This is a genomic window from Gordonia sp. NPDC062954 (genome assembly GCF_044543825.1).
Classification (GTDB): domain Bacteria; phylum Actinomycetota; class Actinomycetes; order Mycobacteriales; family Mycobacteriaceae; genus Gordonia; species Gordonia tangerina.
Map to the genome: position 1 here is coordinate 1 of NZ_JBITWL010000006.1, position 56765 is coordinate 56765.

49 protein-coding genes and 3 pseudogenes (1 of these 52 running past the window's edge) are annotated in these 56765 nt (G+C 66.2%); 22 read left to right on the forward strand and 30 right to left on the reverse strand.

Going from position 1 to position 56765, the window contains the following annotated elements; translation table 11 throughout:
* Nucleotides 1-92: 92 nt before the first annotated feature.
* The 6 genes and pseudogenes from ACIGKQ_RS08095 to ACIGKQ_RS08120 form a co-directional block, all read right to left on the reverse strand.
* Complete coding sequence (locus ACIGKQ_RS08095) at nt 93-293, reverse strand: hypothetical protein (protein WP_287014663.1); 201 nt, start codon at nt 291-293, stop codon at nt 93-95.
* A 446-nt stretch (nt 294-739) separates the two neighbouring features.
* Nucleotides 740-1792 (reverse strand): hypothetical protein, encoded by a 1053-nt coding sequence (locus tag ACIGKQ_RS08100; RefSeq protein WP_246221959.1) that lies wholly within the window; start codon nt 1790-1792, stop codon nt 740-742.
* Nucleotides 1793-1951: 159 nt separating this feature from the next.
* Nucleotides 1952-2434, reverse strand: a pseudogene (locus tag ACIGKQ_RS08105) (TniQ family protein); the annotation flags it as partial.
* A complete protein-coding gene (locus tag ACIGKQ_RS08110) occupies nt 2400-3473 on the reverse strand; it encodes an ATP-binding protein (RefSeq protein ID WP_006369929.1) in 1074 nt (357 codons plus the stop codon). The gene ACIGKQ_RS08110 and the pseudogene ACIGKQ_RS08105, both read right to left, overlap by 35 nt.
* Nucleotides 3470-5479, reverse strand: a complete 2010-nt coding sequence (locus ACIGKQ_RS08115; RefSeq protein WP_079931101.1) for a helix-turn-helix domain-containing protein — start codon at nt 5477-5479, stop codon at nt 3470-3472. The genes ACIGKQ_RS08110 and ACIGKQ_RS08115 overlap by 4 nt, the downstream gene beginning before the upstream one ends.
* Complete coding sequence (locus ACIGKQ_RS08120; RefSeq protein ID WP_006369927.1) at nt 5476-6201, reverse strand: TnsA-like heteromeric transposase endonuclease subunit; 726 nt, start codon at nt 6199-6201, stop codon at nt 5476-5478. Before ACIGKQ_RS08120 ends, ACIGKQ_RS08115 begins: the two co-directional genes overlap by 4 nt.
* A gap of 176 nt (nt 6202-6377) precedes the next feature.
* On the opposite strand from ACIGKQ_RS08120, the gene lon reads away from it, so the two are divergent.
* Complete coding sequence (gene lon / locus ACIGKQ_RS08125) at nt 6378-8735, forward strand: endopeptidase La (protein WP_396573105.1); 2358 nt, start codon at nt 6378-6380, stop codon at nt 8733-8735.
* Nucleotides 8736-8854: 119 nt separating this feature from the next.
* The gene (locus tag ACIGKQ_RS08130) at nt 8855-9211 is read left to right on the forward strand and encodes a hypothetical protein (protein ID WP_235721947.1); all 357 of its coding nucleotides are present in this window, start codon (nt 8855-8857) and stop codon (nt 9209-9211) included.
* 64 nt (nt 9212-9275) lie between these two features.
* Here the strand turns inward: ACIGKQ_RS08130 and ACIGKQ_RS08135 are convergent, their stop codons facing one another.
* On the reverse strand, nt 9276-9899 hold the full coding sequence (locus ACIGKQ_RS08135) for a TetR/AcrR family transcriptional regulator (RefSeq protein WP_266063050.1): 624 nt from the start codon (nt 9897-9899) through the stop codon (nt 9276-9278).
* Nucleotides 9900-10336: 437 nt separating this feature from the next.
* Between ACIGKQ_RS08135 and dnaK the strand changes: the two genes are divergently transcribed.
* The 5 genes from dnaK (at nt 10337) to ACIGKQ_RS08160 (ending at nt 15703) form a co-directional block, all read left to right on the forward strand.
* Complete coding sequence (gene dnaK / locus ACIGKQ_RS08140; protein ID WP_396573108.1) at nt 10337-12190, forward strand: molecular chaperone DnaK; 1854 nt, start codon at nt 10337-10339, stop codon at nt 12188-12190.
* Entirely contained in the window at nt 12187-12819 is a 633-nt protein-coding gene (gene grpE, locus ACIGKQ_RS08145; RefSeq protein ID WP_235721950.1) for a nucleotide exchange factor GrpE, read from the forward strand. Before dnaK ends, grpE begins: the two co-directional genes overlap by 4 nt.
* 104 nt (nt 12820-12923) lie before the next feature.
* Nucleotides 12924-14126: a molecular chaperone DnaJ gene (gene dnaJ / locus ACIGKQ_RS08150; RefSeq protein ID WP_235721951.1), complete on the forward strand. Its 1203-nt coding sequence runs from the start codon at nt 12924-12926 to the stop codon at nt 14124-14126.
* Entirely contained in the window at nt 14123-14539 is a 417-nt protein-coding gene (locus ACIGKQ_RS08155; RefSeq protein ID WP_272492735.1) for a heat shock protein transcriptional repressor HspR, read from the forward strand. The genes dnaJ and ACIGKQ_RS08155 overlap by 4 nt, the downstream gene beginning before the upstream one ends.
* 66 nt (nt 14540-14605) lie before the next feature.
* Nucleotides 14606-15703, forward strand: coding sequence for a hypothetical protein (locus ACIGKQ_RS08160; RefSeq protein WP_396573112.1), 1098 nt, complete (start codon nt 14606-14608; stop codon nt 15701-15703).
* A 14-nt stretch (nt 15704-15717) separates the two neighbouring features.
* Here ACIGKQ_RS08160 and ACIGKQ_RS08165 read toward each other — a convergent pair whose 3' ends face one another.
* Complete coding sequence (locus ACIGKQ_RS08165; protein WP_235721953.1) at nt 15718-16869, reverse strand: FAD-binding oxidoreductase; 1152 nt, start codon at nt 16867-16869, stop codon at nt 15718-15720.
* Between the two features lie 139 nt (nt 16870-17008).
* Between ACIGKQ_RS08165 and ACIGKQ_RS08170 the strand changes: the two genes are divergently transcribed.
* Nucleotides 17009-18145, forward strand: coding sequence for an amidohydrolase (locus ACIGKQ_RS08170; RefSeq protein ID WP_235721954.1), 1137 nt, complete (start codon nt 17009-17011; stop codon nt 18143-18145).
* A 203-nt stretch (nt 18146-18348) separates the two neighbouring features.
* Here ACIGKQ_RS08170 and ACIGKQ_RS08175 read toward each other — a convergent pair whose 3' ends face one another.
* The 4 genes from ACIGKQ_RS08175 to ACIGKQ_RS08190 form a co-directional block, all read right to left on the reverse strand.
* Nucleotides 18349-19596 carry a DUF222 domain-containing protein gene (locus ACIGKQ_RS08175; protein ID WP_396573114.1) on the reverse strand — a complete coding sequence of 416 codons (1248 nt, stop codon included), beginning with the start codon at nt 19594-19596 and terminating at the stop codon, nt 18349-18351.
* A gap of 229 nt (nt 19597-19825) precedes the next feature.
* On the reverse strand, nt 19826-20758 hold the full coding sequence (locus ACIGKQ_RS08180; RefSeq protein WP_328715180.1) for a serine/threonine-protein kinase: 933 nt from the start codon (nt 20756-20758) through the stop codon (nt 19826-19828).
* A 97-nt stretch (nt 20759-20855) separates the two neighbouring features.
* Nucleotides 20856-23003: a DUF2339 domain-containing protein gene (locus tag ACIGKQ_RS08185; protein ID WP_396573116.1), complete on the reverse strand. Its 2148-nt coding sequence runs from the start codon at nt 23001-23003 to the stop codon at nt 20856-20858.
* A gap of 143 nt (nt 23004-23146) precedes the next feature.
* On the reverse strand, nt 23147-24106 hold the full coding sequence (locus ACIGKQ_RS08190) for an intradiol ring-cleavage dioxygenase (RefSeq protein WP_328715091.1): 960 nt from the start codon (nt 24104-24106) through the stop codon (nt 23147-23149).
* Between the two features lie 116 nt (nt 24107-24222).
* Here ACIGKQ_RS08190 and ACIGKQ_RS08195 point away from each other — a divergent pair, with 116 nt between their 5' ends.
* The gene (locus ACIGKQ_RS08195) at nt 24223-25593 is read left to right on the forward strand and encodes an FAD-linked oxidase C-terminal domain-containing protein (RefSeq protein ID WP_328715089.1); all 1371 of its coding nucleotides are present in this window, start codon (nt 24223-24225) and stop codon (nt 25591-25593) included.
* A 401-nt stretch (nt 25594-25994) separates the two neighbouring features.
* Here ACIGKQ_RS08195 and ACIGKQ_RS08200 read toward each other — a convergent pair whose 3' ends face one another.
* A complete protein-coding gene (locus ACIGKQ_RS08200) occupies nt 25995-26936 on the reverse strand; it encodes a GlxA family transcriptional regulator (protein ID WP_003941078.1) in 942 nt (313 codons plus the stop codon).
* 108 nt (nt 26937-27044) lie between these two features.
* On the opposite strand from ACIGKQ_RS08200, the gene ACIGKQ_RS08205 reads away from it, so the two are divergent.
* Both ACIGKQ_RS08205 and ACIGKQ_RS08210 read left to right on the forward strand, forming a co-directional pair.
* Complete coding sequence (locus tag ACIGKQ_RS08205; protein ID WP_003941073.1) at nt 27045-27356, forward strand: putative quinol monooxygenase; 312 nt, start codon at nt 27045-27047, stop codon at nt 27354-27356.
* A gap of 476 nt (nt 27357-27832) precedes the next feature.
* Nucleotides 27833-29162, forward strand: a pseudogene (locus tag ACIGKQ_RS08210) (ISL3-like element ISPfr2 family transposase).
* 68 nt (nt 29163-29230) lie between these two features.
* Here the strand turns inward: ACIGKQ_RS08210 and ACIGKQ_RS08215 are convergent.
* The 4 genes from ACIGKQ_RS08215 to ACIGKQ_RS08230 form a co-directional block, all read right to left on the reverse strand.
* Nucleotides 29231-29599: a GGDEF domain-containing protein gene (locus ACIGKQ_RS08215; RefSeq protein ID WP_396573327.1), complete on the reverse strand. Its 369-nt coding sequence runs from the start codon at nt 29597-29599 to the stop codon at nt 29231-29233.
* Nucleotides 29600-29602: 3 nt separating this feature from the next.
* Nucleotides 29603-30298, reverse strand: coding sequence for a hypothetical protein (locus ACIGKQ_RS08220; RefSeq protein WP_396573119.1), 696 nt, complete (start codon nt 30296-30298; stop codon nt 29603-29605).
* A 268-nt stretch (nt 30299-30566) separates the two neighbouring features.
* On the reverse strand, nt 30567-32252 hold the full coding sequence (locus ACIGKQ_RS08225; protein WP_396573121.1) for an acyl-CoA dehydrogenase family protein: 1686 nt from the start codon (nt 32250-32252) through the stop codon (nt 30567-30569).
* Nucleotides 32253-32400: 148 nt separating this feature from the next.
* On the reverse strand, nt 32401-33021 hold the full coding sequence (locus tag ACIGKQ_RS08230; protein WP_235721963.1) for a TetR/AcrR family transcriptional regulator C-terminal domain-containing protein: 621 nt from the start codon (nt 33019-33021) through the stop codon (nt 32401-32403).
* A gap of 106 nt (nt 33022-33127) precedes the next feature.
* On the opposite strand from ACIGKQ_RS08230, the gene ACIGKQ_RS08235 reads away from it, so the two are divergent.
* Together ACIGKQ_RS08235 and ACIGKQ_RS08240 are read left to right on the forward strand one after the other, a co-directional pair.
* Nucleotides 33128-33355: a FitA-like ribbon-helix-helix domain-containing protein gene (locus tag ACIGKQ_RS08235; protein ID WP_235721964.1), complete on the forward strand. Its 228-nt coding sequence runs from the start codon at nt 33128-33130 to the stop codon at nt 33353-33355.
* Nucleotides 33352-33771, forward strand: coding sequence for a type II toxin-antitoxin system VapC family toxin (locus tag ACIGKQ_RS08240; RefSeq protein WP_396573124.1), 420 nt, complete (start codon nt 33352-33354; stop codon nt 33769-33771). The genes ACIGKQ_RS08235 and ACIGKQ_RS08240 overlap by 4 nt, the downstream gene beginning before the upstream one ends.
* Before the next feature lie 75 nt (nt 33772-33846).
* Here ACIGKQ_RS08240 and ACIGKQ_RS08245 read toward each other — a convergent pair whose 3' ends face one another.
* Nucleotides 33847-34470: a TetR-like C-terminal domain-containing protein gene (locus tag ACIGKQ_RS08245; protein WP_287015776.1), complete on the reverse strand. Its 624-nt coding sequence runs from the start codon at nt 34468-34470 to the stop codon at nt 33847-33849.
* Nucleotides 34471-34521: 51 nt separating this feature from the next.
* On the opposite strand from ACIGKQ_RS08245, the gene ACIGKQ_RS08250 reads away from it, so the two are divergent.
* Genes ACIGKQ_RS08250 through ACIGKQ_RS08265 form a run of 4 tightly spaced genes read left to right on the forward strand, consistent with a single transcriptional unit; the run spans nt 34522 to nt 40461 of the window.
* Entirely contained in the window at nt 34522-35637 is a 1116-nt protein-coding gene (locus tag ACIGKQ_RS08250) for a hypothetical protein (RefSeq protein ID WP_396573126.1), read from the forward strand.
* A gap of 7 nt (nt 35638-35644) precedes the next feature.
* The gene (locus tag ACIGKQ_RS08255; protein WP_235721968.1) at nt 35645-36622 is read left to right on the forward strand and encodes a TIGR03617 family F420-dependent LLM class oxidoreductase; all 978 of its coding nucleotides are present in this window, start codon (nt 35645-35647) and stop codon (nt 36620-36622) included.
* 2 nt (nt 36623-36624) lie between these two features.
* Nucleotides 36625-39006, forward strand: coding sequence for a PEP/pyruvate-binding domain-containing protein (locus ACIGKQ_RS08260; RefSeq protein ID WP_287015773.1), 2382 nt, complete (start codon nt 36625-36627; stop codon nt 39004-39006).
* Between the two features lie 60 nt (nt 39007-39066).
* The gene (locus ACIGKQ_RS08265) at nt 39067-40461 is read left to right on the forward strand and encodes an MFS transporter (protein WP_396573129.1); all 1395 of its coding nucleotides are present in this window, start codon (nt 39067-39069) and stop codon (nt 40459-40461) included.
* Between the two features lie 85 nt (nt 40462-40546).
* Here ACIGKQ_RS08265 and ACIGKQ_RS08270 read toward each other — a convergent pair whose 3' ends face one another.
* The 3 genes from ACIGKQ_RS08270 to ACIGKQ_RS08280 all read right to left on the reverse strand — a co-directional run bounded on the left by ACIGKQ_RS08270 (nt 40547) and on the right by ACIGKQ_RS08280 (nt 43600).
* Nucleotides 40547-41404, reverse strand: coding sequence for an LLM class F420-dependent oxidoreductase (locus ACIGKQ_RS08270; protein WP_266063069.1), 858 nt, complete (start codon nt 41402-41404; stop codon nt 40547-40549).
* A 21-nt stretch (nt 41405-41425) separates the two neighbouring features.
* A complete protein-coding gene (locus ACIGKQ_RS08275; protein WP_396573131.1) occupies nt 41426-42445 on the reverse strand; it encodes an aldo/keto reductase in 1020 nt (339 codons plus the stop codon).
* 105 nt (nt 42446-42550) lie between these two features.
* The gene (locus ACIGKQ_RS08280; protein WP_396573133.1) at nt 42551-43600 is read right to left on the reverse strand and encodes an alcohol dehydrogenase catalytic domain-containing protein; all 1050 of its coding nucleotides are present in this window, start codon (nt 43598-43600) and stop codon (nt 42551-42553) included.
* Nucleotides 43601-43702: 102 nt separating this feature from the next.
* On the opposite strand from ACIGKQ_RS08280, the gene ACIGKQ_RS08285 reads away from it, so the two are divergent.
* Complete coding sequence (locus ACIGKQ_RS08285) at nt 43703-44596, forward strand: helix-turn-helix domain-containing protein (protein WP_396573135.1); 894 nt, start codon at nt 43703-43705, stop codon at nt 44594-44596.
* A 2-nt stretch (nt 44597-44598) separates the two neighbouring features.
* On the opposite strand, the pseudogene ACIGKQ_RS08290 reads toward ACIGKQ_RS08285, so the two are convergent.
* The 6 genes and pseudogenes from ACIGKQ_RS08290 to ACIGKQ_RS08315 all read right to left on the reverse strand — a co-directional run bounded on the left by ACIGKQ_RS08290 (nt 44599) and on the right by ACIGKQ_RS08315 (nt 50888).
* A pseudogene (locus tag ACIGKQ_RS08290) lies at nt 44599-45140 on the reverse strand (ester cyclase).
* Nucleotides 45076-45852 carry a maleylpyruvate isomerase family mycothiol-dependent enzyme gene (locus tag ACIGKQ_RS08295; RefSeq protein ID WP_396573137.1) on the reverse strand — a complete coding sequence of 259 codons (777 nt, stop codon included), beginning with the start codon at nt 45850-45852 and terminating at the stop codon, nt 45076-45078. The pseudogene ACIGKQ_RS08290 and the gene ACIGKQ_RS08295 overlap by 65 nt, the downstream one beginning before the upstream one ends.
* Nucleotides 45849-46433 carry a TetR/AcrR family transcriptional regulator gene (locus tag ACIGKQ_RS08300; protein WP_328716061.1) on the reverse strand — a complete coding sequence of 195 codons (585 nt, stop codon included), beginning with the start codon at nt 46431-46433 and terminating at the stop codon, nt 45849-45851. The genes ACIGKQ_RS08295 and ACIGKQ_RS08300 overlap by 4 nt, the downstream gene beginning before the upstream one ends.
* Before the next feature lie 168 nt (nt 46434-46601).
* Nucleotides 46602-48083 carry a phospholipase D-like domain-containing protein gene (locus ACIGKQ_RS08305; RefSeq protein WP_396573140.1) on the reverse strand — a complete coding sequence of 494 codons (1482 nt, stop codon included), beginning with the start codon at nt 48081-48083 and terminating at the stop codon, nt 46602-46604.
* Between the two features lie 200 nt (nt 48084-48283).
* A complete protein-coding gene (locus ACIGKQ_RS08310; RefSeq protein WP_396573142.1) occupies nt 48284-49672 on the reverse strand; it encodes an amidohydrolase family protein in 1389 nt (462 codons plus the stop codon).
* Nucleotides 49665-50888, reverse strand: coding sequence for a CoA transferase (locus ACIGKQ_RS08315; RefSeq protein ID WP_396573144.1), 1224 nt, complete (start codon nt 50886-50888; stop codon nt 49665-49667). The genes ACIGKQ_RS08310 and ACIGKQ_RS08315 overlap by 8 nt, the downstream gene beginning before the upstream one ends.
* Before the next feature lie 58 nt (nt 50889-50946).
* On the opposite strand from ACIGKQ_RS08315, the gene ACIGKQ_RS08320 reads away from it, so the two are divergent.
* The gene (locus ACIGKQ_RS08320) at nt 50947-51999 is read left to right on the forward strand and encodes an enoyl-CoA hydratase/isomerase family protein (RefSeq protein WP_396573146.1); all 1053 of its coding nucleotides are present in this window, start codon (nt 50947-50949) and stop codon (nt 51997-51999) included.
* 23 nt (nt 52000-52022) lie between these two features.
* Here ACIGKQ_RS08320 and ACIGKQ_RS08325 read toward each other — a convergent pair whose 3' ends face one another.
* A complete protein-coding gene (locus ACIGKQ_RS08325; protein WP_235724351.1) occupies nt 52023-52253 on the reverse strand; it encodes a hypothetical protein in 231 nt (76 codons plus the stop codon).
* Between the two features lie 291 nt (nt 52254-52544).
* On the opposite strand from ACIGKQ_RS08325, the gene msrB reads away from it, so the two are divergent.
* From msrB to ACIGKQ_RS08340, 3 genes are all read left to right on the forward strand, one after another.
* Nucleotides 52545-53036, forward strand: a complete 492-nt coding sequence (msrB, locus tag ACIGKQ_RS08330) for a peptide-methionine (R)-S-oxide reductase MsrB (RefSeq protein ID WP_396573148.1) — start codon at nt 52545-52547, stop codon at nt 53034-53036.
* Nucleotides 53033-53581 (forward strand): peptide-methionine (S)-S-oxide reductase MsrA, encoded by a 549-nt coding sequence (msrA, locus tag ACIGKQ_RS08335; protein WP_287015761.1) that lies wholly within the window; start codon nt 53033-53035, stop codon nt 53579-53581. Before msrB ends, msrA begins: the two co-directional genes overlap by 4 nt.
* Nucleotides 53582-53678: 97 nt before the next feature.
* Nucleotides 53679-54635, forward strand: coding sequence for a Gfo/Idh/MocA family protein (locus ACIGKQ_RS08340; RefSeq protein ID WP_396573150.1), 957 nt, complete (start codon nt 53679-53681; stop codon nt 54633-54635).
* A 148-nt stretch (nt 54636-54783) separates the two neighbouring features.
* On the opposite strand, the gene ACIGKQ_RS08345 is transcribed toward ACIGKQ_RS08340, so the two are convergent.
* Nucleotides 54784-55812, reverse strand: coding sequence for a ferritin-like domain-containing protein (locus ACIGKQ_RS08345; protein ID WP_328716052.1), 1029 nt, complete (start codon nt 55810-55812; stop codon nt 54784-54786).
* A 368-nt stretch (nt 55813-56180) separates the two neighbouring features.
* Nucleotides 56181-56765, reverse strand: the final stretch of a protein-coding gene (locus ACIGKQ_RS08350; protein ID WP_235724346.1) for an MFS transporter. 753 nt of this gene lie beyond the right edge of the window; the window shows 585 of its 1338 coding nt (coding positions 754-1338); the start codon falls outside the window, past its right edge; it ends in the stop codon at nt 56181-56183.

Here is a 56765-nt window from a genome sequence, read left to right on the forward strand (position 1 = left end):
CCCCCCACACTCTGACTGCGACCACCGACAAGCGTGAGACGTCAACGATGTCCCGACGACACGACGTCAAGCATGTCCCGAGCCCTTACACGTCACACGTCGGCAACCCACCGGTGGCGGGTGGAGCCGTCGTGCTGGTACTCCGTCTCCAACTCTTGAAAGAACTCAGTGATGTACATGCTGGAGCGATACGGGAAGTACCGAACTTCGTCGACGTTCTGGGCATCGTCGCGTCCGAGGTTGCCCACGACGAGGTTTCCAAGAGCTTCGAGGTTGCGGCGACGGAACTTCACATGGGCATTGTTGCAAGCGACGCCGACGAATGCCCACACCTCGCGCGACCCTGCGGGCGATGCCCGATCAAGACCGAGGCGTTCGACTACCAGTTCGTCGGACCATCCGGGTAGCGTGTCGCAAGGGTCGGTTCCGAACTCGGCGGCCATGCCGTCGGCGGCAGGGAGATTGCACGCCCTGGTGGTTCTCGATCAATTTCCCACGGTGTATAGCGTGGACTTGCGGCGTTGAAGGTGTGCTGCAGGAGGATTTCCATCAGTGAGTTGAGTTGCCCGACTCCTTTGAGCCCGTGGCGTCGGTATGACTCATTCGCCTCGTAGACATCTGCGCGGCACATGTGCTGATCCGCCTCAAGCGTTCCGCGGTAGAGTGAGGGCATTCTCGAAGCCACTGACGAGCGCGAGTCAGATCTGTTGCCGGAGTGTCCTGTCTGCACGTAGCTCCTTCAAGGTGGGCGCCATTCAAGTGGCTCCTCGCCGAATCCCAGGTCAGGCAACAGGCTGTTTGATCGGATTGTGGACCACTGCTCGCGTACCAGGTTGCGCGCCGAGCTGAGATCGCCGTCGTTGGAATCCTCAGAGTAGAGCGATTCTGTCGCGAACTCGGCGGCCCCGCCGGTGTAGACCTCCCAAATCGCGACGGCTAGCGCGTGTGGAGTCACTGCTCTGAACGTGCGGCTCGTGCTAAGAATTCTCGCAATGGAGATCGTGAGATCTGGATTGGCAAGTTGAAGCCGCCGGCGGTGGTAATCGATAGGAGGCGGGCCGGTGAGCAGTTCCCGGGTCTGGTTCTCGATCTGATCCAGGGTGTCGGTCCAATCGCCGCTGCGCTTGATCCGGCGGATGAGTAGTGGTGGGTAGCGCGAGAATTCGTGAGGCAGTCCTAGCGCGAAAGCGATATGGCCCCAAGGTCTCGCGGTCCCAGACCGTGCAAGGAGCATGGAAAGGACGGCGCGATCCTTCGCAGTCGTGTAGTCGCGGAATCCCGTCCAGTGAACTTGAGGTATCGACGAGAGAGGAATGTGGTTGCCCGGGATCTCGTGGGCCGTCGGATAACGGGCACACCCACTAGCAACTCGAAACGTCAGTTGTGCCGTCGGCGATAGCTTTTCGGCGAGCGGGGTGATGGCGAGGTGGCCGATAACCGCATTCGTCCGACTACGGGGCAAATCTCGGCCGTCCCTGAGAAGCCAGGTTCCTGGAGTAAGGACGCTCTGCTCTACGGCGAGCGAATGAGCCGCATGAACGTCCTCCTCGCAGAGGATGGACTTTACCTTGAGGAGTTGCTCGAGGCACGCGGCGTCAGGGTCGCTTGCTGCTTGACAGCTCATAATGGGCTTGCCCAGCGTCAGAGCCGCGTCGAAGTATTCGCGTGTACTGAACCGCTGACCGCCAAAGCTGTTCGTCGAAGGCTCTGATGCACCGCGTGCGAGTTCGAGAATCCAAACCTGAGCTTCAACGATCTCGGGGGCAACCCTACGGAACTCGACGTCGCGCAAGTCGTGGCCGCAGTATGCGTGTCGAGTTCTTGGTGTTCGGGGGCGATTGTCGCGCTGCGGACAGGCCCAGTTGGGGTCGGTGCTATTGGGCCAACTCGTGCCCGCCCACGGCGTCTCGGCGCACCGAGGGCAGTTGGTAGGCATCAAGATCGCATGTTCGACACAGACGCGGTGTAGCGGCAGTGACCATGTCGAGTTCCAGTATCCTTGCTGAGCAAGGCATTCGGGACAGTAGGAAGGGTCGAGGGGCATCGATTCCGAAGACTTACCGTACCGTTCCCAGTGCGTGCGAAATGCGGAAACAGCCTCGGATATGAGTCCTGCCCGGAGGTATCGGGCTCGTTCGTCCGGTAGCCCCACCGTATCCACAATCAAATCACTGTGCTCAGCGATATGCGCAGAGACTCGTGTGGGGGACCAGGCACTCGTTGGAATCCCGAGTTCTCGGAGTAGCGCGCGTGCGGTGAGTCCGTAGCGGTGGCCGAAACGGCGCAGCCAACTCGGTGCGGTCTCATCGTCCCTGGGGGCGACGAGTATGGGAAGCCGCCGCGGGTTGTACCCGTCTGGTATCGCAATTGCGGAGGGTAGTTGCTCCGCGTCGGTTCTCTCACCTCTTGGGAGTGGTGAGCCGCTGAGCGGCATTGTCAACGACGACCTCCTCCAGGATGCTCGCAGTAATTTGCTCGGTGCCCGTCTTAATAGCCAGATAGGCGGCCCGATCGAGCAGGTTCGTCAGTGAACCGATGTGCCCTTGCGTTCGGCGGAAGAGTTCCTTGCCGAAATCGGATAGTGTCCCAGGCGTTTGCGCGGCGAGCATTAGGTGCAATTCGAGGGCGTTGAGAAGCGAGATCCAGGCGACGTTGCTGGCATCGGAGTCGGTGTTGAACGGCGCGACGCGTGCACGTGTGGCACGGCGGGCAGTCTGTGCGTACACGGCACCGTCATCGCCTCCCAGGCCCTCGTCGAAGAACTTCTTCTCTGTGAGGCGTACACCGACGTAAATGAACGTGACCGCCATTTCGTTGGCCAAGCCCTTCAGATGATTGCTTACTTCGCGACCGTGACGGTCTCGAAAGTCGATGAAGTGAAGGTCATCGATGACAATTATCTGAGTCTCGCAGCTCCGTACGCAGTCGACCGCGAGCGCACCCAAACCAGAAGTATTCGCACCAGCTACCCCCAGATGGCCATAGAAGGCGAGGATCTTTCTGTTCAGGCCCTTGAGGGTGATTCCAGCATCGAGCGGGATGAAGGCGACCGGAATACGCTGATCGCCTGCGGCGGTCTCGCTGCTGAGGCGGCGAATTGCAGTTCGATGGAACTGCCTTGCGTAGCGGATGGCGATGGTGGTCTTACCGAGACCTGGCGGGGCGTCGATCACGACCGATCCGCGGAGGCGGTCGCCATCGCGACGGTTGGACGCCATGACTTGATCGATGACAGCGAAGGCGTGCGTGAGTTGAGCTGTCTTGACAGTCGGGAGGTTGGCATTCCATACAAAGCGAGCTTCGTTGTAGTCTTCGCGCTCGTCGTCGCTGAGCGCTGCGATCTGTCCCTTCGTGAGGAGTTCCAGGCTCGCGCGCGGCGGCGAATGCACGAAGTCGTGCCAGCCCACTTTTGACGCCAGGTTGTAGCGATGCGGTTGATTGTTTCGAAGCCATAGTGCCCATGGGTTACTCATTCGTCGAATACCTCATAGCTCGAATCGTCTGCACCTTGGTACTTCTCAAACACATCGAGGTCATCGTCCAAATCCCAACCTGGAGGGCGACGTTCTGCTCTCCTCGCGAGAAGGTCGATAACTCCTGGCAGTGATGCAATCTCGTCGTCAGGTTGGCCATCGCCAGTATCGCTTGCCGTGGAACGGGTGCTGGCCAGGCGTCGTGCGAGGGCGCGGTCGCGCTTGGATTTGGTGTTGCCTTTGGACCACTCATCGAGGAGGTTGCGGACGGCGTCCTGTGGGTCGACATGCCGGTTTTCGCGGACGGCCAGAAGCTTGGTGTAGTCGGCGGCGTCCGAGGAGAAGGGCTGGTCGAGTCCACCTGCGTGCTCCCAGACCAGAGGCGACCATTTGCCAGATGAGGGGTCGCGGAAGTACACGCGTCGAACATCGCCGCTGTCTATGTGGATTGGCCATTTTCTAGCCTTCGGACCACCGAAGTTGGACTTGCTATTCCGGTAAGGGTTGAGCGCCGCGCCATCGTATCGGCGCCCATCCACTTCTATGCCATAGTGCTGGATCGTGCGCCACTCCACATTGAGAAACTCGTACGCAAGGTCCGGTGAGGACGGGATGGTGAGTCCACCGGCGCGAGCCAGGCCGATCTCGTACATTTCGAGCGGTGATAGCTCGAGGCCGGGCGTCTCAGGGAGACACAAGCCTTCGTGTTTCGACCGGTGGTACACCCGAGCTGTCCACTCGCGAATTATCGACTCAAGCTCGGCGACGTAGTAGAACGCTTGACTCTCAATGTCTTCACCGCGGTGATAGACGTCGGGTCCCTTGTAGCCCGGCAGTTGCTGAAGCAGGCCGAGCCGAATGGTCTTGAAGAAGCGTTCGACAGTTGGCTTGTCTGACGCCTTCTTTACGATCGCAGGCTGAATCGAGATTCCGAGTCGCGCACAGGCGGATCTGACATGGTGCGAGAGGTAGATCTTGCCATGGTCAACAACGATTGACTCGGGTAGGCAGCCTGGGATGCTCGGAGTGGCATCGTCTGCGGTCGGGTCGTCGCGTTCGATTGCGATCGAACTAGGCACGCCGTGAAACGGCCACGCTCCGTCGTCGACCGGTTCTTGGGGCGTGACCGACTGGTGTAACACATTGGCCACGTCGATTGCCTTGGTTGAAATCGGGGTCAGGCGCAGACCGACAATGCAGCGTGTATAGAGGTCTTGCGCCACAGTGAGTTCGACCGGCACCCAACGCAGCGTGATCGGCTCCATCGCGAACACGTCGAGGCGCGTTGTGTCGAGTACGAAGTACTCTCCGGGGCGCGTGGCGCGCAAACGGCCATACGGGGCCTCCGGCCGGTCGGCGGCGATTCGCCGTGCCTTTCCGCTGCCAAATGAATAGCGACCCTTGGAGAGCTCGTCCAGCCAGCGGTAGGCGGTCGCATTGGATGGGGTGGGCGCCAGATCGGCGCCACACCGCTCGGTCAGCAGATTGTTGGCCTGGTCGATTACTATGTTTCTGCTGGGTGTGGATTCGCGTGTGTACCGATTGAGTACGTCGAGGCACGCCTCCCGCCAGAGTGGGTCGATCGGCGAGCGCTGCTTCCTTGCTTCGACGAGGCCGGCTGGTCCTGACTCTTGATACGCCTTCACCCAGCGTTTGACGGTGCGGTCAGACATGTTGTGTGCGAGAGCGACCGTTTCGGAGCTGCGACCGATAGAGTCGCCGCTGTTGTGATGCATCTCCAGTACTGCTTCGACGACGGCGAGCCGTGCGTTGTAAGTCTCTTGCTGTTTCTTCGTAAGATTCGAAAGCAGTTGTCCGGACGTCTCGCAGGGCCTGCGAGGTGCGTCGAGCGGCTGAGAAGACCTCACGAGGTGTGGAGTGCTCACCGCTCGTGTGCCGCGATCCGATTCGACTATCGACCGACTGTCGCTGATCTCGACTATGCGGACCACGGATCCGTCGATCCACACCCGATCGCCAACAGCAAGTCGATAAGTGTTGCTCATACGGCCTCGGCTCGATGGATCAAGGTGTTGTCGCCGAATGGCCGGGTGAGATCGGCCGTGAAGGTGCCCGTCCACAGAAGCTCGAGGACGATGTGTCGAGGCCGTGCAATCCGCTCGGCTGCGAGTGTGGCTTCAGCGTGCGCGATTGAGAGCTCCTCTGGAAATCGTTCGAGCACCGTCTGGAACAGGGCCGCGCGCGACTCGCGGCGAGCCTGAGAAGCGAATCTGATGTTGTTGATCAACGCCGAGTCCTCGCCGGTCCAAACCTCATAATCGGCGGAGAGGCGCTTGGACACCACCTTGGTCCACGTGAACACGGCCTTGACCTCGTCTTTCTGCGCGATTCGTGGATTCTTGACGTCCACGACCAAATATGACCCATCAGCCCGCGTCAGTAGGAGATCGGGACAGTGGCGTCGGCCGGTACCTCTGTCGTCGCCGGTGATCCAGAAAGGTTGCGCCGTGATCCAAACGACTTCGGGATCGAAGTCGGCAAGCAAGATGCGGTCGCGTTCGAGAAGGCTTTCGTAAACCACGTGGTCGGCTGTTGTACGGGTCCAAAAAAGACCTGGATAGTGGCGTTGGCCGGCGTGGGACGGTGGCAGGCGCACTGGCTGGGCTCGGGCCATCGAGCTGATCGAGTGATCCCTGACCTGACTGATGGTCTCGTCACCGGCTTCGGTAACGAAGCGAATCTCGGTCGCACCGATCTGATCAGGCATTTTGCTATCGTGCCGCATGACAGCCCGATGAGAACGATGACACGCCTATGACAAGCCGATGAGAAAATGACACGTTCGGTGAGAAGCTACACTGTCCGCTCCTGGCGAAATATCACCGGGAACAAACATCCAGCCAGCGAGGTTGAGCCCATCAGACTGAACTTTTTGGAGGTTTGATGTCGCACACATATTCCGTGCCCGTCCTGTTCGTTCCCGATCTGGTCGTCCTCCCCGGCATGGTGGTGCCGGTCCCACTCGACGACGCCGCTCAGGCGACCGTGGACGCTGCACGTGCCAGCGAGTCCGGCAAGCTGCTGGTCGCGCCGCGCCTCGATGACCGCTATCCCACCTATGGCGTCCTCGCCTCGATTGTGCAGGTGGGCCGCATCCCCGGCGGGCACACCGCCGCGGTGATCAAGGGTGAGAAGCGGGCCCACATCGGTACCGGGACCACCGGCAACGGCAACGCTCTGTGGGTGGAGGTCACCGAGGTCGATGACCCCGCGGTCACCGACGAGGTGAAGAACCTGGCCGCCGAGTACAAGAAACTCGTGCTGGCGATGCTGCAACGTCGCGAGGCGTGGCAGATCATCGACGCGGTCAACAAGATGACCGACCCGTCGGATCTCGCCGACACCTCGGGCTACAGCTCGTGGCTCTCCGACGAGCAGAAGCGTGAACTGCTCGAGACCCCGGACATTGCCGAACGGCTCACCCGGCTGATCGAGTGGACCGGCGAACACATCGCCGAGACCGAGGTCAGCGACAAGATCGCCGACGACGTGCGCAGTGGCATGGAGAAGCAGCAGAAGGAGTTCTTGCTGCGCCAGCAGCTGGGCGCCATCCGCAAGGAACTCGGCGAGGACGAACCCGACGGCGCCGACGACTACCGCGGTCGCGTGGAGGCCGCCGACCTACCCGACAAGGTGCGCGAGGCCGCACTGCGCGAGGTCGGCAAACTCGAACGCGCCAGCGATCAGTCGCCGGAGACCAGTTGGATCCGCACCTGGCTGGACACCGTGCTGGAACTGCCGTGGAAGGTCACAACCGACGACTCCACCGACATCAAGGGTGCACGCGAGATCCTCGACACCGACCATCACGGCCTCGACGACGTCAAGGACCGCATCGTCGAATACCTGGCGGTGCGCGCACGTCGCGCCGAGCGCGGCCTGCAGGTCGTCGGTGGCCGCGGCTCCGGTGCGGTCATGATGCTGGCCGGCCCGCCCGGGGTCGGCAAGACGTCGCTGGGCGAGTCCGTTGCCCGGGCGCTGGGCCGCAAGTTCGTGCGCGTCGCCCTCGGCGGTGTGCGTGACGAGGCCGAGATCCGCGGTCACCGCCGCACCTACGTCGGGGCACTACCCGGCCGGATCGTGCGGGCCATCGGTGAGGCGGGATCGATGAATCCTGTTGTGCTGCTGGACGAGATCGACAAGGTCGGCTCCGACTACCGGGGCGATCCGGCGGCGGCGCTGCTCGAGGTGCTCGACCCCGCGCAGAACCACACCTTCCGCGATCACTACCTGGACCTCGATCTCGACCTGTCTGACGTGCTGTTCCTCGCCACCGCCAACGTGGTGGAGAACATCCCGTCGGCGCTGCTGGACCGGATGGAACTGGTGACTCTGGACGGCTACACCGAGGACGACAAGGTGGCCATCGCCCGCGACTACCTGCTGCCGCGGCAGGCCGAACGGGCCGCACTGACCGCCGACGAGGTCGACGTCAGCGACGACGCGCTGCGGGAGATCGCCGCGAACTACACCCGGGAACCGGGTGTGCGACAGTTCGAACGGCTACTCGCCAAGTTGCTGCGTAAGGCCGCGACGAACCTGGAGTCCGGAAAGTCGCAGGCACCCATCACGATCGGTGAAGCCGATCTGAACGACTACATCGGTCAGGCGCGGTTCACCCCGGAATCGGCCGAGCGCACCGCGGTGCCGGGCGTGGCCACCGGGCTGGCCGTGACCGGGATGGGCGGTGACGTGTTGTTCATCGAGGTGAACAGCGTCGACGGCGAACCCGGACTCAAGCTGACCGGCCAACTTGGTGACGTGATGAAGGAGTCGGCGCAGATCGCGCTGTCCTACGTTCGGGCCCACGCCGAGCAGCTGGGCATCGACCCGGCGGTGCTGAACAAGACCATCCATGTGCACGTGCCCGCCGGGGCGGTGCCCAAGGACGGTCCGAGCGCCGGCGTCACCATGGTGACCGCGTTGGTGTCGATGGCGACCGGCCGTAAAGTGCGCGCCGAGGTGGGCATGACCGGCGAGGTCACCCTCAACGGGCGGGTCCTCCCGATCGGTGGGGTCAAGCAGAAACTGCTTGCCGCGCAACGTAACGGCCTGACGACGGTGTTCATCCCGCAGCGCAACGAACCCGACCTCGACGACGTTCCGGCCGAGGTGCTCGATGCGCTCGACGTGCGTCCGATAACCGATGTCGCCGACATCCTCGCGCAGGCGTTGGAACCGGCGGCCGAGTACGGGACGTCGGGACACGGCGCGTCGGATCATGCGGTGTCCGCCGCCTGATCTGCACAACTGACACCACAGCGGGCCACGACGACGATAATTGTTGTCGCGGCCCGCTCTGGTGTCAGCCGTGGTCCACCGGAACGGGTAACGCTGTCGCGCCGACCCGAGGAGTGCTGATGGCCGATCTACCCACCGTGACCGACGCCGAGATGCAGACGAGTCTGCAGTACGCGCAACCCTATTCGGTCGTGATCCTCCGTACCGGTCCGAACTACGATTCGCCGGAGGCCTCAGCCATCATCTGGGAACACGGCAGGCGCAACTTCGCCCTGCGCGCGGCCGGCGCGCTGGCGGTGGTGCTACCTGTCATCGACGACACCGACGTCTGCGGTGTGGGAGTCTTCGACCGCGACGTCGAGACCACCACCACGCTGATGGACGACGATCCCGGAGTAGCCGCGGGTGTGTTCACCTTCACTGTGCACCCTGCACGCGGCTTCCCCGGCGATGCGCTGCCGCCCGAAGCGCTCTGAACTGCCGGGGTCGGCGACAACGTCAACGCTGCCACCACCCTCGCCGGCGATGAGCACAACGTGGCTATGGCGTGATTGCCGTCCACTGCGATGTCTCGCTGCCGATCGTGCAGATATGTGACATCGCCATCTTGACCATCGGCCGGGTCACCGTGTCGAGTTTGCCGAGCACGAGTTGCTGGACGAGCCCGTCCATCAGCGCGACGACGAGATTGGCCGCTTCTTCCGGGTGTTCCGGTCGAAACGGTGCACCCACCGCGACCGACAGGTGGACGAGTTCCTGGCGGTGCGCCTCGATCATCTCCGCCAGGTCGGGATGGAACTGTGCCTCGATCAACAAAGCATGTCGCGCGGTCACGGTCTTGCGGCCCTGGGTGCGTGACAGTTCGACGAACTGCGTGCCGCACTCGACGACGTCGTCGGGCGTGTGCGGGCCCGGCGTCAGCAGGGGGCCGAAGGATTCCAAGGCGATGACCTGAAGCTGCGCGTGCACCGTCTCCAGGGCGAGCGCGAGCAGTCGGCTGCGGGTGGGGGCGTAGTAGTTGATCGAGCCGGGTGGGTAGCCGGCGGTCTCGTCGACCGTGCGATGGGTCAGGGCGTGCAGGCCCTGGGTCGCGATGATCTCGACAGCGGTCTCGCCGAACTTGGTCCGGCGTTCGCCACCGCGGCGTTGCCTCGACTCCACCATGGGAACGTTCCTCCTTCGCCGAATCTGCCGTGGATCGTGGGCCAGCGCAGCGCCCGGTGCTTGGTTCCTTTGTCTACTTTAGGGTGACCCGTCGTTACATCCAGCGAATGCGACGTCGGTCACGCCGTGTCCGTGGCTGATGGCGTCAGCGTGGGCGGCGGCGCCCGCGCGGCGCCAGTGTCGATGATCTTTGCGGCACCGGGAACATTCCAGCGCCTACTGCCGTTGCAGACTACGAGAAACTTGAGTCGATATCACTCAACTCAGTTGACTCCGGCTGATTCTTTCAGTAAGACATGAGTCGGATGCGCTGAAGTTCGGGTCCGACGAGGGTTTCGACAGCATCATCCGAGGTCCGTTCGCAGGCATTAGTTCGCGGACACCCCTCGGACCCGACACGAACTTGGGTGCACACCCATGAACTAGGAGGAACACATATGTCTCGTGCAGTTGGAATCGACCTCGGTACCACCAACTCGGTGGTTTCCGTGCTCGAGGGCGGCGAGGCCGCCGTCATCGCCAACGCCGAAGGCTCTCGGACGACCCCGTCGGTCGTCGCGTTCGCGCGCAACGGCGAGGTGCTGGTCGGGCAGCCGGCGAAGAACCAGGCGGTCACCAACGTCGACCGCACCATCCGATCGGTCAAGCGTCACATGGGCGAAGGTGACTGGTCGGTCGAGATCGACGACAAGAAGTACACCCCGCAGGAGATCAGCGCCCGTACGCTGCAGAAGCTCAAGCGCGATGCGGAGTCCTACCTGGGTGAGGACGTCACCGACGCGGTCATCACCGTGCCGGCCTACTTCAACGACGCCCAGCGTCAGGCCACCAAGGAAGCCGGTCAGATCGCCGGCCTCAACGTGCTGCGCATCGTCAACGAGCCCACCGCCGCGGCCCTGGCATACGGCCTGGACAAGGGCGAGAGCGAGCAGACCATTCTCGTCTTCGACCTCGGTGGCGGCACCTTCGACGTCTCGCTGCTCGAGATCGGCGACGGCGTCGTCGAGGTCCGCGCGACCTCCGGTGACAACCACCTCGGTGGTGACGACTGGGATCAGCGCGTCGTCGACTGGCTCGTCGACAAGTTCAAGAGCCAGAACGGCATCGACCTGACCAAGGACAAGATGGCCATGCAGCGTCTGCGTGAGGCAGCCGAGAAGGCCAAAATCGAACTGTCTGCCTCGCAGAGCACCTCGATCAACCTGCCCTACATCACCGTCGACGCCGAGAAGAATCCGCTGTTCCTCGACGAGCAGCTCTCGCGCAGCGAATTCCAGAAGATCACCTCCGATCTGCTGGAGCGCACCCGCTCGCCGTTCCAGGCCGTCATCAAGGACGCCGGCATCTCCGTCGGCGACATCGACCATGTCGTCATGGTCGGTGGCTCCACCCGTATGCCGGCCGTCACCGAACTGGTGAAGGAACTGACCGGTGGCAAGGAGCCCAACAAGGGTGTCAACCCGGACGAGGTCGTCGCCGTCGGTGCCGCCCTGCAGGCCGGCGTGCTGCGCGGCGAGGTCAAGGACGTGCTGCTGCTCGACGTGACGCCGCTGAGCCTCGGTATCGAGACCAAGGGTGGCGTCATGCACAAGCTCATCGAGCGCAACACCACCATCCCGACCAAGCGGTCGGAGACCTACACCACCGCCGAGGACAACCAGCCGTCGGTGCAGATCCAGGTGTATCAGGGTGAGCGTGAGATCGCCTCGCACAACAAGCTGCTCGGTTCGTTCGAACTCGGCGGCATCGCCCCGGCGCCGCAGGGTGTCCCGCAGATCGAGGTGACCTTCGACATCGACGCCAACGGCATCGTGCATGTCACCGCGAAGGACAAGGGCACCGGTAAGGAGAACTCGATCCGTATCCAGGAGGGTTCGGGTCTGAGCAAGGAAGAGATCGACCGGATGGTCAAGGACGCCGAGGCGCACGCAGACGAGGATCGTCAGCGTCGCGAGGAGGCCGAGACCCGCAACCAGGCCGAGTCGCTGGTCCACCAGACCGAGAAGTTCCTGAAGGACAACGAGGACAAGGTGCCCGGTGAGCTCAAGGACAAGGTCACCGCGGCCATCTCCGAGGCTCAGGAGGCACTGAAGGGCACCGACATCGCGGCGATCAAGTCCGCGGTGGAGAAGCTCTCGACCGAGTCCCAGGAGATGGGTCAGGCGATCTACGCCGCGTCGGCCGCCGAGTCGCCCAACGGTGAGGCGCCGCAGGGTGACAACGCCGGTGGCGACGATGTCGTGGACGCCGAGGTCGTCGACGAACCGTCCTCCTCCGGAGACAACAAGTGACCGCAGGTGAGCCGGAAGGCGTCCAGGAGCAGGAACCGGTCACGGTGACCGATCGTCGTCGCATCGACCCGGAGACGGGCGAGGTGCGCGAGGAGCCGGCCGCCGGGCCCGGCCCTGCGGAGGCCGAACCCGTCGCCGATCCGCAGGCCGACGGCGAGCCGGAGGTGAGTGATCTCGCCGACGAGCGCGTCGCCGAGCTGACGGCAGATCTGCAGCGGGAGCGTGCCCAGTTCGCCAACTTCCGGCGGCGTGCCGCAGAAGAGAAGCAGGGCTCGGTCCTCTACGGCAAGCAGCTGCTCATCGACAAACTGCTGCCGGTGCTCGACGATCTCGATCGTGCCCGCCAGCACGGTGACCTCGACGAGGGGCCGCTACGCAGCGTGGCCGACAAACTCGTCGCCGCGCTGTCGGCCGAGGGCCTCACCACGTTCGGTGCGCCGGGCGATGTGTTCGACCCGGAACTGCACGAGGCCGTCCAGCACGATGGTGATGGGGCCGAACCCGTCATCGGCGCCGTCTATCGCACCGGCTACCGGCTCGGCGAGAAGGTGATCCGTCACGCGATGGTCACGGTCACCGATCCGTCGGACGTACCGAGCGATGCGGCCGAACAGACTGGTGCACAATAAGCGCACCGACGACGGGCCACGAAGGGTTGTGCACGGCAATCCTTCGTGGCCCGCTCCACACAACTTCATCCAGACAACTGAGATATCGAAGGAGGTGACGTCTGGTGGCTCCACAACGGGAGTGGTTGGAACACGACTTCTACAAGGACCTGGGCGTTGCTTCTGACGCTTCGGCTGAAGAGATCAAGAAGGCCTACCGGAAGCTCGCCCGCGAACTCCATCCGGACGCGAACCCGGGCGACACCGCGGCCGAAGAACGCTTCAAGCGGGTGTCCGAAGCACACAGCGTGCTGGCCGATCCAGAGAAGCGCAAAGAATACGACGAGACCCGCGCGATGTTCGCCGGTGGGCGATTCCGTGGCGGGGGCAATGGCTTTCCCGGCGGTTTCTCGGGAGGCGGTGGAACGCACTACACGACGACGCCGGGGGCCGACTTCAACATCGGTGACCTGTTCGGCGGTGGTGGTGGCGCCGGCGGCGAGTCGGCGGGCGGTTTCGGCGACCTATTCGACGGGCTGTTCAATCGCGGTCCGCGAACCTCCACGGCGACGCGGCCCAAGCGTGGCAACGACCTCGAGACCGAGACGACCCTGACGTTCAAGGATGCCGCGACCGGCACGACCGTACCGCTTCGGGTGACCAGCCCGGCGCCGTGCACCACCTGCCACGGCAGTGGTGCCAAACCGGGTACCAGTCCGCGCGTCTGCCCGAACTGCAACGGGTCCGGATTCGTCAGCCGCAACCAGGGCGCGTTCGGGTTCAGCGAACCGTGCCAGGACTGCCAGGGCACCGGGTCACGGATCGACGATCCGTGCACCGACTGCGAGGGCAGCGGCGTGAAGGTACGCGCACGCACCATCAATGTGCGTATCCCGGCCGGTGTCGAGGACGGCCAACGCATCCGGCTGGCCGGCCAAGGCGAGGCCGGTCGCCGTGGTGCTCCCTCGGGTGACCTCTACGTGGTGGTCCATGTGACCGCTGACAAGGTGTTCACTCGCAGCGGTAACGACCTGAAGGTGCAGTTGCCGGTCAGCATCTCCGAACTGGTCCTCGGCGCCACCGTGTCGGTGCCCACACTCGACGGCAGTGTGGGAGTGAAGATCCCCGCCAACACCACCGACGGGCGCACGCTACGCGTGCGCGGACGAGGTGTACCGAAACGTTCGGGTGGGGCGGGTGACCTGCTGGTGACGGTGAAAGTTGCCGTGCCGCCGAAGCTCGACGACGACGCAGTCGAGGCCATGCGTCGTTACGCCGCCGCGGAGAAGGCCGCCGGTTTCGATCCACGCGCCGGTTGGGGGCGATGATGGTGGCCGGTAACCACGACCGCAACAAGTTCGACGGAGAAGCCGCCGCGACCTTCATGATCTCGGTCGCGGCGGAACTGGCCGGCATGCACGCTCAAACGTTGCGGACCTACGACCGGCTCGGGCTGGTCACGCCGCAGCGCACCACCGGCGGTGGTCGGCGGTACTCCGCGCGCGACGTCGAGGTGCTGCGCGAGATCCAGCGCCTGTCGCAGGAGGAGGGCGTCAACCTCGCCGGCATCAAACGCATCATCGATCTGGAGAACCAGGTCGACGCCCTGCAGCAGCGCATCCGCGAGCTGCAATCCGAAGTCGACAGCGGCGCGGCTCGTAGGGGCGGCGAGCTGGTGCCGGTGCCGCGCACCAGCGCACTGGTGGTGTGGCAGCCGCGCCGCAAGCGCAAGACCAACTGATCGGTACCTCGGCCCACCCGTTACCCTGACTCGGGACAAAAGCGTCGTTGTAGACAGGACGAGGACATGGCCGAGACCAGAAGCGCCCAGTACGGGGGCGGTTCGAGCTCGGACGGATCGGTCCTCGGGATCTCCGTGGTCGAGGATCGAGTCGCCTCCGTGGTGCGCGGTGCCGACGGCGACATCATCGCCAGCAACCTGGTCGACCTTCCGGATCCGTCGGCGCAGAGCGCCGAGAACGCCATCCACGAACTCGTCGACTCGGTGCCGTACGAGATCAATCGCATCGGTGTCGCCTGCGCCCGACCCGCCACCCAGAGCTACCTGCAGGCCAATCTGGCGCGGGGTACGTCGCGGCCGGCCTGGTACGACAAGGTGGCCGTCACCGACATGCCGGCGGCGTTGGCCGAGGTGGCCCGGACTGCCGCATCCGGTACCGGGATCGTCGCTGCGATTGATCTGGATCGTGACGCCGTCCCGTCGCCGGGTTCGTCGGTCGTCAACCTCGATTCGGCAACCGGCGAGGTCCTGGGAACGGCCGAGTTCGCCTACGGGTCGCCCGGCCCGGTCACCGATCCCGCCCATGCGGGCGCTGTCGCCGACGCGGTGATGGCGGCACCTGGAGGGTCTGCCGTCACGTCGGTGGTACTCACCGGCCCCGGCGCCGAGGTGGCCGGAACGTCGGCGGCTCTCGAGTATGCGCTGGCGCGACCGGTCACTGTCGTTGATCAACCGGCGCTCGCGGCGGCGGTCGGCGCGGCGGTGTTGGCGCTGCGGCCGGGGGCGGTTGTGCGTACCCCGTCGACGCGTCGCTGGTGGCTCATCGGCGCGGCGATGGCGGCGGCACTGGCCCTCGGTGCGATTGCGGCGTCCGCGGTGTTCGCCGGTGTGGACGCCACCGAAGAGGAGCCGACACCAACTACGACGGTCACCGAGACCGCAGAAGCGTCGACGGTGACCCGCACCGCTGCGCCGGTCACCGAGGTCCGCACCCGCGTCGCCACCACAACAGTGACCGAATCGCGCGATGCCACGAGCACCACGACGGAGACCGAAACCGAGACGGAGACGTCGACGGAGACCGAGACGGTCACCGAGCAGCCGACTGAGACGGTCACCGAGACGACCACCGTGTCCGTCGCCGGTCAGACTCCCGGCCCGTAGGTCCGAGTCTTTCGTCAGACCACGGGGTCGTGCTGGATGAGGCTCGCCCGAGCACCTGCGATGAGCATTCGCCGGCGAGTCGCCTCGATCATCTTCGCCGATCCGGCGATGAGCACCTGGTGCTCGTCCCACGGGCCGGCGGCTGCGGCGACATCGGCGAGGGTGCCGATGTGGTGCTCGATGCCCAGCGCTTCGGGGGTGGCCACCGCGGTGATCCACCACGGATCGGTGGTCTCTTCGGAAACCGCGGTGACGCGCAGCCAAGGGTTGGTCGCCGCAATTCGACGCAATACGACGAGGTCGTAGAGTTCGCCCGGATAGCGCATGCCGTAGAAGATGTGGGTAGGCGGAGTATCGGCGCGCTTGGACATTTCGATGAGCAGCGCCCGCAGCGGCGCCAGGCCGGATCCGCCGGCCACCATCACCACCGGGCGGTCCGGTTCGATGTGCAGGGTGCCGTGCCCTTGTGCGAAATGCCAGACGTCGCCGACCCGCGTCTCGCCGACGATGGCGCAGCTCACAGTGCCGCCTTGCACGCCCCGCACGTGAAACTCCAGCTCACCGCGCGGGTTGGGCGGGATCGCCGGCGACAGACTTCGCCACGCTTTCGGGCGCTGCGGAATCTGCACCTCGAGGTACTGGCCGGGGGCGAACCGTAGAGGTGCCTTGGACAGCAGCCGCACCACCGCGAGGTCGCGGGTGATGCGGAACTTCTCCACCACCTCCGCCGACCAGAGCGCCGGGAACGGCGCTGTCTCGGCGGCGCCGCGCATCACGCCGGTGGTCAGCATCATCGCCTGAGTTACCGTCTGGGCGGTTTCGTCATCCCAGTAGTCACCCAGCAGCGATGCGAACTCGGCGATCAGTGCCCGATAAATGACACCGTAGTGCTCGGGGCGGACTCCGAATTTGCGGTGATCACGGCCGAGTTGGGCGAGGAACTCCACGAGCTCGGGGTGGCCATCTGCCTGCGGAATCACGTCGAGGACGTGGTCGATGACCCGGAAGAACGCATCGCGCTGACCGGACATGACCGCCGGGAACAGTTCGCGAAGATCGGGATCGATGGCGAACATGCGCGTGTAGATGTTGGCCGAGAACCGGTCGGGGTCGCGGTTGATCAGCTCGCGGAGCTGGTGGAGGACGTGTCGCGAATGATTGGCCACGGGCCGGTCACCTCCCCTGAGCGTGTCGCATGGTCGGCGGGATCGATGCCCGCCCCAGAGAGCCTAGCGGTCCATCGACGGCGACTTGCGATCGATCAATCGATGTCGGGTTCGCGACGACTGTGGCAACCTCGGGTACGTGAGCTTGCTCGATGGTGTTGTCAGGGGAATTGTCGACGCTCATCTGCACCAGTGGAATCCGCGGAGCACGCCGTGGGCGGCGAATCGGCTCTCGCGGCTGTATCGGTTCGTGCCCGCATTCGGCGACCGGGTTTTCCCGATGGTGGTGTCGCAGGCCGACCGGGAGTACGTTCTCACCCCGAGCACCGTCGCGCGCGTGTACGAGCCTATGCAGTACCTGGCCGACACCTCCCCGGTCTTCAAGACCGCCGGTGTGCGGGTGGACACCGTGGTGCACATGGAGTCGCACTGGCGCGGCGACGAGACCGCCGGCCGCGTCGACACTCCCGCGGGGAGGTCGGCCGTCGAGGAGACGCGGTACGTGACGACCCTGCCGTTCGGTGCGGATTCGTTGCCTCAACTGGGTGCGATCGTTGCCCACGCCGACCCGCGGGCCGAGCGTTTCGCCGAACTCATCGACGAACATGCCGCCTTGACCGACCGACTTCGTGGCATTCGGTGGATCACCACCCGTCACCCAGACCCCAAGATCCGCAATGGGGCCGATGCTGATGGCATCTTGTCCTCCCCGTCGTTCTTGAAGGGCTTCGCCGAGGTTGCCGACCGACGCCTGGTGTTCGACGCGTTCGTCTACTCTCATCAGCTCTACGACGTGGTGACTCTGGCGCGGGAGTATCCCGAGGTCACCATCGTCGTCGACCACGTCGGGGCGCCGGTCGGGGTGTTCGGACCCGTCGGCGCGCGAACCGGTGCCACTGCGGGTGCGCGCGCAGACATCATGCGGTTGTGGCGCGAACGAATGGTCACCCTGGCGGCCTACCCGAACGTGATGGTGAAGCTGTCCGGACTCGGGCTGCCGGTTCTGGGCTACGGACGGGAGCGGTGGGGCAATGTCGGCAGCCGGGCGACACTGACCGAGATGGTCGGCCCGCTGGTCGACCATGTGTTCACCCATTTCGGTGCCGACCGCGTGATGTTCGGCTCCAATTTCCCCATCGACAAGCCCAACGTATCGTTCGACATGATCGTCGGCGCACTGGTCGATCTGATCGCGCCGCTCGGCGGCGACTACGCACTGAGTAAAGTATTCCGAGACAATGCTTTACGCGTCTATAAGATCGAGACACCCGGCTGAGCGAATGTCCTGGCCGGCGTGTGGGGTCGCGTACCGCGCACCACAAGGGTTGCTGTGCAACCGATGTGGCCGTCGGGTACGCGACACCACTGTGGTGCCGGAGGGTTAACTCTATGGAGTTGTCAAGGGACGGTTGCGGTCCCGACCGGGGTCGGGTGCGTGGGAAGACGTGGCTGCGTGACCTACTCGCCAGTCAGCGTGGCTCAGGCGGCGGCGGGTAGGTTGTCGAGGTTCATCGTGCGCCGGTTGTAGGCCGGTATCGGCCGACGTGTCGGGTCGACGGTGACGGGTGGGATGAGCCAGGGATGTCGGTCGTGGCCCATGATCACCTCCCACCCGTTGTGGTGGATGTCGGCATGACACGACGGGCACAGCAGACAGCCGTTGTCCAACACCGTGATTCCACCATCAGCCCAATGGACAATATGGTGGCCTTGGCAGCGGGAGGCCGCCACGCCGCATTTGATGCAACACTCGTCGCGTTTGTGCAACGCCTTACGGAGATGGGCTGGGAACAGGCGTTTGTCTTTACTCATCTCCATCGGCACCGCCTCACCGTCGACGATCGCGACCGTCGCGGTGGTGTCGCACGTCAACGTGCGCAACATGGCTTCAGTGATCGACCCCATGAACGGCAACTCGGCCAAATCAGGAGTATCAGCGGGCACCGACACCAGCAGCTGGTGACGCGGCGCGGACGCCACATCACCACTACGGGCAGCGATATCGAGTAATGCCTCCAACGCGTCGGCGTGGCGGCGCTCCGGGCCGCGGGCATCAGGCGACCCGTCGGGTTCGGGACGCGGTGCCGCCAACTCTTCCATCGCCGCCGAGAATTTTTCGCCGACCTCGGTGTTGAGGTCGGCGCGCACCTGCAGCCGTCCGTCACCATCGACATCGTGGGTGAGCGCATTGACGTTACGGTCTTCGGAGGCGGGTAGCCCACCGGTGTCCTCAGCGGCCTGGTTACCCAGACGACGGGCACGTTTGCCGATGTCGGCGGGGGTGGCGCCGGAAAAGAATTGGGCGAGAAGTTCGGTCACGATGTTTAGACGCGCCACATCGTCGATCGGTTCCGCCGATCTTTTCCCGACATGATCGACCCCTTTACCCACCGCGTCGACATGCTCGGCGGAGATCGCCCCATCAGCGGCGTGCGCGGCCAGGGTCGGCAGCTGCTCACGGGCGGCGGCGATACGGATCAGACGGGACGCGACCGCCGGGGCCAACCCCATCACGATCAACAACTCGCTGAGTTTGCGGCCGTGGTCGCGGGCCACACCGAGTCGGTCCAGATGGCCGACCACCGTCGCGGCGTGATGGTCGATCAGATTGCGCAATGTGACCAGAGCGGTCATCGCATCGAACGCTGCACGCCCCGACATATCGTCGCCCAAGTGCAGGTCACGAACAGAATCAGTGATGGTGGTGAGATCCCCCGAAGCTCCCATGACTCCACTATGGTCGAACACCAGTTCGACGTCAAGGAAATTCTTGAAAATAGTGCAGAAGATTTTTGTGCGGGTGGGGTGGTTTCGATACGCGGCGGGCTCGCAAGCTCGCACGTCGCTACTCAACCGGTGACAGGGGCAGCACGCCGCTACTCAACCGGCGACGGGGCCTGTTCGCAAACTCGCTTGTCACCGCTTCACCGGCGAGGGCGCAAGCGTGAACCGCGGCTCAGCCGGCGGGTTGACGCGCCCATGGCCACCACCGTCGGCGAGATGGTGTGGGAACCGGAACATCCTGCAACGCACGGCGAATGATGTCGGTGAACTCGGCACATGTCTCGTAGCGGTCGGCGGGATTCTTCGCCAGGGCCTTCGCGAACACCGAATTCAATGACGATGGCAGCCAGGGTTGCGCCTTGGTCAACCGCGGCACCGGATCATGCAGATGGGCATAGGTGATCGCGAACGCGGTCGCGCGGGGAAACGGGGGTTCGCCGGTGAACAGTTCGAACAGCCCTGCGGCAAAGGCGTATTGGTCCGTGGCGGCGGAGAGTCGTTGGGCGGTCAGCAGTTCCGGTGCCGCATAGGCGATAGAACCTTGGACGCGGCCGTTGCGGGCGAGTGGGCGGGCGTCGTCGAGCAACTGTGCGATACCGAAGTCGGTGAGCACCGCCCGCGGTCGTTCGGACCCCGTTGCGACCATGATGTTGGCGGGTTTCACGTCCCGATGCAGCACCTCCGCCGCGTGCGCGTAGTCGAGTGCAGCTCCGATCTGGGTTGCGATCGCGACAATGGTCTCGACGTCGTCTTCGGTGGGATGTGGTCCGACCAGGTCGTTCGCCGGCCGACCATCGATGTACTCCATCGCCATCCACAGAATCGTTGCGCGCGTCCGGGTCTCGTCCGACTCCTCGGTGGGGTCGATCTCACCACGGGCGTACATGTCGACGATATTCGGGTGGTCGAGGAACGACGCAATGGTGAACTCTCGCTCGAAACGCTCCCGCACGCGTTGCCGGTCGCTGGGCCGGGTGTGTAGCACCTTGAGCGCGACCGATCCGGGCTCGCCGATGTGGCGAGCCCGGTAGACCTCGGCGCTACTGCCGCTGCCCAGAAAGCTGTCGATGACGTATCCCGCCACCTCGTCGCCCGCCCCGTACACAACGTCAGCGTAGTCGGGCCCGGTCCGATCGGCGCGGCGGCTCGAAGTGGTCACGACCTGCACCGTCGCCTTCCATCGGGCTCGGTGGCGTCGTCGGTCACGTCGACCTATTCTGCCCCGGCGAGCTCGTCGCGGGGCCCGGATGCGGAATTGATGTGTCGGCATCGTCGGACAGACTCCGCGCGAACCACGCACCCATGGCCAGTAGCAGCAGTCCGGTGACGATGAACGCCAGCACGCGGAACATGCCGTCGAGGGTGGCGAGGTCGAACAGGAACAACTTCGCGAGCGCCGCGGCGACCACGGCCAGGCCGCCGGCCAGCAGCGGGGTGCGGGCCGCCGACGGCAACCGGCTGGCGTGGGCGAGCGTTGCGCCGCCGGCGATCATCCACGTGATGGTGGCCATCAGATGTCCGGCGAAGAAGCCCTCCTCGGTTCCCGCGACCAGTACCCCGGTCGTGACGGCGAATTCGGTGACTGCGTACAACGCCACCACTCCGAGCGTCAGTCCCCACAGCTGTTCGGCCGACCGGTCGCTCCGTTGCCGGGTTCGGCTCGCCCTGATCCACATGCCGGCGAGGGCCCACACGGCACCGACCAAGAGCACACACTGAACCAGCGTCGTTGCCGCGATCGCCGGATCGATGACGCGGGCGACGGCGAGGTCGGCGGGCGGCGCCGTCGCGAGGGTGCCGATGCCCCCGATCGTCACGAAAGTGGTGGCGATGCCGCGCATGATGCGTGCCATCGACGTACTGCGCCGCGCGGTCATCGCGACGACCGTGCCGAACCCGAGGATCACCGCGACGTCGATGCCGCCGTTGAACGCCGTGGCGACCGCGACCAGCGTCTGCAGCGCCACCGTCATCGACCAGATCTCGCGGACTGCCGTGGTGACACCCGGCATCCGCGGGCCACTGACCACCAGCAGGAGTAGCGCTGCGGCGCAGGTGGCGATCAGCGAGGCCGCGGACAGGTCGTCGACCAGGGCGCCAGACAACAGGACCGGCGCGGACGTGGCTGCGGTGATGGCCGCGAGCAGCGCCGGCTGCGACGAACTCGGGAGCGCGACGAGGGCGCTGCCCAGACCGATCACCACGGTGAGCCCAGCAGCCAGGGCGTAGGTCCACATCGTCGTGTCGGGTCCGACCCCCACGCCTGCGAGGACGGCGATCAACACCAACGGCAACGTCGGCGCCGCCATCCGGACGAGGTACAGCCAGGTCCAGTCACGTCCGAGTTGAACCCAACCGGACGCTGCTGCCAGCACGAGCATGAACGACACGAGCACGATGTCGACGCCCTGGGTCAGAGCCGGGGCCAGCACGGCCACCGGGACAACCACCAGTACTCCGAGGGCTTGGCTGTTCCACATGCGACTGAGCGCCAGCCCGGCTCCGGCGATCACAGCTGCCGCGCTCAGCGCGGCCGGCACGCTCAGCCACTCATAGAACCGAGTGGCCGCCAGCACATCCAGATAGCCGGCCGCCACGCCGGTCGCGGCGAGCGCCACGGCGCCGGTGTGTCCGGCGGGCCGACGATGCCACCACGTCGACGCCACCACCAGCGCTATCGCGAAGACGGCGCCGCCGGCCACCCGAACCTCCGGCCGCAGGATGCCGGCCTGGGCGGCCAGCACCAGCAGCAGCACGATGCCGATGAGGGTGACACCCACGCCGGCGGCCGCCAGCACACTCGCCACCGTGCCCTTGCGGAAGGCCGTCGCGATGCGGTCGGTCAGTGCCGGACGGGTCGACCGCTGCGGGCTCGGCGGCCACGGTGGTGGTGCAGCGGGAGGCGGCGGCGAGTAGCCGGCGGGCAGGTGGGTGGGGTTCGGCGGCATCGCCCGAGTGGCCATCGCCGGGTTGCGCCTGGGGTTTGGTGCCGCTGGGTTGGGTGCGGCCTGGTTGTGTGCAGCTGGGTTGGGCATGGCCTGGCCGGGTATCGGCGGCGCCGGCATCCACGTCGCCGGCGCTCCTGCGGGCGTGGACGTCGCGTCCACCATGATCATCGGCGGTGTCGGCACTATCGGACCGGTCATCGGCGGCACCTGCCGACCCGGCGGCGGGGACTCCATCGTCGGCGACGGCTGCGACGCTGTCTGTGTCGTCGGTTCGACGAGGACGGCTCGCAGCTCGGCGAAGTCGTCGGACATGCGGTGCATCTGCCGAGACATGTCTGCGAACTCGCCGGAGATCCTGGTCAGCAAGTGGGCGGTGGTCTGGTTCACCGGGGTCTGGTTCATGGCTCAAGAGTCGTCGGCGACGCTCCGTGGCACATGAGTAGAGCTACTCGGTCCGCGCGGGTAAACCTGCGTTCTGCTGGGCTTTTGGCGGTGCGGCGGTGGCCATCGACGTCATTCGGACGCCCGACGACCCGCCGGCTGAATCACCCCTGTTGCCGTGGCGCAGGCCCGCCCGACCCACCTGGTGGCATACCCGGACCGCCCGGCCCACCCGACGGAGGCGCACCCATACTCTGCTGATTGTCTTCCTTTGCCGCCACGCCGATGGTGATCGAGATGTCCATGCCGTCGGTGGGGGACCCGGTAACGGTCGCGAGTTCGGCGTCCCATCCGTCGCCGAACACATTGTCGGAAGCCAGCGTCACATTCGACATGTTGGAGATGCTCCGGGCGTAGCCGCTGTCGTAATCGAACACCTCGGTGCAGGCGTCTTCGGGCAGCGCGATCTGCGAGGTCAGTCGGGCATCCGAGCCGGCGACGGCCTGTTCGAGGGAGTCGAAGACCTCGAAGTGGATGTGCGGCCACCGGCCCGCGTAGCAGGCCGGGAAGATCGTGGTGAACCGAACGACGCCATCGGGGTCGGCGACCTGCACGCCGCGCAGGTAGTTCTCGTCGGCAGCGGCGTCGCTGTAGAGGGAGTAGTTGCCTTCGCGATCGCAATGCCACACGTAAACGGCCATACCCTCGCCCGGCGAACAGTCGTCGACCAAGTCCTGCAGGGTGATGGTCAGGGTGGCCGGCACACCCTCGGCGGTGCCCGACGAATCGCCGAAACTCGACCGGATGTCGCTGCGCACGATTCCCGACGCGATCAGCACGTTCGGTCCGTTACTGCCGTCGCCGGGGTACGGGCCGGCTGTCTCCCCTGGCGCGGCCGCCACGCAGCCGTCGGCCGTACCCGTGGCGCCGGCCGCGTCGGTGGACGATGCCCCGGCTGTGCCGGATGCCGCAGAACCGGACCCTGAGGTGTCGGTGCCGCAGGCGGCGGCGGTGGTGGCGACCGCGCCGGTGGCCAACAGCATCAGCGCTCGGCGGCGGCTCAGCGAACGCAGGTCGTAGCGGAGACCTCGGTCGTGTTCGTGTGTCTCATCGTGGCGCTGCATGGACACAACGTACAAACCGGACCTGCCCGTCGTCGGGAGTTCAGCTGTGCGGTTGCTGGGAGGTCTCGGTATGAGAGAACACCGGCGACGGGCCGACGGCGTCCTACAGTGAGGTCATGACCGACGTCGTGAGTCCTGAGTCGCTGGCCGCCGACCTCCCACAAGGCATGGTGGTCACCGACCCCGACATTCTGGAGGCCTATCGGCAGGATCGGGCGCAGGATCCCGCCGCCGGCACTCCGCTGGCCTTGGTCCGTCCGACGACCACCGCCGAGGTGCAGACCACGGTTCGATGGTGTGTACACCACCGCATTCCCTTGGTCACACGGGGAGCCGGCACCAGCCTGTCCGGTGGGTCGACAGCGGTCGACGGCGCGATCATGTTGTCCACCGAGAAGATGCGCGATCTCGTCATCGACACCGCCACGCGTACTGCAGTGGTGCAGCCGGGACTGTTCAACGCCGAGGTCAAAGCGGCCGCGGCGGCCCACGGTCTCTGGTATCCACCCGACCCGTCATCGTTCGAGATCTGCTCGATCGGCGGCAACGTCGCCACCAACGCCGGCGGGCTCTGCTGCGTGAAATACGGCGTCACCACCGACTATGTTCTCGGACTCGAGGTGGTGCTGGCCGACGGGCGGGCGGTACGACTGGGCGGCAAACAGCTCAAGGACTCAGCCGGGCTGCCCCTGACCAAACTCTTCGTCGGCAGCGAGGGGTTGCTCGGCATCGTCACCGAGGTGACGCTGCGACTGCTCCCTCCGCAGGCGCCGGCGTGCACGGTGGTCGGCAGTTTCGGGTCGGTGCACCAGGCCAGTGAGGCTGTCCTCGCGATCACCTCGCAGATTCGTCCGGCGATGCTCGAATTCATGGATGCGGTGTCGATCAACGCTGTCGAGGACATGTTGCGGATGGGGTTGGATCGCGAGGCGGGTGCGCTCCTTGTGGCCCAATCCGACGCGCCCGGACCCGCCGGCGCGGCCGAGGTGGAGATCATCCAGCGCGCCTTCGAACAGCACGGCGCCAGCGAGGTTTTCGCGACCGATGACGCGCAGGAAGGGGAGGCGTTCACCGCCGCTCGTCGTGCCGCGATCCCGGCGGTCGAGAAGCTGGGATCGCTGTTGCTGGAGGATGTCGGGGTACCGCTGCCACAACTGCCCGCGCTCATCGACGGGGTCGCGGGAATCGCGGCGGCACGCGACGTGATGATCTCGGTGATCGCACACGCCGGTGACGGCAACACACATCCGCTCATTGTGTTCGACCCAACCGACTCCGACGAGGCCGCCCGCGCGCAGGCAGCCTTCGGAGAGATCATGGATCTCGCGATCTCGTTGGGCGGCACCATCACCGGCGAACACGGAGTGGGTCGGCTGAAGAAGGCGTGGTTGCCGAATCAGGTCGGCGACGACGTGATGGAACTGACCGCCACCATCAAAAAAGCTCTCGACCCGCACGGTCTGCTCAACCCCGGTGTGCTGCTGTAGGTTTGGCGGCTCTTCCCAGATGAGGGTGTAGGTCGGCCGGGCGCGTCGGTCCGCAGGTGGACGTCGAGGTCTCCCGACGATGGAGGTTCCTACGCCATCCATCCGAAAGACCTCGACGTGACCGACGCTACCCCGCCGGCCGGCTTCGGCCGCCCTGACCTGACCGCCTTCGCGTCTCATCCCAATCGACCCTGATCGAGTCTGCTGACCCCCTCGACGAGAACGCAGCGACATCACAGCCACCCAACCCCGACCGTCCGGGAAGCCGGGACACGTCACATGGCCTGTGCTGCGGGCGTGTCGAGTGGGTCGTCCAGGGGCGACGCAGGAGCGTCGACGCGACGTGCTGAGAGGTGGTTCCAGTCGAGCACTAGGACACCGGCTACAGGCATGGCGATAGGTCAGGAACGGCGTCGCTCCCTACGCAGGAGGGAGCGCAGAGTCTCGGCGTTCGCGTAGCCGACCCGTAGCGCGATCTCGGCGGAGGTGAGGTCCGTGGTTGCTGAGAGGTGCCGAGCTCGTTCGATGCGAAGCCGTTGGACGAAGCCGAGCGGAGTGAGGTTGAGCGCCGCACGGACTCGTCGTTCGAGGGTGCGCCGGCTGGTGCCGAGCGACTGCGCGACGAAGGCGACGTTGAACGGTTCGTCCAGGCGGGCGCGCACGAAGCGTTCGAACTCGACGACGATCGGGTCCTCGTGCCGGAGATGTTCGTAGGCGACGAAGGCCGCCTGCGACGGACGCTCGTCGATGATGAGGAGCTTGGCGACATGTTGGGCCAGGTCGGGGCTGATCGATCGCACGAGTGAGAGCGCGAGGTCGATGTGGGCGAACGCGGCGCCGGCGGTGACGAGGTTCCCGTCGACCACGACCATGGTGTCGAGATCGAGGGCGACGGTCGGATAGCGCTTCAGGAACTCCGGCCCCAGGAACCAGCTGGTCGTCGCCCGCCGATGATGCATCCGTCCGGTCTCGGCGACAGCGAACACGCCGGTGCACGCCGCGGCGATCCGGGTGGTCGCGTCGTCGAGGCGCCCGAGCGAGGCGATGACCGAACGAGCATCTCGGCTCTGGAGGGCGTCGTTGGTAGCGGCGGCCGTGAGGGTTCCAAGCGCAGGGACGACGACCACGTCGAACTCTGCGGACTCCGACAGCGGGTGGTCCACCGACAGGGTCATCGATGCCGTCGTGGTCACTCTCCGTTTCGGTCCGAGGATGGCGAGTTCGATCGGGTCGATCCGCGGGTCGACATCGCCGCGGGCTCCGTCGGCCACCCGCACGATGTCGATGACCGACGCGACAGCCGAACCGAAGCAGCCGTCGATCGCGATCAGTCCGATACGCATGGCGTAAACAATAGCAATACTGCCGTATACGCCACTTCTCACATGCCCTCGCTCGTCATACGCTGAACTCGCTTCACCAAGAGACCTCGACACTTAGGAGAACCCCTCATGTCCACACCCGCATCACTTCCGTATGCCTTCGTCGCCAAGATCGTCGCGGCCGATGGACAGCACGACGCGCTCGCCGATCTGCTCGCCGGCGCTGTCGCGCTCGCCAACGAAGAAGTAGGAACGATTGTCTGGTTCGCGGTCAGGACCCACGCCGACACCTTCTGGATCTTCGATGCATTCCCCGACGAGGCCGCTCGCGACGCCCACGCCAACGGCGCCATCGTCGCAGCCCTGATGGCCAACCAACACCTCCTCGGCGCAGCACCCGAGATCCTGGCGGCCGACGTCCTCGCGTCCAAGCTCCCGTAGTCCGCCAACGCACGAGACGACCGCGCCCCGCCGAGCCGTCGCCAGGTCGCGACGCAACGCAACGCCACGCTGCGTTGCCGAGCGGTGCGAGGCCTATCGGCACACGGACAGGATGCCGGCCGCGAGCGCTCAGCCGGCGAGGGGTCCGTCGCAGAGGAGAGCGACGTCGGTGTCGGGCAGAGCCGTGAGGCCAGTGCATCGCGCGACCACCAGAACCGAACCGCCCCTGCCCTGCGTTTCCGCAGGTCAGGGGCTGTTCGCCGGATCCGCCTGTCGGAATCGAACCGACGACCTAATCACGTCGGCTTTGCGTCTATCGCTTGATGCGCCCACTGGGCGAACGATCCGCTGACCTGCGCAAACGCCGAGCGTGGGGGACGCCGCCATCCGGTGGTGACCGACGACGACCGACCAGTACCGACCGTTTCACCGGAGCTTGCGGCGGCGTCGAAGCCATCCATCCGAAAGACCTCGACGTGTCCGACGCTACCCCGCCGGCCGGCTTCGGCCGCCCTGACCTGACCGCCTTCGCTCGACTCGACGGCCTCGGTCTGAGCGTGACCGGACAACGACTTGAACCGGATCGTGCGGTCCTCGCGTGCCGCGTGGTGGAACCAGATCAGTGGTGCCGACGGTGCGGCAGCGAAGGCGCTGCTCGTGACGCCGTGATCCGGCGGTTGGCCCACGAGCCGCTGGGCTGGCGACCGACCGTGCTGGAAGTTGTAGTGCGCCGCTACCGCTGTGCCGACTGCGGACACGTGTGGCGCCAAGACACCAGCGCCGCGGCGGAGCCACGCGCGAAGCTCTCGCGCACCGGGCTGCGGTGGGCGCTGGAAGGGATCGTGGTCGCACACCTCACCGTCGCCCGTGTCGCCGAGGGACTCGGGGTCGCGTGGGACACCGCCAACAACGCGGTCCTGGCTGAGGGCAAGCGCCTGCTGATCAACGACCCCACGCGGTTTGAGGGCGTGAAGGTCATTGGCGTCGATGAGCACGTCTGGCGCCACACCAGGCGTGGCGACAAGTACGTCAGTCACCGTGATCATCGACCTCACCCCGGTCCGCGATGGCGCCGGCCCAGCAAGGCTGCTGGACATGGTCGAGGGCCGGTCGAAGGCGGCGTTCAAGACCTGGCTCGCCGACCGCGACGACGCCTTCCGTGACGCGGTCGAGGTGGTCGCGATGGACGGCTTCACCGGGTTCAAGACCGCCGCTGCAGAGGAGATCCCGGACGCGGTCACGGTGATGGATCCCTTCCACGTCGTGCGCCCGGCCGGTGACGCCCTCCACAGGTGCCGGCGCCGGGTCCAACTCGCGATCCACGGGCACCGTGGGTTCAGGGACGACCCGCTCTACAAGTCGCGGCGCACGCTGCACACCGGCGCGGACCTGCTCACCGACAAGCAGAGCGACAGGCTATGCGCGCTGTTCGTTGATGACGCTCACGTCGAGGTCGAGGCGACCTGGGGTGTCTACCAGCGCATGATCGCCGCCTATCGCCACGAGGACCGGCAACGTGGCCGCGAGCTCATGGAGAAGCTGATCACCGACCTCAGCGCCGGCGTCCCCAAGGTGCTCACCGAGCTCACCACCCTGGGCCGGACCCTGAAGAAGCGAGCCGCTGACGTGCTCGCCTACTTCGAACGACCCGGCACCAGCACCGGGCCGACCGAGGCGCTCAACGGACGGCTCGAACACCTGCGCGGCTCCGCACTCGGGTTCCGCAACCTGACCAACTACATCGCCCGAAGCCTGCTCGAGACCGGCGGCTTCAGACCCCAACTCCTACACCCCCGATTGGGATGAGCCGGTTTGGCCCGGATGGGCTGCCCTTCGTGACGATCCGCCGCTAGCGCTCCGGACGTCCTCGGGCGTCACGAAGGGTCGCCGCACACCACTCGGTATGTGTCCCGCCCAGCGTTCTTCGCCTCGAATAGCGCGCGGTCGGCAGTCTTCAGTGCCAGGTCCACGAGCGCGCCGTCGGTGGCCGGGCGGAGTTTGCTCTCATAGACGACCGCGCCGACGCTCACGGTGATGCGAGGCTCGCAGGGCAGGCCGATCTGGGCGGCCCGGATGCGATTGGCCAGTCCGATGGCCGAAACGCGATCCAGGGAGCCGGCGATCGCGAACTCGTCGCCGCCGAGGCGCCCGACCACCCCTGACTTCCCAACGGCATCCACGAGCACCGCGGCCAACCGTTCGAGGACGGCGTCACCCACGGCATGCCCGTGCCGATCGTTGATCGCCTAGTAGTTGTCGATGTCCACCACGAGGATTGTGAAGGGCCGCGTCGTCTGTCGGGTCGCGGTCTTCGCTATGTAGCGGAACCCGCGCCGATTGAGCACACCGGTCAGCGGGTCGGTGTTGGCCGACTCGATCTGAAGGCGAAGCGCACGTTTCGACTCTGCGCTGTAGATGGCGATCAGGCCCACGGTGCCATTGGCCGCGAGCAACGACACCATGATCCCGTAGAGCGCGGTCGATCCGGGCAGCGTGTCGTCGAGTAGCGCTCTCGCGCCGATGGTGACGATCACCGCGGTCGAGAAGACGACATGACAGACCATCGCCTGGATGCGGAGAAAATGTGCGACGTACCCGCCGATGACCGCGAACAGCGCCGTGCCCTGCAGTGCCATCACCGGATTCTGGAATGTCGCCAGCGCCGCGGTCAGTCCGAGGTCGGCGTAGAGGACGAAGGCGGTGTTGGCGCCTCGCATAGGCATCGTCTCCGACAACCAAATGGTTCGCAGATCGATGCGCGCGACGATGATCGCGACCGGCACCGTGGTGGCGCTGATGGCGATGAGCGCGCCCATCCGAACCGGGCTCCCCGCCGCACCATCCGGCGACGTCACCGCCAGGACACCCAACAGGCCGATGGCCAGCGTCAGGCCCGCTATTCCATATCGGGGTAGCCGTTCGGAGATCTCGATCTGATCCATGACATATCGAGGATCCTCGTACGCTTTTGTCCGCGCGGCGTGGGTCGCCTCCCCAAGATTCCCCACGCCTGCAGACCGATTCTCATCGACAAACACCGTTCGCGTCCCGCCCCTGTGCACTGCTGACAACGAACGCGGCTCCGTCAGACCCCCATGAAAGGGACACGTTCTTCAAGTTGCGATTGTAGAACGTACATCGCTGGCGCGGGTGGTGAGGGGTTGGCGCCGCGTTACTGCGCGACAGTCGAGTCCACGACGGCCACCGCGCTCAGTGTCGTTCCAGGATCGCCGCGAGATCCGCGCCGTCGGGCAGCGCGCCGTACTCGAACGCGCGGTTGCCGCCCAGCCGCGCGGCGATGAACGCATCGGACACCTCGGTCGGGGAGAACCGCACCAGCAGGGAGGCTTCCAGCGCCAAGGCCATGGATTCAACAACTCCGCGGGCGCGTCGTTGCGCCGTTGCCGCGTCGGCGCGAACCAGTTCACCCAGCTGATCACGCAGCCGTTCGAGGTGCAGGTCCAGGGTGCGGTTGGCTCCCAGTGCGATGTTGATCTCGGCGTCGAACGCCGCGATCGACTCCGGCTCGCGGGTCATGGCCCGCAGCACGTCGAGTGCGATGACATTCCCGGAGCCTTCCCAGACGGCCATGACCGGTTGCTCGCGGTAGCGCATGGCCAGGGGGAAGGCCTCGGTGTAGCCGTTGCCGCCGAGACACTCCAGCGCCTCGTAAGAGTGGTGTGGTCCGCGCTTGCAGATCCAGTACTTGGCGACTGCGGTGGCGAGACGTCGGAACGCCTTCTCCTGGTCGGTGGCGTCCTCGTCATGGGCGCGAGCCAGGCGCATGGCGGTGATGGTGGCGGCTTCCGATTCCAGGGCGAGGTCGGCGAGCACGGCGGTCATCGCCGGCTGATCGGCCAGCGTCGCGCCGAAGGCGGCCCGGTGGCGAGCGTGCCACACCGCCTCGGCCACAGACTGTCGCATTCCGGCGGCACTACCGAGGACGCAGTCCAGACGGGTCTGCGCAACCATCTCGATGATGGTGCGCACGCCACGGCCCGGTTCGCCGACCATCACCGCGACGGTGCCGTCGAGTTCGATCTCCGACGACGCGTTCGACTTGTTGCCGAGCTTGTCTTTCAGCCGCTGGATGCGGAATACGTTGCGGGTGCCGTCGGGCAGGACGCGGGGCAGCAGGAAGCACGAGAGTCCCTCGCCGCCGGGGCCTTGCGCCTGCGCGAGGACCAGGAACGCATCCGACATCGGTGCCGAGCAAAACCATTTGTGTCCGGTGAGCAGATAGTCGGCGCCCGGCCCGCCGCGGCCGACCGGTGTGGCAACCGTCGTGTTCGCGCGCACATCGGAGCCACCCTGCTTCTCCGTCATCGACATGCCGAAGATCGCCGATTCCTTGGTGGCCGACAGATCTGGAGAGTAGCTGCGTGACAGTGCTTTCGGCACCCAGTGCGCGGCGACGTCGGGCTGTAGCTCCAGCGACGGGATCACCGCATGTGTCATCGACACCGGGCAGGCGTGGCCGGGTTCGATCTGGCCGAACAACATGAAACCGGCAGCGCGAGCGACGTGGGAGCCCGGTTGCGGGTCGGCCCAGCAGCGCGTGTGTGAGCCGTGGGCCACCGACGCCTCGATGATCCGGTGGTAGGCGGGGTGGTATTCGACCTCGTCAATCCGGTTGCCCCAGCGGTCGTGGGTGTGCAGCACCGGGGTGATGGTGTTGGCCAGGTGCGCGTCGTGCTGAAACTGCGCACTGCCCACGTGCGCGCCGATCGCCCGGAGCTCATCTTCCGCCCAGCCCGCGTCGTGGCGTCGGATCGCTTCGACAAGAACGGTATTCATGTCGAACTCGTTGATATCGACACGCGGGGCGGACTGGTTGAGGACGGTGTGCGTGAGATGCGGTTGCGGGTGGGTGGTGGTCTCGGTGGAGTGTGTCATGGGTTTTCCTTTCGAAGCGGCGCAACTGGTCTCGATACGCCGTCTCGCCTAGGGGCTCGACGGCTACTCGACCAACGACGGGGGAGGCGAATGCTCGATTGTTCCGACTGCTGTTCTCTTCGCTGGGCGATCTCGATGCGAGACCACGTCATATGGCATGCGCCAACACCCGATCCGGGATCTGCAGGTTGGTGAACACGATCGCGACCGCGTCCTCGAGCCGATCCCCGAGGTGATCGCCGGCGGCCGCCTGCTGGATGACGAGCCCGAAGATGGCCGACCAGAACGCTTTTGCCTCCACGTCGATCGGTGCCCGCAGCTCCCACCCTGTCCGCACCAGAGTTCGCATCAACGCTTCGGCGCCGCGCTCGTGCAACACCTGCAACGTGTCCGCGATCTGCGGTCGAAGGTCGGAACGGCGCGACGCCATCGACATTGCGGTCGTGAACAACTCGACATTGCGGGCCTGCCCGCCGAGTAATGTCGAGATGAGGGCGTGGGTGTACTCGCCGACGGTCGTGGCCGTGCCGGCGGCTTCCTCTGCGGCGCGACCGGCGCGTAGTACCGCGGTGCACGCGACTTCGGTGAACAACTGCTCTTTGGAGCCGAAGTAGTACGTGACCTGGTTCGGATAGGCGTCAGCTCGGTGGCAGATCTGGGCGACCGACGCCGTCTCGCCCTGCTCAGTGAATACCTCGGCCGCCGCGCGCAGCAGGGAGTCGCGGGTGGCCTTGCCGGCTTCGCGACTACCGCGACGTGACGTGGTCATGTGATGAGGGTCGCACATTCTTGTTTGTATGACAAACAAGAATGTGAGGGTGTCGTCCAAGCGCACACCTTCGATATCATGTTCCTGATATCGGAGGTGGCAAAAAATGGAACAGATCCTCATCCGCAATTTACCCGCGGGGACCAAGGCCGCCCTGCGGGCGCGTGCCGAGCAGCATCGCAGGTCGGTAGAGGCGGAGGCTCGCGAGATCCTCGCCGAAGCGCTTGAGCGGGAGCCGGTCACGCTCGTCGACCTGCTGAGTTCCGATGAGGGTGCGGACATCGATTTCGAGCCCGAACGCCTCGGTCTGACTGTCCGATCTGCCGAGTTGTGAAGTACGTCTTGGATACCAACGTGGTATCCGCGCTGAGGGTCCGGGGACGCAACCGACAGGTCGAGATCTGGGCGGCGTCCGTATCGGTGACCGACCAGTTCGTGACGGCGATGACCATGGCAGAACTCGAGTGTGGCGTGGTCACCAAGGAGCGATCCGACCCAGCGCAGGGAGAAGTATTGCGCCGTTGGTTCGAGGAACGGGTCCTGCCTGCATTCGCCGACCGTGTGTTGCCGTTCGATCTGCCCGCAGCACGGGTCTTGGCGACCTATCGGGTGCCCGAGCATGCTCCGTTCGAAGATGCTGTCATCGCTGCTATCGCCCATGCCACCCAGATGGCCGTGGCGACACGCAATACCAAGCATTTCGAGCCGCTCGGCGTCCGATGCGTCAACCCGTGGGAACCGAAGGTCTGAGGTGAAACTCAGAACCCGAGCCCACAGATCAAGTCGTTGAACGTGACGCGGCGATGCTGAGATCCGACCTGTTCCTCACCGTTTCACCCCCGCCGGCCACCGCTCGGTGATCATCTCCGTCATCGCGTCGACCCACTCCTCGTCGAGTGCGGCGTCGCGGCGGATGAGGATGCGGAAGATCGCGGTGCCTGCCACCACTTCGGCGAGCATGGGGAGGTGGTCGTCGGCGCGGCGTTCCTGGCCGAAGTGGGTTTCGAATGCGCCGAGGTTGCCGGCCAGTCGGGTGATCATCATGGCGTGTACCTGGGGGTCGGCGACGGTATCGGCGATCAGGCCGGGTAGCGCCATGCGCACCTCGGGCCGGTCGAACATCGTGCGGACCGTGTCGACCACGGATCGGATGTCGGTGTGGATGTCGCCGGAGCTGAGAGGGGTCGGGATCGAGTCGGTGGGCAGGACCGCCTCGTGCACGAGTTGAGCTTTGCCGGCCCAGCGTCGGTAGATGGCGGCGGTGGTGGTTCCGGCTCGTGCGGCGATCGCCGACAGTGACAGGGCCGAATAGCCCGACTCGAGCAGCAACTCCCGTGTCGCCGTGACGATCGCCGCGTCGATGCGTCCGTCGCGGGGGCGGCCGGGTGGGGGTGAGGCGGGCGCGCGTGCGCCAGACCCCTTGCCTGCGCTGCCGCTTTCTGCTGTCATGAGTTCCATCTTAGTTCCAATACAGTGTGCATCGTATTTGAGGGAGTGTCGGTGAAGCTGAGCCCGCTCGACGAGTATCCGATCCATCAGACGCCGACTCCGGTCTCCTGGCCGGCCACGTCCGATCGAAATTTCTACGACCGCTCGTATTTCAACGTGCTCGACCGTGGCGGGCGGTTCATGGCGCTCACCGGCATCGGCTACTACCCGCGGCTCGGTGTCAAGGACGCCTATTTCGTCGTCCGGCACGGCGATACGCAGACCGCGGTGCATCTGAGCGACGCCATCGACGACGATCGGCTGAATCAACACGTCAACGGCTACCGCCTCGACGTCATCGAACCCCTACAGCAGATACATCTGACGATGGACGAGACGGAGGGTATCGCCGCGGACCTCACGTGGCGCGGTTTGTTCTCCGCTGCGCTCGAGCGTCCACACGACATGCTGACCGACCGTCGAGTGACCCTGCAGGCGTGCCGGTTTGCCCAACTCGGTAGCTGGGAGGGGTGGATCGACGTCGACGGTGAACGGCTGATCGTCGAGCACGATGCCAGCGTGGCCAGCCGCGACCGTTCGTGGGGGATCCGTCCGGTCGGCGAGGCCGAACCGGGTGGACGTCCCGACACATCCTTCCGCGGGATGTGGTGGTTGTACCTGCCTTTGGCGTTCGACGACTACCAGTTGTTCCTGATCCTGCAGGAGGACCCGGACGGTCATCGCAGCCTCTACGACTGCACCCGACGATGGCGTGACGGCCGCGTCGAACAGCTCGATGGCGTCCGCGTCTCCGTCCACTACACGTCGGGCACCCGGATTCCCTACGGTGCGCACGTCGAGTTCCAGAACCGCGACGGTGATCGGTTTCAGCTCGACATCGAATCGAAGCTGTTCGCACCCATCGCTTTCGGTGCGGGGTACGGCGGTGACGCGACCTGGGCGCACGGCACCTGGAAAGGCGAGTCCTTCGTCGAACGTGTCGGCTTCGACCTGACCGATCCCGAGGTGATGGCCAAGGCTCCGTTCAGCCTCATCGACCACGTCGCCGAAGCAGTTTGCACCGAACCTGACGGTCGGAAGTGTCATGGTGCGGGACTATTCGAACACGGTGTCCTCGGGCCACATCATCCGTCGGGCTTCACCGACTGGACCGACGGAGCGAAGTAGGCAGCCGATGAAGGTCATGACAGCCCTGTTCGGGCCCACCGACGCCGTCGACCGCGCACGTGTTCTGCAGGAGGCCGGCGCGTCAGGCATCTTCACCTTCGAAGGCCCGCACGACGTGTTCACGCCGCTGGTGCTGGCGTCCGGGGTGCGCGGTCTCGATGTGATGTCCAACGTCGCGATCGGACTTCCGCGCAACCCGATCCAACTCGCTCACCAGGCCAACGACCTACAACTACTCAGCGAAGGCCGGTTCATCCTGGGCCTGGGCACCCAGGTGCGCGCCCAGATCGAGAAACGCTACGGCGCGCACTTCGACCACCCGGTGGCGCGGATGAAAGACATGGTGGGCGCGTTGCGCGCGATCTTCGCGACGTGGCAGGACGGTGAACGACTCGACTACCGCGGCGAGTACCACCGGCACACCCTGATGACGCCGACCTTTGTGCCCGGGCCGAACCCGTACGGTCCGCCACCGATTTATCTCGGAGCGCTGGGCCCGCGGATGACCCGGATGACTGCCGAGGTGGCCGACGGCTTACTCGTGATGCCGTTCGGCACCAAGCGATTCCTCCACGAGGTGACGATGCCGGCCGTTCGCGCCGGCTTGGCCGCCGCCGGACGCGTCGACGGCGACTTCGAGGTGGTGCCGGAGATCATCGTCTCGGTCGGAGACGACCATACCTCGACCCGAATGCTGTTGGCCTTCTACGGTTCCACCCCCGCCTACCGGCCAGTCCTGGACGCCCACGGCTGGGGCGAACTGCAGCCGGAACTCAACGCGATGTCCAAGCAAGGGCGCTGGCAGGACATGGCCACGTTGATCGACGACGACATACTGCACACCATCGCAGCCTGCGGCACCCCGACCGAGATCGCCGCGCACATCCGCGCCCGCGTTACCGGGGTGTCCGACCGGATCTGCCTCTATCAACCGGGGCCGATCGACGCCGATGCGTTGGCCGAGATCGTCGACGCGTTGCCCTGACCATGACTCCGATGACGATTGAACTCGAGGACGTCACCGGCGTCCGATACGGCGGCAAGGCCGCCGGACTCGCCGAACTCGGCCGCCTCGGACTGCCGGTGCCGCCCGCGTTCGTCATCGCCGAGGTCACTTCTCAAGCCTCCGCAGATACCGCAGTGCAACGGTTCTCGCAGATGGCGGCGGCAGGTCAGGTCCCGGTGGCGGTGCGCTCGTCCGCGGTCGGCGAGGACGGCGACGATCAGTCCTTCGCCGGGCAGTACGACACCGTCCTGGGTGTCGATTCGGTCGACGACTTCGTCGCGGCCGTCCAGCAGTGTGCCGCCTCCGTGCATTCGCGACGGGCCACCGCGTACCGCGCCGATCAGGACGCCACCATGAATGTGGTTGTCCAACAAATGGTCGACGTGCGCGCAGCCGGTGTCGTATTCACCGCGGACCCGACCACCGGACGTCGTGATTTGGTGGTGATCGACGCCGTCGTGGGTCTGGGTGAGTCGTTGGTCGACGGCTCGGCATCACCCGACCACACCGTCCTCGACGATACTGGTACACCGATAGTGCACGAACTCGCCGGGGCGCAACCGGTTCTGTCATCCGTTGAGATCGCCGACATCCGCACCGGCGCACTGCGTGCCGCACACCACTGGGGTGAGCCGATGGACCTCGAATGGGCGATCGACCACGACGGACGGTTGTGGTGGCTGCAGGCCCGGCCCATCACCACCCTGCCCGGCGATCTCGGCGAGATGGACTCGCCGGTTGCCGGAGCCGATCACGTCTACACGCGCTGCAACATCGGCGAGATGATGCCCGGCGCATTCTGCCCGCTCACCGCGGCGGTGTCCGGGTACGCCATCGACCGTGCGATGCAGCAGATCCAAGTGGTCGCGCGAGCACAGCCCGGCTACGAACGGCCGTGGCTGCAGGTCGGCTACTTCTCGGGACACATGTTTCTCAACCTCACCGAGGGCACGGCCCTGAGCTCGGGCATCCTCGGCAATTCTCTCGAACAGTTCTCCACGTCGATCTGTGGCCGGGTGATCGACGAGTTGAAACCGAAACCGCCGCAGACATTCCGCCGGAAGCTCGGCAACACCATTCGACTCAGCGCCCATGCCCTGTCCGTCGGGCCGACGGTCCGGCACCTGGGTGCCCAGATCGCTGAGTTCGAGATACCAACCGGCAACGATCCGCGAAGCATCCTGCAACAGTTGGAGTCCGGCGTCGACCGCTACTGCGATGTCACGTTGACCCATGTGCGATCCTCGTCGCGGGCCGCTGTGGCCGCCAATGTCCTGGAGAGCGTGCTGATCCGGCGGGCGTTACAACAGGGGCGCACCGAGGAGGACGGCCGGACCGAGGCGGCGCAGCTGATGGCCGGCGCCAGCGATGTCGAGAGCGCGCTCATGCTCGGCGAACTCGATGCGGTGGTCCGGTTGATTGCCGCCGACCCCATGGCGACGGACGCGTTCCTCTCGGTCACGCCCGAGCGTGCCGTCACCGCTGTGCGCGTCGGCGACGATGAGGCCGCATCGGCGTTGCGTCACTTCCTGACTCGTCACGGACACCGCGGCTACCGCGAACTGTGCATGCGCGACCCGTCCTGGGCCGAGGACCCCGCCGGACTGGGCACGATGATGCAGGCCATGCTGCGTGCCACGGGCGATCGCGCGGAGCGCACGCCGACCCGAGTACAGGTCGACGCGCCCACATCCGCAACGATCCGACTGCTCGCCCGATGGGCGCAGGCCGGTGCCCGCGGACGTGAGGAGACGAAGTCGAAGATGGCGCTGATGGCCCACTCGCTCAAACTCGGCTATCGGCACCTCGGTGAGGTCCTCGCCGCCACCGGGCGATTGCCCGACGCCGACCTCGTCTTCTTCTTCGACCGCGCCGAACTGCACCGCATCGTCGGCGTCGAGAACATCGACGGCCTCGTCACGCGCGCGCAGCAGCGTCGCGCGGCCCTGGCCTACCAGGACGCGCTGGACTTCGACGACGTGTCGATCGGGCGGCCCACCGCGCGCATCGCGCCACCGCCTCGGCTGGTGGGTGACGATGCGATTGTCGGCCGCCCGGCCGGACGCGGGGTGGCCGAGGGGGTGGTGCGTGTTGCGAAGACCATCGTGCAAGCACGCGACGTCCAGCGCGGCGAGATCCTGGTCGCTCCGGTCACCGACGTCGGATGGACGCCGTACTTCACCGTCATCGGCGCTCTCGTCACCGACATCGGCAGTTCGGTCTCCCACGGCGCTGTGGTGGCCCGCGAATACGGGCTGCCCTGCGTCGTCAACACCCTCATCGCCACCCAGGTACTCGTCACCGGCGACCGGGTGCGGGTGGACGGGGACCGCGGGGTGGTCACCCGTCTCGAGAAGGTCTGAGGGCCGGAGGTCGCAGCCTCCACCCGGTGCCGACCGCCGCCTACTCGATAGGGTGGCCGGATGGCCGGAACCTCGACACGACTGCTTCCCGGCCTCGTCTACGCAGCACTGACCACCGCTGTGGTCAGTTCGCTCGGCATGCTGCTGGTGCCCAGCGTCGCCGAGGAATATGACGTCGCCGTCGGCACCGCGCAGTGGATGCTCACCATCAACCTGCTGGTCGGCGCGGTCACCACGCCAGTGATGGGACGGCTCAGCGACGGCCCGCACAAGAAACGTCTGCTGATCTGTGCGCTCGCGGTGATCCTGCTCGGATCGGTGATGGCTGCGGTCGCGCCGACGTTCGCGGTGTTCCTGGCCGGCCGCGCACTGCAGGGACTGTCGTACGGCATTGTGCCCGTCACGATCGCGCTCGCACGCCGCTATCTCTCCGACGACCTGGTGCGGCCGGGGATCTCGGCGCTGTCGGTGACGGTAGCCACCGGGCTGGGCGTCGGCTACCCGCTGACCGGTGTGCTCGCGTCCGGATTCGGGTTCCGCATGGCGTTCGTCGCCGCCGCGATCTTCCTCGTCACCGCGATGGTGACGGTCTGGGCGGTGGTGCCCTCCGGGCCCGACGAACGTGCTCCCCGGCAACGGTTCGACGTGCCCGGAGCGGTACTCCTCGGCGCAGGCCTGTCCGCGGTGTTGCTCGCCGTCAGTGAAGGTCCCGATTGGGGGTGGCTGAGTGTGCGGACCATCGGGGCGTTCGCCGTCGGTGTCGCGGTGCTCGTCGGCTGGGGAGTGGTGGAACTGCGCACTCCGCATCCGATGATCAACCTGCGCATCTTCCGACACACCGACGTGATCCTCGCCAACGGCACCGCGATCGGACTCGGTGCGGCCCTCTACATCGGGTTGTCCGTCGCCAGTCTCATCGCGCAGGCACCCACCGACACCGGCTACGGCATCGCCCTGCCGCTGCTGTGGGCGGGTTTTGTGATGCTGCCGCTGTCGGTGGGGAGTTTCGGCGCGAATCGGGTGGTCCGACTGCTCGCCGCGCGTGTCGGCCTACCCACCCTGCTGCGGGTGGGTACCGCGATCATGGCCGTCGCGGCGTTTCTGATGTTGTTCGCGCACGACGCGCTGTGGGAGATCTTGATCGGGATGTTCTTGTTCGGCGTCGGCCTCGGCACCGCGTACGCGGCGATGCCTGCGTTGATTGCGCGCACCGTCGTCACCGAGGAGCTCGGCAGTGCGGTCAGTTTCAATCAGGTGTTGCGAACCGTCGGTGGTGCCGGCGGAAGCGCATTGTCGGGGGCGGTGCTGGCCGCCCACCCCGGGCTGGGCACCTTCCCGGACAACAGCGGCATCGTGCTCGCGCTGGCGTTGAGCGCCATCGGATGTTTGACGGTGTTCGGCGCTTTGGTGGTGCACTTCGTGGTGCGGCGGGTGGGAATCGAGGGCACGCTGTAGGCATTGACGACACGCTGGCCCGGGTGATCCGGGAAGCGGATGCGCCGGGAACAGCTGTCGGCGCATCCGCCTGTCGGACGTGGGGTCAATCCAACCGCGGCATTGCCTCGGCGAACAGTTCGATGATGCGTGCCGGCTCGGTGATACCGGTGGCGAACACATAGGACGACGTGAACCCCAAGGCTGCCATCGCGTTTGCGGTGGTGACGATGTCGTCCACCGTGCTGCTGGGGCTGATGGGGAAGATGGTGGTCTTGTCGATCTCATCGTAGTCGCGGCCGACGTCATCGCAGTGACCGCGCAGTACGTCGAGCTTGTGGGACGCGTCGGGTCCGGCAAAGATGTTGCAGGCGTCGGCATATTGAGCAACCAGGCGCAAGGTTTTCTTCTCGCCCGAGCCCCCGATCATGAGGTAGGGTCGGGGACTGCTCAGCGACTGCGGCGAATTGAGGGTACGGCCGAGCTGGTAGTGCTTGCCGGCGAAGGCGTCCTCCGACTCCGACCACATCTGATCGCAGATGCGAATGGTCTCCTCGAGTCGTTCGAAACGCTCAGCCGTCGGTGGGAAGGCGAAACCCAGGCCTTCGGACTCCTCGTCATTCCAGGCCGCGCCGATGCCGAGACCGACACGGCCGCCCGACAGCACGTTCAAGGTCGTGACCGCTTTGGCCAACAGAGCGGGCTCGCGGTAGGTGACTCCGGTGACCAGGGTGTGCAGCAAGGCGTGTTGGGTGTGAGCAGCGATGAAACCGAGCGCGGAATAGGCCTCCAGCATTTCGGTGTCGACCGGTCCGACGGGGCGGATCTGCCAGAAGTGGTCCATGACGCTGATCCGCCGCACGCCGATGTCCTCGGCGTCCCGGACGTGCTTGGTCAGCGCGGGGCCGAGTTCGGCGGGGCCGCCGGACCAGGTGAAGTCGGCGATGTGCAGGGCGAGTTCCATAGCGATTCTCCTTGTGCGGATTCAGTTGCGTCGACGGGCGTGCGGTGTCAACTCGTGTGTCCCGTAGCTGTTGTCCTCGGGGTTGAGTGTCAGCCCCGGTGCGACCAGTTCGTCAATTCGGTCGAGGACGTCCGTGGACAGGGTGATATCGGCGGCGGGCAGATACGACTCCAGCTGTTGCATGGTGCGAGGCCCGACGATTGCGGCGGTGACGCCCGGATGGTTGATGACAAACGCGATCGCAAGATCGATCAACGTCATGCCGGACTGCTCGGCGAGCACCGCAAGGTCTTCCACGATATCGAGCTTGCGCTGATTCGCGGAGATTGACATGTCGAATCGCGCACTGGGCCGAGCACTCGACGTCGGTGACGATGCGGAGTCCTTGCGCCACCGACCCGACAGCCATCCGCCCGCCAGTGGGCTGTAGGTGAGCGTGCCCATCCCGTGTCGCTGCACGGCCGGCAGTACGTCCTCCTCTATACCGCGAACCAGGATCGAGTACGGGGGCTGTTCGGTCACGAACCGCGCGAAGCGATTGTCCTTCGCCGCCCATTGGGCCTCCACGATCTGGGAGCCGGAAAACGACGAAGACCCGATGTAACGCACCTTGCCGTGCTGGACCAGATCGGTGAGCGCGCCGAGCGTCTCGTCGATGTCGGTATCGGGGCTGGGACGATGCACCTGGTAGAGGTCGATGTGATCGGTGGCGAGGCGGCGCAGCGAATCCTCGACCGCGCGCATGATCCAGCGGCGCGAGCCACCGCGGTGATTGGGGTCGTCGCCCATCGGCATGAAGAACTTCGTCGCGAGGAACACGTCGTCGCGTCGGTCGCCGAGTGCTTTTCCGACGATCTCCTCGGACCGACCGGCGGAATAGACATCGGCAGTGTCGACGAAGTTGATTCCCGCATCGAGTGCCGCGTGGATGATGCGGATCGAATCCTGTTCGTCGTCATTTCCCCAGGGCCCGAACATCATCGCACCCAGGCATAGTGGGCTGACCTGGACTCCGGTGCGGCCGAGTGGGCGGTACTGCATGTGGGCGGTCCTTTCGTTGGTGGAACCGGGGCCCCGGGACCTCGGTGGGGGCGGTGCTGTCGCCACCAGGGGCTGCGGGACCGGCAGGTGGCCGGTCGCCGTCGATCACGGGCGTACAGCGACCTTCAAGGCCTCGCGGGAATCCATCGCGGTGTACGCCTTGGGTGTCTCGGCCAACGACATCGTCCGGTCGAATACCTTGCCCGGCGCCACGGTACCGTCGAGCACCGCGGGCAGTAGCTGTTCGATATAGGCGCGTACCGGCGCGGGACCGCCGGTGAGGGTCACGTTGGGACCGAAGAGGCTGGCGAAGCCGACGGGCGCCTCGTCGTACTGCGGAACGCCGACCCGGCTGATCACGCCGCCGGGCCGGACCGCGCCGATCGCCTGGTCATAGGCCGGCCGATGTCCGACCGCTTCCAGCACGATCTGGCTGCCCAGGCCGCCGGTGAGGTCGCGGATCTGCTCGATGCCCTCGTCGCCGCGCTCGGCGACCACATCGGTGGCGCCGAACTCCCGGCCCAGATCGGTTCGGGCCCGGTGTCGGCCCATCAGGATGATCTGTTCGGCGCCGAGTTGGCGAGCCGACAATACGGCCAGCAGGCCGACGGCGCCGTCACCGATCACGGTGACCGTGCTCCCGGCAGTGACCCCGCCGCGCACGGCCGCATGCCAGCCGGTGCCGTACACATCCGAGAGGGTGAGCAGCGACGCCAACAGTGCGTCGTCGGCGTTCGCGTCCACGGGAGTTTTCACCAGCGTGCCGTCGGCGAGGGGCACCCGAACGGCCTCGGCCTGGGCGCCGGCGGTGCCGAGCTGGGGGTCGCTCCAGAAACCGCCGCGCACGCACGAAGTCTGTAGACCGGCACGGCAGTATTCGCACGTCCCACACGAGACGGCGAACGGGGAGATGACGAAGTCGCCCACACTCAGCGTGGTCACGGCGGACCCGACGGCCTCGACCACCCCGATGAACTCATGGCCCATGGGCGAGCCGTCGGGGGTGGCCGGCATCGAGTGATACGGGTGCAGATCGCTGCCACACACGCAGGCACGGGTCACCCGGACCAGCGCATCGGACGGTTGCTCGATGATCGGGTCGGGGACATCGATGACGCGGACATCGCCGGCGGCGTACATAAAGGTGGCTTTCATGACGTCCATCGGACCGCGTCTGCGCGGGCGTGGGGAGTCACGGTTGTTCCGGGTATTGCCAGTACCTCCCTGGTACATGGCATCGTGCCTACCCTGGGGCCCATGGACAGCACCGACCTGCGCACCCAGATCCGCGAGTTCCTCAGCTCGCGGCGCGCACGGATCACCCCCGATCAGGCGGGGTTGCCGGCCTACGGTGGCAACCGCCGGGTCAAGGGGCTGCGTCGCGAGGAGGTGGCGCTGCTCGCCGGTGTGTCCGTCGATTACTACGTCCGGATGGAGCGCGGCAATCTGGCCGGCGCATCGGAGAGTGTGCTCGCCGCGCTGGCCGGCGCGCTCCAACTCGACGAAGCCGAGCAGGATCACCTGTTCGCCCTGGCGCGCCAGTCGCAGGCGGGCGCGGGTGCGCGTCGGACCCGCCCGCCGGCTACCGCCGTGCGTCCGGTTATCCAGCAGGTTCTGGACGCCATCTCGGACGCACCTGCCTGGGTGCGCAACGGGCGGCACGACATCGTTGCAATGAATCAGCTTGCGCGGGCGTTGTATTCGCCGGTTCTCGCCCATACTCGGCGGCCTGCCAACACGACCAGATTCATCTACCTGCATCCCGATGAGGCCCAGGAGTTCTTTGTCGACTACGACCAGGTCGCCCGAGATGCGGCTGCCATGCTGCGCCTCGAGGCCGGTCGAAACCCGAATGACAAGGCGTTGATCCAGCTGGTCGGACAATTGTCCACGCGTAGTGAGCTGTTTCGTCAGCGCTGGGCATCGCAGGATGTGCGATTCCACCGCAGTGGGCGCAAACGGCTCCGGCACCCGGCCGTCGGGCAACTCGACCTCGACTTCGAGGGGATGGAATTGCCCTCCGAGCCCGGGCTGCATCTCAACATCTACACCGCGGCGGCCGGCACGCCGACCGCCGATGGTCTCAAGCTTCTCGCATCCTGGGCGGCGAGTCAGGAGGCGATCGATACCGAGGACCACGCGACCGGATGAGGTCAGGCATCTCCCTGGAGTTGTTGCACTATTCCCATCACGTCCATGATGATGCGACTCTCGCACATCTTGCCGTCACGAAATCGATCGAAGGTCCAGGCTTCGACCGTCACCGAACGGCCCGTTGCTCCGATGCCGAGGAAATCTTCGCGGTGGGTGCCGGTCCACGTCGACCAGGCAGCCACGCGGTCGCCCTCGGCCACCATCTCGTGGACCGTCCACGTCAGGTCGGGAAAGCGCGGAACATCTGAGCCAGGAAGTCGCGCAAACCGTCGCGCCCGGGACCCTGCCCGGGCGGCGGGTTCTGCTCGACGAAGTCGTCTGCGACGATGTCGCCGATCGACCCCAGATCCTGCCCGTTGATGATCTGGTTGATGAACCGCCGATCGGCGGCCTTGTTGTCTTCGGCCAGAGTGGTTGCGGTGCTGGGTGCTTCGGTTGCGGGTGACATGATCGAACTCCTGGAGGTGGGTGGGTTCTCAGAGCGGAAGTTTGTTGGCGAGTACGCCGTCGCCGTCGGCGCGGCCGGAGAGGATGCGCGCATACTCGATCGCGTCGACACTGATGGTCGCTGCACCGCTGCGGCCCTCGAAACGTCCTCCGGCGGGACCTTGGAGATCGAGGCTGAACGGCTGGTCGTGGAGTTGTGACCACTCGGCGAGAATGTCCTCCACGATCCGCCCATCGTGGTCGGCGGTGGGCTGCAGCGCAATACCGGTCGCGCGCGAGAGGTCGACGCGATGCATCCACGTGTCGCGGGTGAAGCCGATGCCGAACAGGTAGCCCAAAGGTTTCCAGCCGAGGTCGACTCCGAGGGGGGTGCCGATCGGCAACACCGGGAGTGCGCGTACCGGCGCGGGCATCCGAGTCCGGGCGCGTAATGCTGCGGCGGAGTGCTGTTCCCACAGCGCCGGCAGGTCATCGGTTCGCCACTGGGTCCGGGCTCGCAACTGTGCCTCGTTGAGCCCGTCGACCCAGTGGTCGCCACCAATCTCTGCGGTGAGCGGCCGTCCCGACCGAACCTGCCGGAGGAACTCCACCGGGTTGGCCTGTGCCTGGGCTGAGGCGATGAGGTGGACCACGACGTCGCGCACCGTCCAGCCGGTGCAGTCGGTGGGCCTCCCCCAGTCGTCGGGGTCGATGAGTTGGAGCAGATCGAGCAGGCGCGCATTCTCGGCGGCGGTGAGTCGCATCGCCTCGGTATGCTGGATTCGCTTGATTTCCGTTGCGGGCCGAACGCTTTCGGAAGTGTTCATGGTGTCACTCTCTCTCGGGGGAAGTGGTCGACGACGAGACCGACCATCGTCTCCACATGTCGGGTCCAGCGGGTACCGCCGGGATCGTTGGCGATCTGCTGCGCGCCGATGCCGGCGATGACGGCGGTGTACGCGTCGAGTTGGGCAGGGTCCGTGGCGCCGGCCGCGACGAGCAGGCTCTGGGTACGCCGCACCAGAAGCTCGGCCCGCCGATACGAGGCCTCCGACGGCTCGAATCCGGGAATGGTGCGCTGGAACAGAAGTTGTTGGCGCGGAGGATTTTCGACGACGTAGTCGACGATCGTCTGGGACAGGCGTAGGAGTTGCTCACGTGCCGACCCGGTGGCGGGCAGAGAGTCGATCCGCGCGAGCAGGTGCTCGTAGGCTTCGGCGAACATCACATCGAACAGGTCAAGCTTCGACGACACATAGCTGTACAGCGAGGGCTGGCGCATTCCCACCCGCCTGGCCACCTCGTGCAGGGTGACCGCGCCCAGACCACTCTCGTTCGCTACCTCCCACGCGGCGTCCACTATCTGCTGACGTCGGGTCGCGCGCTTGTCCTGGGTGACGGGGGGCATTCAGACGCTCCTATCGGTGATAGCTATATAACAATCATTGATAGGTGCGCCCGGAATGTCAAGGTTTGGTTTTCGGGTGCCTCTGATGACGGCGAGTTGACGACGCAGGCACTCACCCTGGGAGGCCGAGCTCGCCGAACAGGGGTCGGCCGGCTGCGAGACGCTCGCTCAGCGCCGTCCCAGTTTGGAGAGCGGCCGCCCCGCCAGGAACCGGATCGAGCGCGTGAGAATCGGGTTGCCCTTGGCGGTTTCGGGGTCGACGAGATCGTTCTCGGCCAGGGGACTGTCTTCATCGGCGACGGTGGAGGCGTCGAAACGCATGAGGGTTTTGCCTTTTCCGCGCAGAGCCTCGATGGTCGCAACCAGTGAACCCCGGTCGTCGAGGTCGTTGCGCGCCCGTTCGACGGGCACGTCGAGGTGTTCGGCCAGCAGCCGGTCGCGGACCTCGAGGATGGCGCGGCGATGCTGGTCGGCGAGCGGATCGTCGGCGGTGACCTCGACCGCCAGGTCGCATTCGCTGTCGAGGCCCAGGGAACGGTTGTTGAGATTCGACGAACCGACCCGCAGCAGCATGTCGTCGACCACGAGCACCTTGGCGTGCACGTAGATGTCCGCGCCGGCCGCGGTCACCGGGTGGTAGGCGCGGAAGCGGTCGCCGGGATCGGCTTGCCAGAGTTGATGCAGCAGGCGTCGGCGGGCGCCGTCCATGGCTTTCTGCTCCAGCCAGCCTTCGGCGTTGCGGGGCAGCACCACCACGATCTCGGGGCCGTCGGGTTCGCGGAGCCGCTCGGCCATCGCATCGGCCAGGGTGCGTGAGGCCAGGTACTGACTCTCGATGTACAGGGTGTGTCGCGCGGCGCGGATGGCGGTCAGATACAGCTGCTCGATCTCCCGGACCTCCTCACGGTCGGGTAGCTCCGGCAGAGTACGGGCGACGCCCACGTCGATCGACCGCATCGTCGGCGCGAGGTCGGTGGGCCATGGATCGGCGTCGATGCCGGTGACCTCGGCCAGTTCCTGGCCCGTCGCGGCCCGCCAGCGGTCCCGGGCCACCGCACCGACGATGCGTGCGGCCTGCCCGTCGACGGCCGTCGTTGCATCGTGCCACGGTCCGTACCGTTTGTGGTTCGGGGTGGTGCGACGCTCGTCGTCGTCGCGGTGTTCGGGGCTGTCCCACCGGTCAACGGTCATGTCGATACCGCCGCAGAACGCGAGTCGGTCGTCGATGACCGCGATCTTCTGATGGTGGGCGGCATGCAGCGGGTGGTGGGTGTCGATCTCGAGATGAACGTTGGGTTTGGTAAGCAGATTGGTGATGAACACCGGCGCCATCCCGCGGCTGATCGCGGTGAGCGCCCCGACGCTCCATTTCAGGAGATACACCTCAAGACCGGGTCGATGGCCAGGCAACCAGTTCAGGAAGGCGCCGAGTTCGTTGGGGCCCTCGAGGGTGGCGCCTTCCGGCTCGAGCAGGATACGGGTGTCGAAATCCCAGCCGATCAGCATGATCCGGCGTTGCGCGCCCAGCATGGCGGCTTTGGCCAGGCGGAAGTACTCGCCGGCGTCGATGATGCAGGCGAGCCGATCGGCGTGGCCGATGTCGTGGCAGTTGTGGCCCGGCCGCAGCAGCGGATGCTCGGTGTCGGTCATGTCCAGCCTTCCCTGGGCCACCGGCGCGCGGGCTGTTGCGCGTGGTGTCACCCGATCGCCGACGGTACCCGGACGCTGCGGGTGCCCGGCAGTCGCCGCCGACGAGCAGGGTCTGCCCAGTCGCCCCTGCTTCCCGACATCACCTTGCGTCCGAAGCAAGGTGATGTCGGCGAATCGGGGTGATGTCGTCGAACCGTGGGTCATTCGACAAGGACCTGGCCTGCGATGACCGTGCATCTCACCCGCTGCGCGGCGGGCGCGGCCAGCGCGTCGGCCAATGGCCGGTCCAGCAGCACCAGGTCGGCGTCCGCGCCGACCTGGACCCGCCGGGGCGGGCCGCCGGGGTCGTCGAGCGGGGCGAGGTAGCCGTCGAGTGCCTCGGCGGCAGTGACGCGTTCACCGGCGCCGACGATCTCGCCGGTCGGTGCGCGCCGCTGCACGGCTGCAGCGATCACCACCCACGGATCAAGCGGACCGTAGGGGGCATCGCTCGACATTGCGGTGTGGACGCCACCGGCGAGCAGACTGCGACAGCGGTACAGATCCGGCAGATCCCCGGCATCCACCCGACGCAGATAGTCGTCGCCGCGGTCGGCGACGAACCCAGGCTGGGTCACCACCCGCAGGCCCCGCGCGGCCAGATCGGCGATGGCGTCGGCGCCGATGATCGAGCCGTGCTCGATCCGATCCCCGGCGAGCACACCGACATCGTCGAAGACGGCCAGCAACAGTGCCAGCGCAACCCGGCTCACGCAGTGCACTGCGACCGGCCGATGGCACGCGTGTGCGCGGAGAATGGTGTCGGCGAGGTCCTCGAAGTCAGGCAGAGCGCTGTCGGCGATGACGATCTTGTACGGCCCGACGGTGATGGTGTCATCGAAGCTCGCCGTGTCATCGATGCCGACACCGAGAAGCTGAAGTCGTTGCGGCACAGCACCGGTGCGATGCGCTGTCACGAGTGCGTCCAGCGTGGCCGAGCTGAGATCGGGAGTCGCATCGCTGACACCGGTGATGCCGGATCGCGTGAGTTGCTGCCCGACCGCGCGCAAGTCGGGGGGTGGGGAGTGGGGGAGATGTGCCCGCAACCAGTCGTCGGCGCGCCACAGGCGTCCGGTCGGAATACCGTTGGCGTCACGTTCGATTCCCGGATGGGTGCCGCGATCGAGCCCCGCGAGTTCGGACGCTGGGCTGTTCAGCATCCACAGCGCGCCACTGCGGTGCTGAATGCGAACTGGACGATCGGGTACGAGGAGATCGAGGGCGGCTCGGTCGAGCAACCCGCCCACGGTCTCGGTGTAGCCGACACCCCGAATCCAGTCGCCCTGCGCAGCAACCAAGGCCGCTGCCAGCGCGTCGAGATCGAGGACGTCCGGCGGGCCGCAGCGAACCGAGTCGGCGGCCGCTGCCATCGCATGCAGATGCAGGTGGTGATCGTGCAGACCCGGCAGCAGCGCGCCACCACGCCCATCGATGATGGTGGCGCCGGCGGCGGTCCCGGGCGCGGTGATGTCGGCGACGATGCCACCGCGCATCACCACATCGCGTCGGCCCTCCGGCAATTCGACGTCGCGGAACACCGTGTCACTCATCGCGTATCCCGAGATCGTGCAGCACCGCATCGGTGTCCGCGCCCGAGGACGGCGCTTGGCCGACGGGCTCGCGGCGGCGCGGCCTGGCGATCGGCACCGGACCGTCGGCGGTGTCGACGAACCAGGACCCACTCGCGCCGCATACACCCGCGTCGTGGTGGCCGGTGAGCGTCGCCGCGACCACCCCACTCATCGAGATGTCGTGCAGCGCATCATCGTCACCTGAACTCATCGCCAGTGCTGCGGCGGTCAGCCCGGTCAACGGGTCGGCGATGGCGTCGCCGACGAAGACCGGTCCGCGCTCGTCGTGGGCGATGAGCCCGGCCGAGGCCGCCACGTCGTCGCCGAACCCGATCCGATTCGACGCCCGACCGCACGCGGTGATCGACAGCCATGTCGTGCCGGAACGAACGAATTCCTCTGCGTCCAGACCGAATCCGCGCAGCGCGCGTGGTCGTGACGCCTCGATGACGATGTCGGCCGCCGACGCCAGGCGATACAACGCGGCGCGGTCGTCGTCGACGTCGGGATCGAGCACCACCGACCGGTGCCCCCCGTGCAGCAGCCGATAGAAGTCGGCGTTGCCGCGGCGGGCGCCGTCGGGCCGCGTCGGCGTCTCCACTTTGATCACCGAAGCGCCGGCGAGTCCAAGGAGGTGCGCACACAGCGGCCCGGCCCACAGCGCACTGAAGTCGACGACGAGCAGGCCGGCGACTGATCGGGGTCGGCGGCCGGTGACATCGACGACCGGGGCGTCGCGAACGCCGACGCTGCCCGCCGCCACCCCCAACAGTTCGGCCCGTTCGTCGAGTTCGGTGCCCAGATGGTCGCGTAGCCACTGGCCGACGGCCCGCCACGGGTCGTTGCCGAGGTCATCCGATCCGATCAGCGCTCCGTACAGCGCGGGGTCGTCGGGACGGGCGATCGACACCGCCGCCCATCCGTCGGCAGTGGGTAGCAGTCGGCAGGCACCGCCCGCCGACGACGCGCCCGACCGTCGGTGCCCGGTGAATGCGGCCCGCTCGGCCAACAACTGCGCCCCGTCGAGCCGAACGGCACCCGCCGTGGCGGTGGCGATCAGGTCGGTGAGCTCACTCGCCCGCGTCGCCGCGACCCCCGGCGGAATCACCGGCGGGCCGTCGGGGTGGCCGGTCAGCCATGCCACACCGCTGCGCGCCCAATCGCGAACCGGATCTCGAAGCGTGGCGGTCGACACCGGGGCGATGCTACCTCCCGGTGCGATCACGTCGGCCCCATCAGGACAGGATGGAGAGATGACACCGCAGGTAACGACCATGACTGTGGACGAACTCGCCGATGGGGCCGACGCGGTGGGTGCACTGAACGCACAGGGAGAGACCGTGCGGCCGGTTGTCGTCATCGATCTCGACGATGCCGATCCGTCTACTGTTGCACGTGCCGCCGACGTGGCCAGCCGGGCCGACCGCATTCTCGTCGGCCGCGCCTCAGGTGCACCGGATACCGCGCTCGAACCGTTGACGGCGGCCCTGGACCTCACCTACGGCGACGCCTCGGGTGGCCGCGAGATCATCACCGTCGACGACGTCGAGGAGGCGATCACCGCATTCGTCGCGGCCGCCGAGGCCACCCCGCAGGCGGCATCGGTGGCGGCGCAGGTGGTCCGGGCCTCGGAATCGATGTCGATACCCGCCGCGCTCGACGTGGAGTCGCTGGGCTACTCGACCCTGCAGGGTGGTGCCGAGTTCGGTCGCTGGCTCGAGGGACGTCGCGCGCTCCGACGGCCGTTGCCGCCGCCACCGGCCGGCGACCCGGTGCTGGTGGACCGCCGCGCCGACGACCTTCACATCACGCTCAACCGGCCGGAGCGGCGCAACGCCTACGGGGTGGCGTTGCGCGATGCGTTTGTCGACGCGTTGCGGATGCCGTTGCTGGACAACACCATCGATCGCGTCGTCGTGGACGGCGCCGGCCCGTGTTTCTGTGCGGGCGGCGACCTCGACGAGTTCGGTCACACGCCCGACGCCACCACCGCACATTTCGTGCGCACCCGCGGCGGCGCGGGACGATTGGTCGCCCGGCTAGCCGACCGCATCGAAGTACGGCTGCACGGCCAATGCGTCGGCGCCGGTATCGAAATCCCGGCGTTCGCCCACCGCATCGTCGCCGCGCCGGACACGATGATCCGGCTGCCAGAGGTGTCGATGGGACTTCTCCCCGGCGCCGGCGGCACCGTCAGCGTCCCACGGCGGATCGGCCGATGGCGCGCGTTGCATCTGTTCGTCACCGGATCGCCGATATCGGCCGATGCGGCGCGGGAGTGGGGTCTGGTCGACGAGCTCCGCTGAGTGCGGCCACCAGACCCGGGACCTCAGGCCGGCATCGCGTGCCCCGGCCCGGCCTCGATCCTTCCGGCCGCCACCACGTCTATCGCGTCCCGCACCGCCGGATCCAGCGTGGTGTCGGTACTCAGCGCTTCGCGCAACCGCGTGAAATAGGCGACCTCGGTGAGCCCGAATCGCACCAAGATGTCGTCGGGGTCGCCGCCACCGTAGCGGTACCAGCTCTCGGCGTAGGCGACCAGTTCTGTCGCATCGTTCATGCCACCATGGTGGCGCACCATTGTGAACTGCAGATTGCGAGTCGTTCCAGTGGATGACGAGACCTTGGCTGCCTATCACCGTTCGCCGGCCGATGATGCCGGGCCGACGCGGGTCGTCTCCGACCACGCAGGTCGCCTCGGCTCGCGCGGGTCGTCGGCAACCCGCGGCGTCCCGCCGGAACCGCGCCGTCCCAGACGGCCCGCGCAACTCGTTGTGGCAGCCGGGACCAAATCGGGGGTGAGGTTTGTTGTGCAGGGTGACGCCGCAGCCAGCGGCGCGAAGGAGGAAACGTGAGCAACGAGTACCGCAAGACCGACGAGGCCGTTCGCGGTCTCACCGACGCGCAATACCGCGTCACCCAGCGCGACGGCACCGAGCCGGCCTTCCACAACGAGTACTGGGACAACCACGAGCCCGGCATCTACGTCGACGTCGTGTCGGGGCAGCCGCTGTTCTCGTCGACCGACAAGTACGACTCGGGTACGGGATGGCCCAGTTTCACCAAGCCGATCGACGAGGACGCGGTGACCACGAAGTCGGATCGCACGTTGTGGATGCGACGCACCGAGGTTCGTTCCGCGGGCGCCGACAGCCACCTCGGGCACGTCTTCGGCGATGGCCCACGCGAGGCCGGCGGGCAACGCTACTGCATGAACTCGGCGGCGCTGCGGTTCGTTGCGGTCGCCGACCTGGAAGCCGAAGGTTACGGCGACTACCGGAAGCTGTTCGACAGCACCGACGATCAGACCGACACCACCACCATGGAAAGGGACGCCTCATGACCACCGACACCGGCCAGATCACCCGCCGCCCCGGCACCGAGACCGCCGTGCTTGCCGGCGGATGCTTTTGGGGGATGGAGGACCTCATCCGCCGACAGCCCGGCGTGCTCGACACCCGGGTCGGGTACACGGGCGGGTCCAATGATCACGCCACCTACCGCAATCATCCCGGTCACGCCGAGGCGGTCGAGATCGTCTTCGATCCGACGCAGACGTCGTTCCGCGACATCTTGGCGTTCTTCTTCCAGATCCATGACCCGAGCACCAAGGATCGGCAAGGAAACGACGTGGGTTCGAGCTACCGGTCGGCGATCTTCCCACTGACCGCGGAGCAGGAGACGGTCGCGCGCGACACGATCGCCGACGTCGACGCATCGGGGCTGTGGCCCGGGCCGGCGGTGACGACCATCGAACCGGCCGGAGCGTTCTGGGAGGCCGAACCGGAGCATCAGGACTACCTCCTGCGCTATCCGAACGGCTACACCTGCCACTTCCCGCGCGCCGGGTGGGTGTTGCCCAAGCGTGCGGACGCCGGCACCACCTAGTTTCAGCAACACCAGCGACACGGCGCCCACCGCTGAGCCCGCGGTGGGCGTACTCGATTTGCGGTGAGCCGATGATCCACGCTGCGAGAATGGGCACATGATCCGGATCGCCACCGTCGGTACCAGCACCATCACCCGGAACTTCCTGGACGCGGCCGCATCGGTCGACGAGGTGGCGGTCACCACGGTCTACTCCCGCGACCCGCGACGTGCCGCGAAGTTCGCCGCCGACACCGGGGTGCCCCATTGGACCGACGACCTCGACGGTCTACTCGCCGACGCGGAGATCGACGCGGTTTATCTCGCCTCGCCGAACGGTGCGCACGCCGAGCAGGCGAGACGGGTCGTCGACGCCGGTAAGCACGTGCTGGTGGAAAAGCCGGCCGTGCCCACGGTGGCGGAATTCGACACGCTGCTGGAGGTGGCCGCAGCCCGAAAGGTGGTGGTGCTGGAGGCGATGCGCAACGTACACGACCCCGCGCTTCGCCACGTCGCCGCTCTGATCGCAACGGTGGGTCCCGTGCGGCGGGCGTCGTTGTCGTACTGTCAGCGCTCGGCCCGCTACGACAAGGTGCTCGCCGGTGAACACGTCAACATCTTCGACCCGGCGCTCGCGGGCGGGGCATTGCTGGACTTGGGCGTGTACACGATCGCCGCCATGGTCGAGTTCTTCGGCGAACCGAATCGGGTGACGGGGTCATCGGTGCCGATCGCCAGTGGCGTCGACGGTGCGGGCGCCGTGCTGGCCGCCTACGACGACTTCGTCGTCGACCTGTCGTATTCGAAGATCACCGCGTCGGATCGGCCCGACGAGATTCAGGGCGAGCACGGCACACTGACCTTCGACCACGTCGCGCAGCCGACCGTCGCGCAGGTCCGGATGCACGACGGCACCGTCACCGACCACACCTTCGGCGGGCCGTCGAACAACATGGTCCACGAGATCCGTCGATTCGCCGACCTGGTGGGCGGCGATGCCGATCCGGCGAGCGATCAGCGGTGCACGCGGGCGACGCTGCGGGTCGTGGAGGAAATTCAGCGTCACCAGATCTGACGGTCTGTGCTTGACCCTGCTCGCCTCATCGGCCGACGGCGAGGTTTCGGTGGCCGTCTGGGGTGTCGACGACAGTGCCGCCACCGGCGCTGAGCCGGTGGCGGCACTGCGGGCCCTTGGTGGGCCAGGAGTTGGTGGACAGTGTCGATCAGGACACGCCCACCACATCCTTGGCGATGTCGGCGAGCCGGTCTTCTGCGGCCGACACGACGCGCTGTCGTTGCTTGTGTGCCTCCTCGTAGGCGAGGACGACTCGGATATCAGACGGCTCGGTCAATTCCTTGACCGCCGAGACCGCTTGGCCGACATTGAGGTCGGAATAGTCATTGATGGGCAGCTCGGTTGATTCGACGATGCCGGTGGCCTCCCGTACCTGGTGGATACCGTCGGCGACGTCGGACGCACCGTTGGCGCGTGCGCTGCCCTCGACGGCTTCGAGGGCTGCATCGCGACCGGCGGCCACACTACGAGCGGTCGCCTCACCGATGTTCATCACGGTGTCACCGGCGTGGTCGGCGGTGTCGGCGACTGCGCTGACGCGCTGCCCCAACCGGTCGCGTATTTCAGCGGCAACAGATGGGGATTTGCGAAGCGCAGCGGCTACTCGATCGATACCGTGCGCGGTCAGCGAGGCCGGCAGTGTGATGGCGCGGGTGGCCAGGCCGCTTGCCCACTGGGTAGGCGTACGACGCAGCGCCGCCGGGCCACCGAGCGCTTCTTCCGCGAGGACCGTGGTGATCCACTCAACTGTCTCGGTGTGTGCCTCGACCAATCGATCGGCCATGGTGGCGAGCTCGGAGTCCTGGTTCCCGGTGGCCAGCGCCTTGAGATACTTGGCGCGCCCCACCAGCTGCTGTTCCAGGGCCAGGTCACTCAGCAGCGCCTCGTCGAGGGGCTGCGCTTGATCAACGACACTCTTCACCAGCGCGTTGGCCCGACCGATCGCAGGGCGAATCATGTCGGCGAAGCCGCCACGCTCACGAAGAGCGGTCTCGATGTCGTGCGCGCGGGAACGACCCTTACGGGCGTTTCCTGCGAGTTCGTCGCGGACGGCGTCGGTTCGTGCCTGCGCCTGGCGTATCTCGGCGATCTGGATCTCGGCGTTGGTCAGCGTCAGAATCGTCCGCAACTGCTGCGCAATCGCGGCGCTGGTCGGTCGGGTCTGCGTGGAAACCATGATGTGGAATCGCTCCCTTCGTCATGTGTTGGGTGCGTACATCTCCAGCGTGGCCAGGCTGCGGTGTTCCGAAACCTTCAGTGGGCAAAATGCGGGCCGATCCTGGCCTCAGAACCGCGGCCGACCTGCGGAACCGGCCGTGGGATTACCTATGTCACATCGGTCGCCGACACCCGAGCCGCCGACAGCGAGAGCCGCCATCCGATCAGATGGCGGCTCTCGAGTGGTGGACGGCCCCGGACAGTGCGCCTCTCGGCACGTGGCCGCTCGCAGCGGCGAAAAGGGGTGGGGCCCGGGGGCAGAGATTCCGGGGCCGTCGCAGTCATCAACGGCGGTCGGTCGGAATCTATTCCGCCAGAGGTCACCGATCAGTTCAGCACGAGCTCTTTGAGTTCCTCTGGGCTGGTCCGACCGAGCTGCGCCGTCGGCACATCCTTGGTCTCGCGGGCGGTGAGTGCGGCACCGGCCGCGATCAGGCACACCACCGCGGTGAAGATGCTGATGACCACCCAGCCGCCTTCCCGGACGCCGCCGAGCGCGGTCACGATCGACGGCGCGAACCCGGCCATCAGGAAGCCGAGCTGGGTGCCGATCGCCATGCCGGAGAACCGAACCGGGGTCGAGAACATCTCGCCGTAGAACGACGGCCACACCGCGTTGGCGGCCGCGTATCCGAAGGAGAAGGTGGCCACCGCGAGTGCGAAGGTGATCAGGTGATTGTCCTGGCTCATCGACAACATATAGAAGGGCATCAGGACCGCCGACGACGCCGCGCCGTAGATGAACACCGGCTTGCGACCGATGTGGTCAGCGAGTTTGCCGAACACGGGCTGGGTGAGCAGGGCGACGACGTTGGCCACCACGACAAGCCACAGGGTGATGTCGGAGTCGAGGCCCACCTCGTCGCCGTAGGCCAAAGCCAGGTTCGCGAACACCGTCGACACGGCCGCGAT

Excerpts from the sequence above, each read along its gene's own strand:
- ACIGKQ_RS08120 (WP_006369927.1), bottom strand. The coding sequence starts at position 6,201 with ATGCCTGATCAGATCGGTGCGACCGAGATTCGCTTCGTTACCGAAGCC.
- ACIGKQ_RS08235 (WP_235721964.1), top strand. The coding sequence starts at position 33,128 with ATGGAACAGATCCTCATCCGCAATTTACCCGCGGGGACCAAGGCCGCC.
- ACIGKQ_RS08340 (WP_396573150.1), top strand. The coding sequence starts at position 53,679 with ATGATCCGGATCGCCACCGTCGGTACCAGCACCATCACCCGGAACTTC.
- ACIGKQ_RS08300 (WP_328716061.1), bottom strand. The coding sequence starts at position 46,433 with ATGCCCCCCGTCACCCAGGACAAGCGCGCGACCCGACGTCAGCAGATA.
- ACIGKQ_RS08295 (WP_396573137.1), bottom strand. The coding sequence starts at position 45,852 with ATGAACACTTCCGAAAGCGTTCGGCCCGCAACGGAAATCAAGCGAATC.
- ACIGKQ_RS08280 (WP_396573133.1), bottom strand. The coding sequence starts at position 43,600 with ATGAAAGCCACCTTTATGTACGCCGCCGGCGATGTCCGCGTCATCGAT.
- ACIGKQ_RS08325 (WP_235724351.1), bottom strand. The coding sequence starts at position 52,253 with ATGAACGATGCGACAGAACTGGTCGCCTACGCCGAGAGCTGGTACCGC.
- ACIGKQ_RS08285 (WP_396573135.1), top strand. The coding sequence starts at position 43,703 with ATGGACAGCACCGACCTGCGCACCCAGATCCGCGAGTTCCTCAGCTCG.
- ACIGKQ_RS08175 (WP_396573114.1), bottom strand. The coding sequence starts at position 19,596 with ATGGGAGCTTCGGGGGATCTCACCACCATCACTGATTCTGTTCGTGAC.
- ACIGKQ_RS08270 (WP_266063069.1), bottom strand. The coding sequence starts at position 41,404 with ATGGAACTCGCCCTGCACATCGCCGACTTCACCTGGTCCGGCGGCCCC.
- ACIGKQ_RS08255 (WP_235721968.1), top strand. The coding sequence starts at position 35,645 with ATGAAGGTCATGACAGCCCTGTTCGGGCCCACCGACGCCGTCGACCGC.
- ACIGKQ_RS08155 (WP_272492735.1), top strand. The coding sequence starts at position 14,123 with ATGATGGTGGCCGGTAACCACGACCGCAACAAGTTCGACGGAGAAGCC.
- ACIGKQ_RS08130 (WP_235721947.1), top strand. The coding sequence starts at position 8,855 with ATGGCCGATCTACCCACCGTGACCGACGCCGAGATGCAGACGAGTCTG.
- ACIGKQ_RS08320 (WP_396573146.1), top strand. The coding sequence starts at position 50,947 with ATGACACCGCAGGTAACGACCATGACTGTGGACGAACTCGCCGATGGG.
- lon (WP_396573105.1), top strand. The coding sequence starts at position 6,378 with ATGTCGCACACATATTCCGTGCCCGTCCTGTTCGTTCCCGATCTGGTC.
- ACIGKQ_RS08310 (WP_396573142.1), bottom strand. The coding sequence starts at position 49,672 with ATGAGTGACACGGTGTTCCGCGACGTCGAATTGCCGGAGGGCCGACGC.
- ACIGKQ_RS08205 (WP_003941073.1), top strand. The coding sequence starts at position 27,045 with ATGTCCACACCCGCATCACTTCCGTATGCCTTCGTCGCCAAGATCGTC.
- ACIGKQ_RS08115 (WP_079931101.1), bottom strand. The coding sequence starts at position 5,479 with ATGAGCAACACTTATCGACTTGCTGTTGGCGATCGGGTGTGGATCGAC.
- ACIGKQ_RS08185 (WP_396573116.1), bottom strand. The coding sequence starts at position 23,003 with ATGAACCAGACCCCGGTGAACCAGACCACCGCCCACTTGCTGACCAGG.
- ACIGKQ_RS08260 (WP_287015773.1), top strand. The coding sequence starts at position 36,625 with ATGACTCCGATGACGATTGAACTCGAGGACGTCACCGGCGTCCGATAC.
- ACIGKQ_RS08225 (WP_396573121.1), bottom strand. The coding sequence starts at position 32,252 with ATGACACACTCCACCGAGACCACCACCCACCCGCAACCGCATCTCACG.
- ACIGKQ_RS08230 (WP_235721963.1), bottom strand. The coding sequence starts at position 33,021 with ATGACCACGTCACGTCGCGGTAGTCGCGAAGCCGGCAAGGCCACCCGC.
- ACIGKQ_RS08220 (WP_396573119.1), bottom strand. The coding sequence starts at position 30,298 with ATGGATCAGATCGAGATCTCCGAACGGCTACCCCGATATGGAATAGCG.
- ACIGKQ_RS08245 (WP_287015776.1), bottom strand. The coding sequence starts at position 34,470 with ATGACAGCAGAAAGCGGCAGCGCAGGCAAGGGGTCTGGCGCACGCGCG.
- ACIGKQ_RS08305 (WP_396573140.1), bottom strand. The coding sequence starts at position 48,083 with ATGACCGACACCGAGCATCCGCTGCTGCGGCCGGGCCACAACTGCCAC.
- ACIGKQ_RS08265 (WP_396573129.1), top strand. The coding sequence starts at position 39,067 with ATGGCCGGAACCTCGACACGACTGCTTCCCGGCCTCGTCTACGCAGCA.
- msrA (WP_287015761.1), top strand. The coding sequence starts at position 53,033 with ATGACCACCGACACCGGCCAGATCACCCGCCGCCCCGGCACCGAGACC.
- ACIGKQ_RS08110 (WP_006369929.1), bottom strand. The coding sequence starts at position 3,473 with ATGAGTAACCCATGGGCACTATGGCTTCGAAACAATCAACCGCATCGC.
- ACIGKQ_RS08135 (WP_266063050.1), bottom strand. The coding sequence starts at position 9,899 with ATGGTGGAGTCGAGGCAACGCCGCGGTGGCGAACGCCGGACCAAGTTC.
- ACIGKQ_RS08200 (WP_003941078.1), bottom strand. The coding sequence starts at position 26,936 with ATGCGTATCGGACTGATCGCGATCGACGGCTGCTTCGGTTCGGCTGTC.
- ACIGKQ_RS08195 (WP_328715089.1), top strand. The coding sequence starts at position 24,223 with ATGACCGACGTCGTGAGTCCTGAGTCGCTGGCCGCCGACCTCCCACAA.
- ACIGKQ_RS08190 (WP_328715091.1), bottom strand. The coding sequence starts at position 24,106 with ATGCAGCGCCACGATGAGACACACGAACACGACCGAGGTCTCCGCTAC.
- ACIGKQ_RS08275 (WP_396573131.1), bottom strand. The coding sequence starts at position 42,445 with ATGCAGTACCGCCCACTCGGCCGCACCGGAGTCCAGGTCAGCCCACTA.
- dnaK (WP_396573108.1), top strand. The coding sequence starts at position 10,337 with ATGTCTCGTGCAGTTGGAATCGACCTCGGTACCACCAACTCGGTGGTT.
- ACIGKQ_RS08345 (WP_328716052.1), bottom strand. The coding sequence starts at position 55,812 with ATGGTTTCCACGCAGACCCGACCGACCAGCGCCGCGATTGCGCAGCAG.
- ACIGKQ_RS08160 (WP_396573112.1), top strand. The coding sequence starts at position 14,606 with ATGGCCGAGACCAGAAGCGCCCAGTACGGGGGCGGTTCGAGCTCGGAC.